This is a genomic window from Enterococcus devriesei (assembly GCF_001885905.1).
In the GTDB taxonomy this organism is placed as follows: domain Bacteria; phylum Bacillota; class Bacilli; order Lactobacillales; family Enterococcaceae; genus Enterococcus_A; species Enterococcus_A devriesei.
The window spans coordinates 1-57,671 of the sequence record NZ_JXKM01000007.1 but is presented as its reverse complement, the minus strand read 5'-3'; the positions used below and the strand labels follow the sequence as shown (position 1 = coordinate 57,671).

Genomic DNA, 57,671 nt, shown 5'->3' with positions numbered 1-57,671 from the left:
CAAAAAATCGTAGCTTCCTCATCAAACAGAAGAAATTTTTGTGCGCATACGATTGGACTAGACTGGTTGTATCATTAATTGGTCGTAAACCTTTATCTTATTCCTAATCCTTTTATACTGCGAAAAAACGACTCGTAGCTATCTCATTTAAAAGAAGAATTTTTTCCAAGACCGAAAAATTTCTTTATTTTCGTGCGCATACGATTGGACTAGACTGGTTGTATCGTTAATTAGTCGTAAACCTTTATCTTATTCCTAATCCTTTTATACTGCGAAAAATCGACTCGCAGCTATCTCATTTAAAAGAAGAATTTTTTCCAAGACCGAAAAATTTCTTTATTTTCGTGCGCATACGATCGGACTATACTGGTTGTATCATTAATTATTCGTAACCATTTATCTTATTCCTAATCCTTTTATACTGCGAAAAGTCCGACTCGCAAAAAAGCCCTGAATGCGGCGAACGGCATTCAGGGCGATCTGGATTTCTTACATCATAGAACGATACAACTTAATGATTTCTTCTAATGAGGCGTCTCTTGGATTTCCTGGGGTACAAACATCACGATAAGCATCTTCCGCGATTTTCGGAATATCCGCTTCTTTCACGCCCAGCTCTTTCAAGCTTTGTGGAATCCCTACATCGATCCCTAATTGTTTGACTGCTTGGACCGCCGCGTCGCGAACGTCAGCCAGCGCCATTTCTTCCGCACCTTCGATTCCCATTTTCACCGCAATATCGCGATATTTTTCACCGGTATTTTCTTTATTGAAATCCATGATCAATGGCAGCAAGGTCGCACAGGCCACTCCGTGAGGGGTGTTATACCAAGCGCTCAACGGATGCGCCATGCCGTGAACCAAGCCTAAGCCGACATTTGAAAAGCCCATCCCCGCGATGTATTGGCCTAAAGCCATCGCCTCGCGTGCTTCCTGTTTGCCAGCAACGGAATCCCGCAATGAACGGGCGATGATTTCGATGGCCTTGATGTGGACCATATCAGTCATTTCCCAAGCGCCTTTTGTAATATAGCCTTCGATTGCATGAGTCAACGCATCCATCCCGGTTGAAGCACATAGTCCTTTGGGCATGCCCATCATCATGTCACTGTCAATAAAAGCTACGACTGGAATATCGTGAGGGTCCACACAAACAAATTTGCGATGATTCATTTCATCCGTGATGACATAATTGATCGTCACCTCCGCCGCTGTTCCAGAGGTTGTTGGTACTGCCAAAATCGGCAAACAAGGCTTCTTCGTCGCTGCTGTGCCTTCTAAGCTCAATACGTCAGCGAATTCTGGATTTTCAATAATGATCCCGATCGCTTTAGCCGTATCGATCGGCGAGCCGCCGCCGATAGCGATAATGTAATCAGCTTCCGCTTTTTTACAGGCCGCGACGCCGTTTTGAACATCTTTGATCGTCGGATTCGGTACGATACCGTCATAAATTTCGTAAGCTAAGCCTGCTTCATCTAATAATTTCGTTACACGAGTCGCTACTTCAAATTTGATCAAATCCTTATCTGTTACAACTAATGCCTTTTTGAAGCCTCGCTTTTTCGCTTCGTTCGAGATTTCATTTATCGCGCCTTTTCCAAAGTAAGATGTTTCATTTAAAATCATACGGTTGACTGTCATTTTTTATTTGCTCCTTTTGTATTATTTTTCACAAATTTTGATAAAACGTTAGAGCTTTCCGTTGAAGAAAAACTCTAACTCTTCCTGTTTATTATAATTCAAACACGTGGACCAAGTCTTCTGAGATAGGAGAATTGTCTGGATTGGTTTCCATGATGTCCTTCATGTGTTCCCACCATTTTTGATTGATGGCTGTTTTAGGAACCGCCTGCCATTTTTCCTCGTCTTCAATCTCAAGGTAGCCAAATAAATAATTGGTCTCGCGATCTAAAAAGATAGAATAAGATTGGGCCCCATGCTTCTTCAACATTTCACGCATCTCCGGCCACAGCTCTTTATGGCGTTTTTCATATTCTGCTTCTTGCCCGGGATACAGCTTCATGCGAACGGCTTGTTTGATCATCGCTTATTTTCGCTCCTCTTAAAAGAATTCTGGATTTGGTTTTACGCCGAATTGTTCTGCCAGTGCTTTGAAGTTTTCATCAGAAATGGTCTGACGAATGCCGCCTTGCGCACAAACGTAAGTATAAATCTCCGCCGCTTTTTCAGCCGTTTCGATTAAGCCGAATGTTTCATCCATTGTTTTCCCCGCACCGTAAATACCGTGGTACGACCATAAAATCAAACGGCTTTCTTTCATTTTTTCAGCTGTCGCTTCTCCGATTTCATTCGAGCCAGGGATCAGCCAAGGCAATACTTGAACGCCTTCGGGGAAAACAACGAGACATTCGGTGCACATTTCCCATAAGGTACGAGTGATCGCTTTTGAAGTTAATTCATGGCTGAAGGTCATCGCCAATAAATGACTGGCGTGACAATGCATAACGACACGATTTTCTGGATCAACTTCCAAACGAGCAATATGACTCATTAAATGGGCCGGCAGTTCACTAGTTGGAACACCGCCATCGGTGTAGCCCCATAAAAGATCGACGCTTTGACCATCAGCCGCTACTCGAATCACTCCTAAGTTCATCGCCGGATCAGTCACCACATTTTTAAAATATTTGCCTGAGCCAGTCACGATAAAATATTTTCCTTTAAGCGGAGTGCCGTCAAAATCCATTGGAATGTTCCGCAAGACGTTGTTAATATCTAAATAATTCGCTACCTCCTCTTCATCAAGCAGATAGGTAATGTTGCCGCCGTTGCGTTCATCCCAGCCTAAGCGATAAAGATTGCTGGTCACTTCTACCATTTCTTTGACGAATGGTGCATCTAAAATGTTGTTCTTTTCCACGTTGGTTCCCTCCAAAATTCTTTCCAAAACTTGCCCTTACTGTCTTTTAACGTTGGCTCAATACATCTTTTTCGTATTGACGTACTTCAGTCAACCAATCCAAGCCGACTGGCACATTGTTCTTGTAGCAGAAGTAATTCCACACATCGCTATACGGGAAGTCCTTCAGCTCTTCTGTGTAGACCATCCGAGAAGTGAAATCGAAATCTAATTCCATATCCTTCAATTTTTCGATCGGCTCTAGCATTGCTTTTAGCAACGCTTTTTGCGTATTACGAGTACCCACGACCCAGGCCGCCACACGATTGATCGTCGCGTCGAAGAAGTCCAAACCGATATTGGTTTTGTCCAGCAGGTCATTGCGCACGATCTCTTTGCCGATTTCTTGCAGTTCATCATCCATTAAAACGACATGGTCAGAATCCCAACGAACCGGACGAGAGACATGCAGCATGATTCCTTTACTGAACAACGCCAACGAAGAAAGCTTGTTTGAAATAAATTCAGTCGGATGGAAATGACCCGCGTCTAAGCAGATCAATTTGTCCCGCGTCAAGCCGTACCCCATGTAAAACTCATGCGAACCAACCGTGTAAGCCTCCGCACCTAAACCGAACAGCTTGCTCTCCACCGCATCCTGCGTATAGCGTTCGTCGATTTCTTCGCTAAAAATCTCATCCAATGATTCCATCAAGCGTTTTCTAGGAGAATACCGATCGATCGGATTGTCTTTCATCCCGTCAGGCATCCAGAAATTATCAATACAGGTCTGCCCCAATTCTTTCCCGAAATACTCAGCGATCTTACGGCTACGTTTTCCATGTTCGATCCAAAAATCCCGCACTTCTTTGTCTGGGTGAGCCAAGGTGTAGCCATCTTTCATCATCGGATGCGAGAAGAAAGTTGGATTGAAATCTAGTCCTAATTCTTTTTCCTTCGCCCAATCTACCCATTTACTAAAGTGCTTCGGCTCGATTTCATTCAAATCCACCGCTTCATCTGTATCTAAATAAATCGCGTGTAAATTCAATTTGTGTTTTCCGGGAATCAATGAGTAGGCCTTATTCAAATCTTCTCTCAATTCATCCGGTGTACGAGCAGCGCCGGGGTAGTTCCCGGTTGCCATGATCCCACCGGTTAATTCACCATCTGGATTTAAAAAGCCGTTCACGTCGTCGCCTTGCCAGCAGTGCATGGAGATTTTGATCTCCTGTAATTTTTCTAAGGCTTTTTCCGTGTCTACTCCGATTGCTTCGTAGCGTTTTTTTGCTGCTTCATAGCGTTCTTCGATTTCATTCATTTTTTGATTTCTCCTTTATTGTGTCACTAATTTATTCGTTAACGTCTGATATTTTAGTAAAGCCGCGGGAATTTCTTTCGAAAAATGCGGCATGTATTGTTTTAATTCAAAGGATTGCTTGATGCTTTCCCGTCCTTCCGCCAAGGTTCCGAATCCTTGGGTAGCCACCATCTGAACTAACAGATTGCCGATTGCAGTCGCTTCATCCGGTCCCGCTAAGACCTCGATTCCACAAGTATTCGCGGTTAGTTGATTCAAGAAGGTATTATTTGAACCGCCCCCCACGATATGCAATACACGAATATCCTTGCCGGTGATTTTCTTTAATTTTTGTAATTCAATGGCGTAGCACAATGCCAAGCTATCATAGATACAACGAGCCAATTCCCCCGCTGTCTCCGGAATCGGCTGCTCCGTTTCTCGACAAAACTCCTGTACCGCTTCGATCATGTTCTTAGGATTTAGAAAACGCGGATCATTGACGTCAATCAATGATTGAAAGGCCGGTTCCTGACTCGCCAGTTCCGCTAATTCAGGATAGCTATAACAGTAATCTTGCATACGGGCGACTTCTTGGATCAGCCACATCCCCATGATATTTTTCAAAAAGCGGATGGTTCCTTGAACGCCCCATTCATTCGTAAAATTCGCGTCGAAAGCCTCCGGTGTTGAAATCCCTTCTTCCAACTCAACGCCCATCAATGACCAAGTTCCTGAACTGATGTAGGCCCAGTTTTCCCCTTGACCCGGCGTAGCCGCAACTGCAGAAGCTGTATCGTGAGAGGCAATCGTAATCACTGTCACATCTGGCAGATCGTAGGCTGGAAAGTCAGCTTTTTTCAATGCGCCTAAGATCGTTCCCGGTTCCGTTAATTTTGGAAACAACTCTTTTTGAATGCCTAAAACTGTTAATAAATCTTCGTCCAACTTGCGAGTCGCTAAATTTAATAGCTGCATCGTGGAAGCGTTGGTTTTTTCCAAGGCCATTTTTCCTGTTAGTAAATAACCTAGATAATCAGGCATCAATAATAATTTATCGGCAACATCCAATGAATCTTCTTTAAAAAGCTGGAAGATCGTATTAAAGGATTGCAGTTGAATCCCGGTTTTTCGATAAAGCTCTGCTAATGAAAAGTGCTTTTCAAATTCTTCGATCGCTTTTTCGGTCCGACAGTCGCGATAGCTGATTGGCGGATTGACTGCCTGCTGGTCTTTATCCAATAAACAGTAATCCACGCCCCACGTATCGATCCCTAAAAAACACTCGTTGATGCCTGCTCTTTTGACTTTTTCCAAGCCAATCAACATGTTTTCTAATAAGAAGCCGGTATTCCAACGATCAGCTCCTTCGTATTCAGAAAAACCATTTTTAAAACGATGAACCTCTTCTAAGGTAAAACGACCGTTTTCTGGTTGCGAAAGCATCAAACGTCCGCTAGACGCCCCGATATCCACCGCCACATAAGTATTCACCATAATTAACCCCCCTTAAATCGATTCTTCTGTTTCCGCTGCAATGTGTGCTTTTTCAAATGAACGTTCACGAATATACATCCCGCTCGCGCCCAAGGCAAAGTATAAAACCGTCAAGATCATCGAGATTAATCGGAACTGCTCATTGGCAATCGAGCCTCTTATCGTCGCCACCGTGATTAAGAGAATGATTGCTAACATTCCAAATGAAGCCGCTTGTAGTCCGCGAGACAAGCCTGGAACCTTTGCTTCACGATTATCTACAACATCCTTTTCTTCTTCATTCATTAATTCATGTAAGGCCGCTTGAATCTTTTCCTCTTCTTGAACTTCCGCGCTGTAGTCTGCCTTCGCTCCCATGCGTAAAGCTAAGAAAGCATAAGAAGCCATCGCCAACAAATAAGTCGGTAAGAATAAGAAATATGAATGGATAACGCCAGTCAGAGTCATCACCACTACGAACGCTAATGAGATCAACCAAGCCGCAAGCGCCGCTTTATTGACCTTTTCTTTACGATGCATTGACCAGTATCTTGTACCGCCTAATTTCGGTAATAGCCAATGCTCAGTGATCGCGATGGCACCGATGGATGGAACGACTAACACAATAATATTTACGATCGTCATGACGTTTGCCGTGATTGGGAAGCACGCCGCTAAGGTCATGACAATCCCAACAAAGTAGGTCAGTTTCTTCAAATCAATATTGAAAATAGTTTGAAAAGCTAACCCGGCACGATAAATACTTGGATTTGCTGTCGTCCAGCCGGCGAAGATAACTGCCAACAAGCCCATGCCGCCGACGACCGCATTGGTTACGGCACCTGAATCAAGTACCAATAATGACTGGCCTAGCATGACTGCCGCCGCCGCACCCATGATCCCGGCGCAACCCCAAGCAAAGAAATGACCAATGTACATACCGACTGCCGAAACATAGCCGTAAGTCGATTTCCGCGCGAAACGGAAAAGCGACATATCATTTAAACCACCGTGGTACGCTAGGTTACACATCCAAGCAAAAGCGATGACATGAGGCAAGCCAAGCTGCGGGCTTCCTGGTAACGGTGTGCCCGTCCAAACCGTTGAGTTCATCAGTTCCATAAATCCGCCGAATGAAGTAATCCCACTCACGCCAGCCGATTCCAATAAAGTAGGTAATGAAAGCAGTGCGCCTACGAAGAAAACTAAAACCATCCACGGGGCACTGACAGAAGCAAATTTTGCTACCGCGTCAAAACCATTGGCGGCAACGATCGTAACAATAATTCCTAAAGCGATTACAATAACAATAAAAGTCACGCTGGTGGGATACCACTGAGTTTGCAGCGGAACATTGAATATTTCACGGACTGCCGATGCTGAGACTGTCAACATTGAAGCTGCCATTGCAATAGAAGCTAAACCCCAAATAAAGTTGTAAATTTTTTGCATATAAGGACCTAATACTTTGTTCAAATAAGAGTAGAGAGTCAAGCGCGTGTCTACAGCGATCGGCGCACAGATCAAAGCGTAGGTCAACGTCGCTAATAAATTCCCAATCAATAGTCCAATAAAAATATTCGTCGCACTAACGCCCCAAGTAACTAAGGTGGCTCCAATAACAAACTCCGTCGCTGCAATATGCTCTCCGCCGTACAATCCAAAGAAATTTCCTAAACCTGACAAACGCTTTGTAGAGATTGGCCGATCTTCTACAGAGATTTGTTTTGCTAAAGCACGATAGTTTTTCTCCATGATAGTCTCCCCTATAAATGTTTTTGGTCGTTCGCTGCAACTTACAGGCTAAGAATACGATGATACCGTTTACAGAACAATGACAAATTGTTATACTTTTTGTATCAAAAATACAGATTGGAGTTTTATGAAAACTATTGAAGAGTTGTTTTTACCGATCGACGCGTTGGAACAGGAACAGAGAAGAACCGGAGAAATGATTGAAGAATTCGAGGAGGAGAGAGGTTATTTTGCTCACAAATTTTTAAAAATCAAGAATGAATTATTCTCAGAAAATAAAACGATCATTATTAGGAAACACCGCAGGTTCGCACATTACCCACTCCACTCACATCAATTCATGGAATTTAATTACATGCTTAAAGGCCGTTCTAAACAAATCGTTAATGGCGAGGAAGTTATTTTAGAAGAAAAACAAGTGCTGCTATTAGATAGTAATTCTCAGCATGAATTATATCCATTAGGGGAAAATGATTTATTAATCAATTTTTTATTTAAAACTTCTGATATCAATCTTTCAGCTTTTAAACGGATCGATAGCGAGCATATCGGCTTGACCTACGACTTTTTGATGAACACCGTTTTATCCAAAGATTATTACGAAAACCATCTACTGTTGGACCTTAAAGACAATCAAGAGATCCAAGATACCTTTGAGCAAATGATTCGCGAATTCTATTTTGATAAACGACTATGCAACGAAGTCCTCAACGCTTTTTCCCAAGTGCTCTTTTTGCAGCTTTCTCGCGTCTATCACGCACAGCTCTCTCATATCTACGGTACTAACTCCAGCACGAGCAACGTCCTGCTCATCCTGCGGCGGATTGAAGAAAACGCCAAAGATATTTCTTTGCAGGAATTAGCTGCTGAGCTGGGCTATAATCGAAATTATTTATCGAATCTGATCAAAAAAGAGACTGGAAAAAACTTTAAACAGCTAGTGATCGAGCAACGCCTTCACGAAGCGCACCATTTGCTTTTAACAACCAATATTTCGATTGACACTATCTGCGAATATGTCGGCTTCACCAATCGAACACAGTTTTACAAAAAATTCAACGAACTGTTCAACGCCTCACCGCAAAACGTGCGCTCCATGCGCTAGAGGTTTTAGGAGTGGAAAAAAGCCACTCCTTTTTTTATTCTAATGATCACGGCAGTTTCGGAATAATCCAGCGATTGATCAGCAAAAAAAGACTGCCATAAAGAGAACCTACGCTTGTCACCACCAAGATCCAAATAAGCCTTGGCGCAAATGACGCTGTTTGGAGGCTCGCCGTCAGTAATGCCAGCACAAAGCTTCCTAATAAGAAAAAAAGGAAATTTTTGAAAAAGGTCGGCTGTCGTTTGATCCTTCGAGCCAAAAATCGTAGCTGTCTATCTTGTAAAACAGTGAGGACGAGTAATAACGGCAGCAACCATAAAAATCCTATCGGCGGTGGAAAATCAGCGCCCCATAAAAAAATCAGCAACCAGCCAATCAGAAAGAAACTTCCTTCGTAATAGCGCAAGCGTTTCAAATTCACTGTTAATCCCCTCACTTCTCTAATTCTGCTTATCTTACCATAAGAAAAAACTCCCGCAATTGCGGAAGTTTATTTTAAAATATCGATCAATTCTTTTTTAGCTGCCGCTGAGGCTGGCAAATAACTGAAGCCTACACCAATAATGACCGACGTTCCAATTGAAATAAGAACGGTCATTAAATCTGGTCGAACAGAAAACGGCAATGCTAAGGACGCACCAAAAGCAATTAGAATTCCTAACACATAGCCAATCACACCGCCACTTAAGGTCAAGACGATGCCTTCAAACAGAAATTGACGTTTGATGGAACGGGCGTTGGCTCCCAATGCTCGCCGAATCCCGATTTCTCTAGTTCGTTCCGAGACAGAGATGTACATCATATTCATTACACCGACACCTGCGATAAATAATGAGATCGCCGCAACAGCTCCAATAAAGAAGGTCATCTGATCCAGCATTGAACCAAGTTGCTTAATTTCTGCCGATGGATCATAGTCTTGGTATTCCCCTTGGAGGCGGCTTTCGCCATTGACATTCAGCTGTTTCAAGACCTTATCCATCGCGACATGTTGATCCGCTTGTGGATTGAATTTGATTGCTAACACGGAGTGATCTTCTTTAGATCCTAAATAGCGGGTGTACGTCTTTTTCGGAAAAAAGGCTAGCGGATCATAATTTTGCGGACTGATCTCGCCGGAAGTATTCTCTGCGATGCCGACAATTGTAAAGACCTGCCCTTTCAGATCAAAAGCTTTATTCAATGCGTTTTCTTTTGATCCAAACAGTTGTTTCGCTACCACTTCATCCAGTACGACTACTTTATTCAAGCCGTCACTATCCGCAGGCGTCAGCTGCCGTCCCGCTAACATCGTCAAACTAGTTTCTTTCGTAGGCTCGACCACCATATTTAACTTTGTATTTTTGTCATAAAAATCAACGGTCGGATTGCTATCCTTTTTTGAGGCCTTATAATAGCTGACTTCTTTGACCTCCGGGATATTGGCAGCCATGTTTTTATCCGTCTGAGAAATCCCGGAATCTTCCTTGACCATGTTCTCAAAATCGTTGTATTTGATATTGATATATTTCGTTTGACCGGTTTGATCGGTGCCAGTCGAATCCGCCAAAATATTCCGTTTGAAACCATTTCCCAAAGCCACAATCGTGATTACTGCAGCGATTCCGATAATGATCCCAAACATCGTTAAGAAGCTGCGACGCTTATTTTTGAAAATCGAACGAAAGGCCGTTCGCCAAAGAATATAATTTCTCATACGTACAGCTCCTCCTCACGAACTTTTCCATCTCTGATTTTTAACAAACGGTCACAATAAACCACCGTCTCTGGGTCGTGAGTCACTAAGATGATCGTGACCCCTTCATTATTCAACTGCTTAAACAGCTGCATGATTTCCTCAGTAGTCTGAGTATCTAAAGCCCCCGTCGGCTCATCGGCAATAATAAAGCTCGGCTGATTGATCAACGCCCGCGCGATCACTACCCGTTGCTGCTGGCCACCAGACAATTGTTTAGGTAGCTGATTTAATTTATCTGCCAATCCAACTCTAGCCAATGCCTGCTTAACTTTTTTCTGTGTCTCATTATGTTTGGCGCCGCCATATAAAAGCGGTAGTTCAACATTTTCTGCGACCGTCAAATTTTCAATCAGACTAAAATTTTGAAAAACAAAGCCCACCGACTGATTGCGAATCTCCGATAATTCCTCGTCCTTAAAATCCGCAATCTCCCGACCTTTGAAATAGTAATGACCATTGAAGGTCCGATCAATAAAACCCAAAAGATTGATTAACGTGGACTTGCCTGATCCCGAAGGCCCCATGATGGCGACGAACTCCCCAGTCTCAATTGAAAAATTAATATCATCCAATACATTCAAAGGGGTTCCGCCAGCATCATAAGCTTTATAAATATGCTCTAGCTTAATCATTGTCGCTCACCTGAACCTCCGTACCATCGGCGATATCACCATCTGGGTTTTCGATGATTCGATCATTCGCCTTCAACCCAGATTGAACTACTTTCCGACCGCCTGCTTCCTGAGTTTGGATCTCGGCTTGTTTGGCTTTGCCATCAACATATTTATAGACATATTGCTTGTTGCCTTTTTGTTTAACTGCTGCATCTGGTAATAACAATTGATTTTGCTTTAAGGTGATGATCGTCGATAGATCGTCTGACCAAGGAAAATCACCTTCTACAATAAATTCATAAGCAGCCACATTGTTGCTGTCAGAATTCGCTGCGATCGCCGTAGCTGCAACGCTTTTGATCTTCCCTTCGGCTTTCCGATTATCGCCTACTGTCGCTACTTGGACGACTTGTCCCGGCACTAATTTATCTAGATCATATTCCGTCACGATCCCTTTAATTTGCTTGCTCTTACTAGAAACCGTAATGACAGGTACCTCAGGGGACGCTTCACCTTTTTCATCCACTGCGGCGATCCCATCCATCTCCGCACTGATCGTTGCGGAAGCTTGTTGTTGTTGTCCCGCTAAGACATCCTTCGCTGATTGAATATCTTCATAGGCTCCCTGAACCGCAAAACGTGATTGACTCAACTGATCGGTTGCCGTTTGTAATTCTACTTGCTGTTGTTTCAACTGTTCATTCAACGCGGCCTTTTCTTCTTGGTCCTTGGCCTGAGCAATTTTTTGCTGCGTTGCATTGACTTGATTGGTCGCTGTTTGAACTTGACGTTCCCCAGCGGCTACATTCGCTTCCGCTTGAGAAGCATCCAACGAACTTTTATTCACCGCATGCTGCTGTGTGACCATTTCATTTTCAGCTGTCGCATTTTGATATTCTAATAAAGGTGTCCCAACAGAAACTTCTTGACCATTCGCTACTGGTACATTTTTAATCGTACCCTTTGTCGTATCTAAAAAGTAAAGTTGCTTTTTGACGGGCTCTACTTTGCCTTTCAATTGTAAAGCGTCCGCCGTCTTCACCGTATAAAGACTGTATTGTGGCTCCTGATGTGCCGATTGAACAGCAAAAACACCCCCGCCTGCTACTGCTAACCCAACAACTCCGGCAATAATAAACTTTGTCTTCTTTTTCATCTTCATCCTCCAACTATTTTTTCTAAGCCTAGTCTACCTGGATAACTTCTTCCCTAACATCGAATCATCTTAATAACAACTAACAAAAAAGTAATATCTGTTTCTATTCCAAAACCTCTCGATACATCAAATGTATTAAGTATCCTAATAACTATTATATTGACTGATCTAAATCTTCTTGAAAAAGTAATTTAGATTCACTGCTAATTTAAGCTAAATTACGTTTACACCACCATTTTTGAATTAAGTTAATCAAAAAAAAGAGAACCACGATTCCTAAAACGATAAAAAGAGGACGATACTGACGACCCATCTGAGCTCTTTTATCTTGTGTATTAACTTTTTCTTGTTTTTTTTGATAAGGAATTCGTTCTCCACGTACTAACAATCGATGAGTATTTTCTCCCAACGGCGTACATGTTAACAGTGTTACATAATCTTTGCCTGGAACAATTTGTATTTGTCTTGAATCATTAGGTAAAATCGTCACAATTTGATTGATCTTATAAGCTAATATGCCACTAGACTGATCGATAAAAAAATTGTCTCCTATTTTCAATTCCGGTAAGTCCGTAAACATTCGTGCCTTCTGCAACCCTCTATGAGCCGTAATGACACTATGCGTCCCCAAACCACCGACCGGTAAACTAGTTCCCGGAATTACCCCCGCACCTTTATCCAATTGATGTTTATTTGTACCAAAATAAATTGGTAATTCTACATCAATTTTGGGTATACGTATGGTTCCCACAATTTTTCCTAATAGACTTTCATATAAATCATACGCTCCATCATGCACATCAGAATGTGTTACGAATGGATCTGAAATTTCCGGTCGGGTTCTTTTGGCAACATCTTGATTATATTTTTTAATTTTCTTTTCACGTTCTATCTGTTGTCTTCCATTCTCAGAAACTTGTTTTCTAAAACTACTAACCACACGTTGTTGAGTATATCGCTCGTAAATATTGGCACCTAGAGGATAAAGAATTGCACCTGCTCCGATTAACATCATAAAAATCATTGACCATTGAACAATGGCTTTCTTTTTCCTCATCGATGACTCATCTCCTTATATTTTTTTTGAACGTTTATAAATTATGAACCCTGTACTCAATAGAATTATTCCAACAATTATTAACAGATTAGATGTCACGCTACCAGTTAATGGAATTTCAGCCTCCTTCGCATTTTCAATTATCAAAATTTTATTTGTCTCAAAACCAGGAGTGACCTTAAATTCCAGCGGTGCTGCGAGTTTAGCATATCCTTTGGGTGCTTCAACTTCTTCTAATGCATAGTTATTAACAGTTTGACCATCTTCAATTGGAATTAGTGTATCTTTATTATTCTCAATTCGGATTTTCTTAGAAAAATCTAATCCTATAATATCGAAACGGCCTTGAGCATCTGTTACAAATACTTTGGCTCTTTCTCTATCTTTTGCATCAACCCAAGTCCAGCCACCTTGATCATCAACATCTAGGTACTTTGTTACACCATCAACCCGATTGCTAACAATAAATTTTGCGCCGCCTAATTTAACTGAAGAATCATGGCGATCACTTTTTTCAAATTTCACGCCGCCATACACATCATAAACTTCATTGGTTGTTACATCACCATCTTGATCATAATCATTTTTATACTCTAAGTGACCTTGGTTGGGTACAACTTCATCAGCTTTCGAAGTTCCGTTTAAATGAGCATTAAACGGAATCACTAGTTTTCGTGCACCTTGTTTGTACGCTTTAGCTAAATTAGCCAAGCCTTTATCTGTAAATTTCCAAACTAGTGCATTGCCTTCAGTTAGAATAAAATCCGTTCCTTCGGCTAATTTAATATCGGTCCCTTTGATCGTGATGACTTTTGATGTACTTACAAAATTTAATCTCGAATCTAAAGTATCCTTTACGATATATTTCCCATAGTTCTGAATATCACCTGGAATTGTGGGTTCTAAGGTAAATTTCACTATTTCATCGCGATGAGAACTATTCTTTTGGATTGTTTTCGCAATTTTGGGCTTATCATAGTTGATAAAGGTTCCTCCATTTAAAATATCTTTCTTCACATTATTTTTAAGATCGTTATCATCAATTGTAAAATCAATAACTTTCTTGTTCGGTAAGAAGGTATTCTTATTTTCGCTGGATTGGTTTTGTTTTTCTTCTACGCGGTAATGTCCTTGAGTTAAACCTTGGATTCGGATCATTCCATCATTTCCTGTAATAAAGACATATGGCTTAGAAATCGGTGAATTTTCTTGACTCTTTGAGACAAAATTTAATTCCCCATTGGTTACCCACGGTCCGTTTCCAGCAGGTGATTCACTTAAATAATCTGTCCCTCGTCCAGTTGGTTCATTACGACGTAAAACAAATTCTACTCCTGGCAGCGCCTGGCCTTTTTCATCTACCTTCTTAAAATAAACTTCGGTTGTATCTTGTTCAAATTTAGGATATAGATGGACATCATACAAATAATAATTTTGGTTTCCTTTGACATAATCTGGATTTTGGCTTGGTACATTTACAATGATTGGTGCCGGACGACTAGTTACACCCGCTGGTAAGTCACCTATTTGAACAATCAAAAATAGATTTGCTTCTGGATTTGCAGTATCTAGCTTGCCGAGGGGTGCAAAGTTAGTTTGATCGAAAGTAACTTCGCCATTTCCATCAGTCGTTTCTTCTACCTTATCTCTTACATTATTTACGTATGCATCAACTTTAGCTATATCTAAATTCTGTCCCTTCATCTTATTACTAGGACTCCAACCTAACTTGTAAGCATCCGAACGAGAAATTTTCATAAGACTAAACTTGATCCCTGAGCCCACGTTCGCATACTCAGTATCATTTAATTTTTGCTGTGTCCCATTACCGGAAATATCTGGAATGACTGTACTATTACTAGGGTTTTGAACCGCATGAACAGTAACTGAACCTTTTTCATGAACATTTATATCTGAGACGGGTATACCCTCTGTCTCTGCAGAAACTGGGTAGCCACCTGCAACACTTGTAATTAACCCCAAAAACAACACTAATAGAATGAAACTGAATTTTTTGTTCATCATTTACTCCTCCTTTTTTCATCCACTTTATAACCAATAAATCCTGTCATTAGTATAATTACGCTAATCCACAGCAACCTGTTACCCGATCCGCCTGTCATAGGCAATTTAGGGATTTTATGGTTCCTTATTTTTAGGGATAAGGTCCGGGTATCGATGTCCCAAGTATAACTATTACTAGATATCAAATTTCCATCTTGATCCCTGAGTTCAGGTGCTATTTTGTGGTTTTTAACAACCATATTGATATACCCTCGCCACAAACCATAGCCAGATACAGTCTTAACTTCTTCGATTTTATATTTTTTGTCCATTGCTAACTCACTAAAATCAGCAATTCCTTGGGCATCTGTTGATTTCTCAATGTTCTTATTTGTAGCAGTCACTTTAAAAACGATATCTTTTATTGGCTTGTCGTTTTCATCCGTTTTATTGATCTGCAAATTGTAGAAATTAGGATAATTTAAAATAGGATCAGATAGTAATAAGGCTGTCTCTTTTCCATCACTGCTAACAATTGTTTGATGGCGCAAGCTTTTTGGGCCCTCGCCATAATCAGTTATAATTTGAGCTTTTCCATCTACCGAAATTATGATCTTTAGTGGATGAGTAGGGGAAGGGGTATCCTTACCAGGGCCATATTGTTCAGGAAACTCAGACTCATATACATAATACGTGCCTGGCTTTAAATCATAATCAAATACTACTGAAGCTTGATTTGTAGCTGATAATTCTGGGAAATTTAGTTTTTGAATTTTAGACATGCTACTTTCTAAAACATTGTGATCAGGATTTTTTTGAAGATCCTTATCTGTCAAAATAAAGGTGGCTCCCTCCAACGGTTTTCCGGTTATATCACCTTTTCGCAAAATTAATTTGGAATATTTTGGCACTTCTGCTAATTCATTCGGGGCGTCCGCATAGAGGTAATTCCCCTTCTCCGTAGGTTTGGCTTCGATTTGGCTCGTTAATTTTTTATAACCGCTAGGCGCTTTTGTTTCTTCGAAAAAGTAATGCGGATCCGTCCCAGTTTCTTTGGTTAAATCTTTGATATTGATTTTGCCATTTGTATCTGTAGTAAATTCTTTTGCTAAATCAGCATCACTGACCCATTGTTGTTCTTTATTCCCTGTATAATAAGTAGTAACATTTCCTTCTTTTCTTTGTAAAATAAACTTTGCACCACTTAAAGGAGTATCCACATCATCTTTAGCATGTTTGTATAAAACAATGTCAAACAAGCCGGGGGCTTCTTTAGTGATAAACGGATTGATAAAGTTGTGTATCTCAGCTCCCCCACGCTGATGAAGATTTTTAGCAAATACATATCCATTTATACTTCCACCAGAAACTAAAACCGTCGCTTGAGGAGCTACAATCGAGCCCCAAACCATCGGATGTGTGCTTAATCGACCCGGTGTTAAAAATTGCGGGCCATAAACATCTGTAGTTGAATTATAATTTTCTACACCTTTGCTAGCTTCCTCTGTTCCTAGCTCCTTATCAAAATCGGGAATCCTCACTGAGTTCCATGACTCGCCGTCTGGACGAAACGTTGATATTTGAGTTGCCTTTGGTGCAAAAAAAGTGATCCGCTTAGCAATTGCATTTCCATGGCTTATGTTATCTTTGTAACTAAGTGCTGTCCCTGTTGCCTCATCTACGATAGCAACTTTTTTTGCTGATGTTGTAATAATTACTTGATCGATCTTCAGATCAGGGTTAGTAATGTTAAAATAGTCCATCTGGACTTGTGGTAAAATTGCGATATCATCATTGATTGGTGGTACATCAACAACTAACACTCTCTCATTCATTTTACTTACACGATATTCATACCGAGGATAGGGTTGGATATTCATCCCTTTCACTGATAAATCTTGACTCCCATTAAGATACACATCTGTTTGTTCAGTCAGTGCAGTTAATTGCTTTGTATAATCGGCTAACTGATCATCTAGCTTTGTAAAAATCCCCTTAAGCTCATTATCAGATAATTCGACTTTACCTGATGCCTTATAGGTATTCGGTCCTGGCCATACAACATTTGGCCAGTCACTTGGGGTTAAGCTAGGGACACCATCAGTGCCTTGTTTGGCGTTAGACACAATAGAATACCCATTACCAACTTTAGCAATAGAATTTTTAGAAATATTTTGTGCATAGATACGTCCACCTAACAAGAGTGAGACATTCTGCTCTGGCCCTAGCGTATGGCCTAACCCACTACTGCTATTATCAAAATAACCACCATAATTAAATCCCGCTGTTGAATTTGCAACAATTGCACTATTGCCTTTTACCGCTATTCCGCCTTCAGTATCTGCCTGATTAGCCGAATGATCCCCACTGACGTAAACATTATAACTAAATAAGTCATCAAAATGAGTCCCGTCTAACTTGTCGGGAATAGCGCTTACTTCTTTACTCTTTTTAACTGGTTGTGATTCTTTTGTACTCTTAAATGTTGAATCATTTTGAGAATTAGTAGTCTTAGATATGGTTTGCTTATTCTGTGACTCCATGTTTTGTTCTTGACTATTATCAGAGGAACGACTTACAGAAGTTTCGGTTCCCAGCGACTCTGATCCAGCCTTAAAAACATTAGATTCAGTAGTTCCTATCGTACTTGTTTCATGATTCTTTTCGATTGGTGTAGAATACTTCGTCTGATCGTTTGATGCTTCCGAATCAAATAGAACTGTCTCATCGGATAACACTTTTACTTTCGCTTCAGCTAATTGGATCATTGGCAAAACAAGAGTAACATCCTCGGTTAAGTTTTCTCGTTTTACCGACCAATCAAATTCTTGACGCCCGTTACTTTGAGACATCAGTTTTAATTCATCCATCGGTCGAGATTTTTCCATTTGGTGGAGATTCTCTAAGGTTAATACCGCTTGATCGAACGTAATTTTAGTTGTAATAGAAGCGAACGAGGCTGTTGCAAGTTCCCCTTTTTTCACTAACTTTAATTGAACATGATTTTCCTTTTGCTCAGCAATCATATCAACAAAATTACTTTCAAAAAGCTTGTTCTCCTTTTGTTCCTGCGATGTTTGTGCAAAAGCTGGCAATATTCCAACAATAAAGACATTCAAAATAAAATTTAAAATAATAATCACAAACAGCACACTTTTTTTTCCTTGATTTTTCATCTTCATTTCTCCTTTCTACCTACCCCTTTATATATAACTAATGTTATTTTATAGGGATTATTTCCTATTACATTACAATGATATAAGCCGATCTTTAGTATAAAACATGGGATACTATCAATAATTAAATTAATTCACATTATTTTATAGCGTCAAAATTATAATAGATAGTACTTTTTTAGTTAACTAAAAAATACTATGGACACAACAAAAATAACTATACAGAAATTTATTGATATTAAAAATAATGTTTATTTTCTTATCCACTCTATTATTAAACAATAGAAATAATATTACAACTGTTTTTTAATTAAAAAATAAGCTGATCACAACTGTATAATCTCTGATGTCTGACCTATATCTGTGAAGCCTCACTATTATTTTTTGGGAAATAGTTCTACTTATTTCTCTTAGTTAGCCGGCTTTTATTATTCATTAATTAATACACAACTATCGAATACACTAAAAAGTATTTAATACAATGAGCTGTACACTTTCATCATTGAATTTGTTAACCTTAGCTGGTAGGCGAAACTTGCACTAGCGGGATTGATTGATTTTTTATTTATCAATAGCGTTAATCATAGATAGACATACAAGGGATATGTCAACCAATAATCGAGTACTTTCTTTTAGGTAGCTTGCTACGTAATGACGGTTTGACTTGGTTACCCATGCAAATAATCATAATAGATAGACTTTGAAATTTTTAGCATGTTTAGAATATGGGAAATGTGGTGGCTATCCTTTAAGTTGGTCGTAATAATCCTCAACATAAGACAGAGTCTTTGAATAGTTATTTTTTTTGATTAAAACACATCGCTCGTTTTAAAATATCAGTTTCTTCCTTCAAACCTTGATTCTCTTTGAATAATGATCGTTCTCTTGGTGAAATAACTTAATTATTATTATGGTTGACTTGATTAATCCATTTACTGATTGGCGGGATACTTATGCCATATTCTTTTGCTAGTGAGTTGGCGGACCGTCCGTCTTATTGAGAGCTACAATGGTTCTTTAAATACAGTGGAGTATCTCGCTGTTAATTTTTCAGTTGCCATAAAAAAACTCCTTTAATGTATTACATCGAACAATTAGTCCGTAATTACATCATAGGAGTCCTCTTAGTGAGTTATTATTATCGAACTAGATTAGCTAGAAGAAATAACAGCTTTTTGATCTCTTCTAAACTGAGTCACGAGTTTAACCAGACTGTTAAATACTTAGAGCTATTATGAATTGGCTAACCAAAAATTCAGAAGCATTCTTGTGGACTTTGGCAACCATCGATACTGATTTCCTTATCAATTTTTTTAATGTTTTGACGCGCTTGAGACAGCATCTGCTTTTGGTTTCATATCAACGACTGGTGCAGACGGCTGGCTCGCCGGAGTGCTTTCAGCAGCTGGTTTAGGGTTTTCCTTTTTTGATGCACCACTGACAGCATCAGCCGACTCAGTGTTGCTGTCTGCGACAAGCTTTTGACCGGTTTGTTGTAAATACCAATCAACTAACGGATTGAAATCTAAGATGTATTCATTGATGCCGGCATAATTTCCGTCATCATCATGCATCGCTTGATAAGTATGGACAACAAACTTATCTGGTCCGTGTGTTGGCACGTGTACCCGAATAGCGTCTTGGGCACCGGAGCGCAGTTGCGAAATCACCCAGCTGACATTTTTATGCACCTGTTCAGGGTGACAATATGCTAAAGCATTTCCAACTTGTCTCGGCCAACGTTTAGCAAACATATCTTCTGGTTCAGCATTTTTGTTGTAATACAAGAATTGATTATTATCATCGGCAAAGGTTAATTCCATCGGCATTGATTTTAAGAAATAGTTCAACTGGTCAACCGTCAAGATTCCTCGATCTAATTCCACATAGGTGTTGCCCTTAACCGCCTGAACTTTTTCAGAAGCTTGCTCAACCCAATCTTCGGCCGCCATCTCGATATCTTCGATGGTAGTTGCAATTGTTCCTTTAGCATACAAATCTTCAGGCATTGCTCTAGGAGCAGCGCCATCTAATTGTGAAACGACCTCAATAAATTGGACAAACTTATTTAATACCGTTCCCAAGAAATTTACAGTACCTTCATTTTTCAAATTGCCATCAGCATCAAAGGCTTGTTTCACATTACCTAATAAAAATTCATTGCCGGGCATTACGATTGCATTGACTCCAGGAGCATCTAAAATTTGCCGTAAATGTAATTGTGCACGCGAAGAACCTTGATCATAATAAGAGGCTCCAACAATCATAACGGGTTTGTTTTCAAGTGGATGAATATTGAAAGATAACCATTCCAAAACACTCTTCAAACTAGCCGGAATTGTATGATTGTGTTCTGGCGTCGCAATAATCACACCATCAGCTCCCATAATTTTACGAGCCATATTTTGGATAGCCACACTGTTGGTCTGATCTTTGCTTTGATTAAACATTGGGATGTTCGCGATTTCTAAAATTTCCAAATCGAATAATGTATAATATTCTTTCGCAATAAATTGTAGTAATTGGCGATTATATGATTTATCAGCCGCTGAACCGACGATTCCAATTAATTTCATAATCTTTTTCTCCTTTAACTATACATTCAAAAATGTGCTCTAACGTTCGGCAGATTCCCAAGAAAAATTAATAGCCTCTTTTTTATTTTGTGCATGAGCCCCGTTCATCTGTTTTGAAATCTCAACAAAAACTAAAAAATCTTGAAATAGACCTTCTAAACGGGTAATGTCATCAATATTTACTAAATTTTCTTGATTATCAAAAGCTTGCAGTGAGTGAGACAATAAATACTCAGAGCTGGGCATCACCCGTGCTTTTAATTCAGGTGCATCCAAAATTTGGCGTAAGTGTGCTTGTGCTCTTGAAGAACCTAATGTTCCATAAGAAGCCCCGGTAACCATCACAGGTTTATCGACAAATGGATATATTCCATAAGATAACCAGTTTAAGGCATTGATCAAGGCAGCTGGCGCAGCATGATCATACTCAGGTGTACTGATGATGACACCATCACTGGCTTCAATCTTATCTGCCAAGTGTTGAACTTCGATTGGGAGCGACATGTCCTCTGGTTTATTGAACATCGGCAGCTCACTAATCTCAGCGAGTTCAATGTTGGTCTGTTTAGCAAAGTGCTTCTTCATATATTTAAGTAATTCACGATTAGTAGATTTTTCAGAATTTGTTCCTACAATTGCCAAAAAGTTTCTCATGATGATCCTTCTTTCTATATATATGCTGACATTCCTGCTGAGAGGTACTCAGTTCCGTCCTTTAATAAGATTACAGCCTCGATACCGGGTAGATTTGATACACGGCGCAAAATTTCTGGAGCGGAATATCCAAAAAGGCGTGTAGTCCAGATCTCCCCACTAACTGAATCATTCGATATGATCGTCAAACTAGCTAAATTGGTCGCGATTGGATAACCTGTTGTTGAATCGAAAATATGATGGTAAGTTTGTCCTGAAACTTGTAACGTTCGTTCATAAATTCCTGAAGTAACTACTGATTTGGTCCCCACCTTTAAAACACGTGCTAAATCAGATTCAGTTCCGTTTGGATCACGAATCCCAATGCGCCATAATCCGTCTTGATGATTACTTATGCCAAAGGTTAATACATTCCCACCAAGATTCACCAAGCCTGCCGTTGCTCCTACTTGTTGCAGTTCTGCCACAAGTAAATCTGCAATATATCCTTTAGCTAATGCTCCTAAATCAATTTTCATTCCTTTTTTAGGTAAAAAAACTGAGCATTTATCAGGATTTAAAACGATTTGCTGAGGGTCAATCAATTGTAATTGATAACAAATTTCTGCTTGAGCTGGTACTCGAGCATTTTCAAAACCGATTCGCCAAGTCTGGATTAAAGGGCCAATCGCAATATTTAAGTAGTCATCCTTATTCAGACTATGAAAGTACCCTAGCTGAATTAAATCAAAAAGTTCCGGCTTTACCGTAACCGCTTTTATTCCAGCGTTCGAATTAATTTGCATCAATTCCGAAGTGGCATCATTCGCACTAAAGCGGTGTTCATACTGTTGCACTCTTGTTTCTGCCAATGTGATTAACTCTTCTGAGGCATCATCTGATAGAGTTATATCGATGACTGTACCCATAGCTCGAATTTGTCGGTTAGCTACCATTTCTACTCACTACCTCTCAACCTACAAACTAATGTGATGCCTTTCACACTCGTTACGGACACAGTCTACTCCGTTATGACATTTTAGTCAACATTAAATATATATTTTTTTATATAAAAAACACAAAAAAGCTTCTTTCGATAAAACAAGCGGAGATTTTCCGCTTATTGATATATCGAAAGAAGCTTTCAGCATCAAAATAATCTTATATCCGTATACTATAGACATGCCATTTTGCTTGATAATACAAGCAAAACATCTAAAGATCTCATTGTTGTGTATTTATTTGTTTTTGTAATTTCGCAATTTTATCTAACAGAATTCGATTGCGATTGATTTTAGCATAAGCTTTTGCATCCGCTAAACGTTCGTTGATCTCGGCTTTAGGTTGCTGCTCACAGACTGCATTGACCGCCAATTGATAAGCTGCTCGCGCGAGATAATAAGTTACATGATTATCCGAGCAGATAGTAATCGCGTATTCTAATAACGCGTTACTCGTAGCGAATTCCTGGTGTTCACCATAAAACTCACCACAATGAAACACGATATTCAACACTCGCCAAGTATCTTCAGTCGTTTCGATCGAATAATTGAAGATATTTTCAAATACTTGCTCGAAGTAGAATTCCGCCTTTTCGATATCACCGTCTCGAGAATAAGCCATACCGCTACCTGTCAATGCTAATAATTGAAAGATTGGATTTTTATGTTCTTTCTCCATTAATAGAAGCTTATCAAAAGTAAACAGGATATCAGTAATGGCAGCTTTTTGAAAAATCATCACAAAACCTTGCAAGTAGTAATAGCGAAACTTCAAGAACGGGTCTTCAATCGTATCGACCGGAATCCCAGCTAGTATGTCTGCTAGCTGGTGATATTCGCTTGTAATCAAGAAAAACTCTGCTTGATCCATTTTACTCGAAAGTTCTGGTTGGCGAATACCGACTTTAGGAAACAATTCGCCAATTGGCAATCCTAATCGATTACACAGTTGAATCAAAATTTTCAATGAGGGAACTTGCCCATTATTCTCAAAACGGCTTAATGTCGCTTGCGTACAAATCCCAGCAGCTAATTCTGATTGTGAAAGTCCCCGCTGTTTGCGAACGTTAATAAAACGTTGAATATTCATTTTTCCTCCAAGACAAATATATTTGCTATGAATAGTATACGCTAAATTGAAGAGAGTAATTAGATTTTTTGTTCGATGGATAGTACATTAATTTGTAAAATCCGCGTCAAAAATGGCATTTCTACTTTCATTTGATTATAGATTGCCCCATCTTCAATAAATTCTGCTGTCCCATGAACATGAAACCCAGCACCCGGACCGACTGTTCCGATGACTTCTTTGCTTCCCATCGTCAAGGTTACTTGATTATTTTTTTCGACATCTTTTTGGACATTGTGCATCCCTGCAGCAGGAATAAATAGTTTGTCTTCTTCAATCCGAACATAGCTGTTCCATGTGTTAACAACATGATAACCTGGCGCTTCTGAACTAGATGAAATAATGCTGACCGCACCTTCATGATTCATGACATCTAAAAATGTTTGATTTAACATAGCAAAGTCCCCTTTTATTTATTATACGCATAGATTTTAACACTTTTTTTATATAAAACCAACAAAGCCTTACAAATGTATTCTTATACCCTTAGCTTCATGGTAGATATAAAAAGACGCTTCGCAAACTGAATTGCGAAACGCCTAGAAATGTTGATATATAAGGATATATTAACGTTTTGAGAACGGACAGTCATATTTTTTAAGAATCTTAATCTATAGAAATCCTTTTGTATCAAGGATTGATAAGTGTTAACTTACACTAAAGTTGATAAAAAAGTATTCATATAGATAATACTTGAACAAGATAGATGATAGTTGAATACAAAAGTTTAATTAAGTTACATGAGATTAAGATTATTACCATCTGTGAAGTAATTCAATGGAATCGTAGAAGATAACCTAAAAAATTGGAGCTTATCCTGACATTTACAGTCGCTTCAAAGGTTAAATTAAGAAATTTGACTTTTAAAATCCCCACAAATAATCTGTCTTTTTATTAAAACATTATCGATCCTATTAACAGTACTTTCAAGATGTATCAGCCCACCTTTTTAGTACAGACTAAATCAATAAAATAGCCCAGTCGGTCTATTATTTACTGAAATAACAAGTCAAATCCAATCCGTAGGTTTCTTTTAAGTATGAATCTGTTGCTAGTAACAGTTGATTCATTTCACTACTTATTTTTGAAATTGAAACCCCCGGCTGAACAATTGCAATTTTTAATTCAGTTTCAAAACCAGACTTAACCATTTTTTCGATAGCATAAAGAAGTTCAATATCTCCAAGTTCAATTCTTGTATCATCAAAATTAGTCTTTCTTTGATTTTCTCTAAATATCATTCGCTTGATTAACTCTACAACATTTCCATTCCACATAATGGATTTTTCTGCTTGTCCACATACCTCGTAAAGATCCGCTATCCTTGAACCCGGACTTTTTCCATGTGAATATTTACAATGATAGAAAAATATCTCTAGTTTCCTCTTTTCAATATCTACCTTTATAGAAACTACATCAGCAATTTCTCCTGAGCCATCATCATCAAAGATAATAGTAGAGTTCTGGTCTACTAAATTATGAATTGTTGCATATTGAATAGTATCTTTTTTTCTATCTCTATCTTGAGATTCTTTTTTTATATCAACCTTATATTTTGACCAATCAACCTGTACCAATGATTCGCTTGGAAAAATCAAATTCTTCTTTTGTTTAACCAAGACTTTCAAGTTTTCTTGCACCATTATCACACTACCATCTTCTTGTATAAAGGTTATTTCAGGTGAATAATCCTTAAAATAGTCCTCCAATGGTGTTAAGCCACTCCTTTGTTTAACAAATAATTGACCTCCAGTTATTTGAGTATAGCCATATCCTGAACCATTAATGAATTGCTCATACTCATACTTTCGCTCATTTATCCAAAATTGAAATCTTAAATTCCCTTTAATTATTTCTGGATGACGTAACTCAGCTTGATAAAACGGGTAGTTCTTTTCTTCTTTATCTACAAAAAGTGTTTTAGTAATAGAGTTTGAAGTTTCAATTTCTTCGGGAAAACGAATCTTATAGGGTACACCTTCAGGAAACTCCGTTATCGGTTCCATCATTAATGAATTTTCTAGTATATCACTAGTATCTATTGTATCATCTAAAACTTTTTCACTGATACCTCGACACCACTCCATCCAAAAATTGATTTTTTCAACCCAGCGCATCCACACTTTCCCTTTATAAGAACATCCAACACTGATCTTATTTCCGTTCTGAAATCCATATCCAAACAAGTTTGATTTAATAGAACCAGAAGCAATAGCTTCACTAATACCAGCCTTAACATCAGTTCCAGCAAACATCCTAAAACTCATTCTTCCACTAGGTACTTGTTTTAGTCCCAAAGTTCCAATCACCAATCGATTAATATCTTTTAGGATTCGATATACAGGTTCCCCAGTTATTTGTTTTGCATCTTGAAAAATTGCTTCAACTAATCTTCTTCCTTTTCCCTCATCAGTTTCATTAATGTGTATAATACCATTTTCCCTATCATAAAAAATTACAAAAAAATTATAGCCATATTCTATTATGTCTTTTTGCTCTGACCAAACAACATTATCTTCAAGTTCTTCTATAAATATATATACAGATTCTTCTTCACTTATTATTGGATATGTTCGCCCAAAGTCTAGTACATTTTCCCAATTATCAATAGCTATTTTTTCAGACTGATATTCAAACATTCTTGTACTAATTTTCATTTTTAATTGAGACAAATCATAATCATCAGCATGTCCTTTTTGAAATTTACTAATAAATTCCCCCAGCTCAACTTCTTTTTCAACTGATGTATTAGATTTTAAATGCAGTAATTGATTCCAATCAGAATCTTGATGGTACAAATCTTCAATTCCTTCTTTTAAATCATCCATCGCAATATTAGTTACTAACTTTGCGTTTCCTATATTTCCAGAACTTGTCCTTGCAAATCGCCCAATAAACTGCAATGTGATTGGCAATGACTTATATTTATCATGAATTGCAGCTATTTTTAATTCAGGAATATCAATTCCCTCTCCAAACATGTCAACACATACTATAATCTTGGATTCACCTTTTTTTACTTTCTCTAACGATTCTATATTTTCAGACTTTTTTCGACCTGAATGAATGATTACTGGATTCCATTCATGGTACTTAGAGTAAATTTCGTCAAATAGATGCTCCGCTCGATTACGATTCTTTGATCTAGCTAGAATAACATGATTCAACCCTTTTTTTGTATCTTCATTCAATAAATTTATCGCCATTTGAGCTATTTCTTTATCTGATTTTTTTTCTTCGAATTCTTGTATAGGATAGAAATCAATAGTTTTAAAGTACCCGTTCATCTGTGCTAAACCCAGACTATAATTAAAAATTATTTTCCCTTCAAGCTTTTTCCCATCATTTCTGTAAGGGGTTGCCGTAAATTGTAAAATCTTTTTGTTTAAAAAGCGTTGTCTAACATTTTTCCAATCAGGTGCTGCTAAATGATGGGCTTCATCAAAAACAACGAGTTCTACATTGTCAATCAGACTCTCAAATAAATTCTCTGGCATATTTTTAATCATAGTTGGTGTCGAAACAATGATATTGGCATTATTTAATTCCTTTAAAAATTGTTCTTCCATATCCTCTTTAACTTTAGATTTATACAGTATACAATTCGGAAAAATCACCTTGGATGATATCATGCCTAAATCTGGCAATATTCCAAAATGGTTAGCCCCCTCAAATATTTGTTTTCTTAATAAATCTGATGGTACTACAATTAAAGTCGTTCCTACTCTCTCAGATATAATTGTAGTAAAAATAGTTTCAGTTTTTCCAGTACCCGTAGGCATTACTACAGTTGCTGGTGTAGGAGAACTGGAAGTTATCCAGTGTGCTCTTATAGCAGAGAGCGCTCCAAATTGCGGTGCTCTCAAACCTTTCTCATTTTTTTCTCTAGATATTTTTTCACTGTAAGACACTTTCCAACTCGCAACAATTGTATCTTTATCATAGGATTCTCCTGAATCGTTTACACTGTAAACAATTCTATTTCCGTTACCGATCGTTCTCTTATCTTGTTTACCCATACTTAAAACGCCTTCTTCATTCTATTTTATTTAAAATGTCTGCATTTTTAACCACAAAACAATTATAGCAAACAAACTACATTGAATCCTTAAATAAAATATATCGAATATAGAATTTGAGAAATACGGGATTATCCAGAGTTTGCCGTATGTTTCCTTAATATAAACATCAAAACAAAAAAACCGAGACAACTTTATTGTAAACTAACTAACGTCAGCTCTTTATATATCTCACTACATAAGTGAGTTTGATATTTAGTATTTAACTACTTTTCTAACAGATTTAATACTTTTTTTTGAGAATTGTGAAGCTTTACGGGCTTTTTTAAGACCTGGTTTTTAATATCATTTTTTCATCCAGTTTCAAATTCTTATACCTAAAATATTTTTAACGATTAGTCTCAATAACACAACTTATAGTTTCGTACCTCGATAGATATCTGGTACAAAAAAATGGTACGTATTTATCTTGCCAATGTTCGGCAAATATTCTATAAAATACTTGAACGATAACAAGGACTTTGTATTGAGTGAACTTACTAGAAAATCGAGAAGTTATGCAAACATCAAAGTAATAAAGAGTTATGTTTCTCAACTTTTTGAAATCGCTGAATTATTGGATTACATCGAATATAATCGAATTGCCAAAGTCACTAAGTTTGTTGCAGAACCAAAAAAAATACGCTTAAAAGTCGAACGTCAATTAAATGGCGAATCACTTACTGCTGAACAGCTTTTACAATGGATAAGCGTAATAAATGAAGACTACCACACTGAAAAATTGATTTTACAAGATTATTTATTGTTCATGTTAACTTTGCATTTAGGATATCGAAAAAGTGAATCATATGCGTTACAATGGAAACATGTTGATTTAGAAAATGGATATATCAGTTTAATTCAAAATAAAGATAAAATGGGAAATCTAAAAACTACTAAAGGAAATAAAAAGACTAAATTTGTGATTCCTCCTATTATTCGTAGCCTGCTTATCGAATGGAAAACACAACAAAAAAGTGAACTTAGTCAAATTGACATCAAGCAAACAGGAGATCAATTTCTTTTCACCTACGCAAAAAAACTGGTGAATTAAATCAACCGGTTCATATTGACTATTTAAATTATCGACTTAATTCAATTCATAGAAGACATCCAGAACTCGAAAAACTCAATCCGCATAAATTGCGTCATACATTTGGAACACTAGCACGCGAAGAGGAGCAACTCTAGCTAATATATCTGAATCACTTACACATTCAGATGTAAAAACAACTGGGATATATGTTAATACACCAAATATTGTTGATTTAACAACGTATAACAAATTTATCGAAAGACTAAATAAGACCTCTAGCTAATTGCTAAAGGTCTATTTAACTCTCGTAATTAAACAAACTTTACTGATATATCTGATACCAATTTCCCATTTCTAATTTCACTTTCAACATTATTAACAGAATACTCTGGATACTCAGAAACCTCTATTTTAATAGTGATCCCACTATTACATTTAGGGCAAGGACTAATTTGTTCTGATTGATACATATTTTCTGTACCCATTCCTCTTTCATCACTATCAATTAATTCGAATTCAAAATCATCAAAATTAGAACTTTCATGACAGTTATTGCATTCAATTTTTAGCGGATCCATAAGCAACTGACCATAAAAGTGGTTTTCATTTATACTCAACCCTTTAAGAATTCCCTCTATTTTTTCAGTGTATTCTTTGATAGTTTGTTCATCAATATCTGTTTGTGGTGAATGAACTAACCGATTTCTAAAAATTCTAATTTCATCAATTTCATCATAGTGGTATTTCGTTATGAATTTTTTATCAAGCGCTGATTTTAATAGACTGATGTAATTTATTCTCCTATAACTTTGCAAATAATTTGATTCGAATACCAAAAAACCTAACGATTCTTCTAACAAGTTATATTTGTGTAAAAATTCTCCAGATAATCGATATCTATTCCTCGCTATATTCTCAGAAATATCTTCTTTTTCATCAACTGTTACAGATATTGTATCCATTTGATTGATAATCAAATTCAAATTATTATTTATGCTTTCAGTTACTTTTTCGACTCGATTTAAGTCTCCAAGTGAGAATAATCTATTGTGAGCAATTTTATTGCGTAAGCTGTATAATTCTTCTAGCCAATTTTTTAATTGATCCTTTTCTAAATTAACAAGATCATTAAAATATTTTTCCCAATTTGATTTTTTTATATAATCGTCCAAAAATTTCAAGGGCACTGTAAGAGCATCTTTATATGCGACTAAGTCAGAACTCTGAAGAAATTCCTTTTTTGAATATTCATCAAATAAAAAAGTACTTAAATCTTTGAAGTCTATTCTGTATAAGTAACTATCTCCTAGTCTATTTCCCTTCTCACCTTGCCTAGCATTAATGCTATTTGGTAAATTGGACTTCTCCCAATTTATTCCAACATTTATCAACATAAATTTTGTGAAAAGTTTTCTTAAGATATTCTCTGTTTGATAAATCAACGGATAGGCTTGCTTTGAGCAAATAAAACTAATGTCATCCCACAATACTTCAATCTGTGGTGTATTTTTAAGTAGCACAGATTTGAGATGTTTCAGTAAACCAGAATAATTTTTATTAAGCTCAGAATCCAATTTTTCGTCTTCACTATTTGTTTCAACAGTAAGATGATAATAGAAATATTCTTCATCTGAACCTAAGTTTCTTTGTAATTTAAACGGAAAGTACATTTCATTAAAAATAATTTCCTCAGCAGAAATCTTTAAATTTTCATTTGACGTCATCAGATTTTTGAAAGATGTTTCAGAAGTTGCAATATTATTCTTTTTTAAGATAGGAATTAAGTATTCAGTTCTCATAAGCCTCTCCGATCATGTTGTCTTAATATTATCAAAAAAGAAATCGAATATGAATAGTTGGTACAAAAAATGGTACATTTAAAACTAGAAAAAGACACCTTCCAAAAAATGGAAAGTGTCTGAATCGTTGATATAAAGCTGTTCTTAACGCTTAGAGAATTGAGAAGCTTTACGAGCTTTCTTAAGACCTGGTTTTTTACGTTCAACCATACGTGAATCACGTGTAAGTAATCCAGCGCGTTTTAATGGTGCGCGGAAATCAGGATCTACTTCTAATAAAGCGCGTGAGATACCGTGACGGATAGCGCCGGCTTGACCTGCGTAGCCTCCACCATCAACGTTTACGAATACATCATATGAACCTGTTGTTTCAGTAACGCCAAATGGTTGGTTGATTACTAAACGTAGGTCAGCATGTGGGATATATTCTTCAACGTCTTTTTTATTTACAGTAATTTTACCAGTTCCTGGTACTAAACGTACGCGAGCAACTGCATTTTTACGACGGCCTGTGCCGCTATATTGAACTTGTGCCAATGAATTTCCCTCCTATTAAATTAAGTTTGTGATGTCTAAGACTTCTGGTTGTTGTGCTGCATGTGGATGTTCTGCTCCACCGTATACGTGAAGTTTCATGCCTTGAGCGCGACCTAAAGTGTTTTTAGGAAGCATACCTTTAACAGAAGTTTCGACCAAACGGCGAGAATTTTTAGCACGCATTTCGCCTGCTGAGATTGATTTCAATCCACCAGGGAAGTTTGAGTGACGGTAGTAAATCTTGTCAGTAGCTTTCTTACCTGTTAATTTGATTTGATCTGCATTAATTACGATTACAAAATCACCAGTGTCAATGTGTGGTGTGAATGTTGGTTTATTTTTTCCGCGTAGTACAGATGCAACAACTGTTGAAAGACGTCCTAAAGGAACATCAGTTGCGTCTACTACGTACCATTTACGTTCTACTTCGCCTGGCTTAGCCATATATGTTGTACGCACGTTTTTTTCCTCCAATTTCGATTTCGAATGTTTGACAAACACTTGAGTTTCCGGGGCTCTTGTGGGGCAAACAATACCATTTACCATAATACTTGCTAAGGCTTGGTATGTCAATGTTTTTCTCTTTGAAAACGCAAAATATTTTCATTTTCCTAATGTCTTCCTACTATTCATATTAAGCAGTCTTCTACACTATAAAATGAATAAAGAAACGTATTTTTAAAAATATTTTGCATAAATATTTAAAAAAGGGGTTGATTTTTGTATTTTACGATGCTAATATAGCTTCAATACATTAATTAGAATTTAATGAAAAAGCAGTAAGGGAGCAATCAGGATGAAAGAAAAAGTGATTTTAGCATACTCAGGTGGTTTAGATACTTCTGTCTCAATCAAATGGCTCGTGGATGAAGGTTATGATGTGATCGCGTGTTGTTTAGATATCGGCGAAGGTCGGGACACTGAATTTATTAAAAATAAAGCCTTACAGGTTGGTGCAACTGAATCCTACGCAATTGATGCTCGTGAGGAGTTTTCACAGGATTTCGTTTTGATCGCGCTGCAAGGCAATACCTACTATGAAAATTCTTATCCGTTAGTATCTGCTTTATCTCGTCCCTTGATCTCGAAAAAATTAGTTGAGCTGGCTCATCAGACGGGTGCGACTACGATCGCTCACGGCTGTACCGGAAAAGGCAATGACCAAGTACGTTTTGAAGTGTCCATCGCAGCCCTTGATCCAAATCTGAAGATCATCGCGCCGGTTCGTGAATGGAAATGGTCACGGGAAGAAGAAATTAATTATGCAACCGAAAAAGGCGTGCCGATCCCCGCGGATTTAGATAATCCTTATTCGATTGACCAAAACTTATGGGGCCGGGCTTGCGAATGTGGCGTCTTGGAAGATCCGTGGGCAACTCCGCCAGTGGGTGCTTACGACATTACCGCTGAATTGGAAGACACCCCTGATAAACCGACGATTGTAGAGATTACCTTTGAAAAAGGCGTACCGACTGCCTTAGACGGAGAAGAATTATCATTAGCGACATTGATCATGAAATTGAATACCATCGCCGGCGTGCACGGTATCGGCCGAATCGATCATATTGAAAATCGGTTAGTCGGAATCAAATCCCGTGAAGTTTACGAATGTCCAGGTGCAGAAGTTTTAATGACCGCCCACAAAGAGTTAGAAGATTTAACCTTTGTCCGTGAGATGGCTCATTTCAAACCAGTGATCGAACAGCAATTATGCCAAATGATCTACGACGGTTTATGGTTCAACCCAACGATGGACGCTTTGATCGCTTTCTTGAAACAATCACAAGAAGTCGTGAACGGTGTACTACGGGTCAAACTATTTAAAGGCAACGTGATCGTTGAAGGACGTAAATCTGACAACAGCTTATATAACGAAAACTTGGCGACTTATACTTCCGCCGATACGTTCGATCAAGATGCGGCGATCGGCTTCATTAAATTATGGGGCTTGCCAACTAAGGTCAACGCCGAAATTCAGGCGAAAAACCAAGCAAAGAAGACCCAACCAACGCTTTAAGATGAATCGGAGCGGCAGAAGCCGAGACTTCTGTCACCCCTCTTTTGCAAGATGAACCAGATGTGAGGCGGCTTTTACTTGCCGGTAAATAAGGCCGTCCGGTTTCACATCTTGCCATTGCTCATAGGTGAGTTTCTTTTCCAGATAGGAAATAAGGAAACCAGCAATGTTTTCATCCTGAGGTATCTGAAAAGATGCCTCCTCCCTATAAGAAAAGCTTTTCGAACTCGTTCAGCTTTTGAGTAATAAGACCAAGCTTTTGATAAGTCGCTCCTTAGACTTAAAAAAAGTTTTGCTTATTACCGAAAAAGCTTGTTCGAAAAGCTGGATATTAAGAAAAGTTTAGCGAACTCGTTCAGCTAGACATCAAAGAAAAGGCCGTTTTAGCGGTCTTTTTTTAACAAGAAAATAATGAGGTGACGATACATGGCAAAACTTTGGGGCGGCCGTTTTGACGGTAAAAATGAAGCTTGGATCGACGCGTTTGGCGCATCGATTCCCTTTGATCAGCAATTAGCGAAACAAGACATCACCGGCAGCTTGGCCCATGTCAAAATGTTAGGTGCAACGGGAATCATTACGATAGCAGAAGCGGATAAAATTTCTGCTGGTTTGACGGTTTTAGCGGAGAAAGCCGCAAACGATGAATTAGTTTTCACGATTGAAAATGAAGATATCCATCTAAATTTGGAAAAAATGCTCCACGATGAGATCGGTCCAGTCGCCGGCAAGCTTCACACAGCTCGTAGCCGGAACGATCAGGTCGCGACGGATATGCATTTATATTTAAAGGAACATTTGCTTGAGATCATTGAAAAAGTACAGCATTTCCGAGGGGTCCTAGTAAACAAAGCCGAAGAACATGTCGAAACGATCATGCCCGGCTACACGCATCTGCAGCATGCCCAACCGATTTCTTTTGGGCATCATTTGATGGCTTACTATGGCATGCTGACACGAGATCAAGCCCGGTTGGAAGAAAGTATCAAACGAGTAGATATTTCTCCTCTCGGCTGTGCAGCTTTGGCTGGGACGACTTTTCCCATCGATCGGGAAATGACTGCAGCGGATTTAGGCTTCAACGATCTTTATATGAATAGTTTGGATGGGGTTAGCGATCGTGATTTCATTTTAGAATTTTTGAGTAACAGCTCGATCTTGATGATGCACCTTTCTCGCTTTTGTGAGGAAATCATTTTATGGTGCAGCCACGAATTTAAATTTGTCGAATTGACCGATACTTTTTCCACCGGCAGCTCGATTATGCCGCAAAAGAAAAACCCTGATATGGCAGAGTTGATTCGGGGCAAATCCGGCCGAGTTTTCGGCGATTTAGTTGGTTTGTTGACGGTGATCAAAGGCTTACCCTTGGCGTATAACAAAGATTTACAAGAAGACAAAGAAGGTATGTTTGATACCGTCCATACAGTAGCGACTAGCTTAGATATCATGGCCGGTATGATTGACACCATGAAGGTCAATACACAGGTCATGCATGACGCGACGGAAAAAGATTTTTCCAACGCGACGGAACTAGCCGACTATTTGGCGACCAAAGGCATTCCCTTCCGTCAAGCCCACGAAATCGTTGGAAAATTGGTCTTAGATTGCACTCAAAAGGGGATTTATCTGCAAGATGTCCCATTAGCCGATTACCAAGCAATCAATTCCGTGATCGAAGAAGACATTTACGATACCTTATCCTCTAAAACTGCGGTCACTCGTCGCCATTCACTAGGCGGCACCGGCTTTGATCAAGTCAAAAAACAAATCGAGCTGGCAAAAGCAGCCTTATAAGACAAAAAAACGACTGCCAAAGTAAGCAGTCGTTTTTTTGTCTAATTAATTACGCGTCAATTTCAGGCGCTTTGCCTAAATGAGCTTGGATCATCCAAATGCGTTTTTCGGTCGCAGTTTTGAATTCAATGAAAATATCTTGTGTTGGATCATCGCCTTCTTCACCGGTCACATCAATCCCTTTTTGATAAAGGTCTGCTAAATAGCGATAGCCTTTAACAAGCGTAGCTAGACGTTCTTCCATTGTCCGATCCCAACGTCCTACTTCATCAGGGATCTTTGTTTGGTCAGCCATTTCACGCAAAGTTGAGTAAGGTGATCCGTCTAATGTGATCAAGCGTTCAGAGATTTCATCCAATTGATCATTCACATCATCCATGAAATCATCCATCATTGGGTGTAATGTCAAGAAACCAGGGCCACGCATATACCAGTGTGTTTGGTGGATAACCATGGACATTTGACTTAAGTCTGCGACTAGTTGGTTCAATACTTCTTTTGTCTTTTCAAATTTCATTCCTTCATACCTCCTAAAATTTTTAGCTCCAATAAAAGTATAATACACTTTCGGTAAAAGTACAAAGAAAATGCTGACATTTCGATGTTTTGTCGTATCTTATTGCAAAGGAGGTGAAACGCTATTTTACAGTTTGTTATCGGCACGATCATCGGCTCTTTTTTAGCCGTTGTCACGACTCGGATTCCTTGAGGAGAATCGCTCCTATATCCGCCATCCCATTGTGACCATTGCCAACAAAAGTTGCGACCACTGGAAATGATTCCTTTGTTTTCCAGCCTTCGCCAAGGCTTTCGGTGTAGCCATTGTCATAAAAAATTCTCCGCCCGCAGCTTTTGGCTGGAGCTTTTTTGCGGAGTGCTTTTTGTCTTCTTTCTAGCAGAAATCAATGGGGTTCAGCTGTGGCAGCTTTTTTGGCTGCTGAGTACGCTCGTTTTAGCGGTGATCGACTGGGATCACTTCATTGTTGAGGAAAAAATCTTTTTCTTTACTAGTTTAATTTTATTAGGCGGTGGTGTTTGGCTATTTTCTGTTCATTGGAAGCAACCACTGATGGTTTGTGCCCTCTATTATTTCAGCCAAAAAATACTCCCAAACAGTCTTGGCTTGGGAGATCTTTGGCTCATTGCTTTATGGAGCTTATTTTTATCCGGCCATGAGCTCTTACAGCTGTTGCTGATTGCCTCGGCTACAGGGCTGGTTTTTTACGGCTATCAAGTCTTGCGGCAAAAAACACCGGAGCGTTTGCCTTTTGTACCCTTTCTTTTTATCGGATTGTTGTGCATCCTCTTAAACCATCGCTAAGCCTGCCAATGCTGGCGAATAAACCCTTTACGCCCAGAACCCTCGCTATAAGCGTTATAGTGGGCCGGATTTTTCCGATAAAAATCTTGATGATAGTCTTCTGCTGGATAAAACGGTTGAGCCGGTTCAATTGTCGTTACGATCGGCTCTTTAAAACGTCCACTTGCTTGCAGTCGCTCCTTCGAGGCCTCCGCCGTCAGTTTCTGTTCATCAGAGGAATAAAAAATCACCGGACGATAAGAGTCTCCACGATCGGCAAACTGACCAAAGGCATCAGTAGGGTCGGTTTGCTGCCAATAAATTTCGACTAATTGCTGATACGAAATAATGTCCGGATCAAAGGTGATCTCGACTGCCTCCGTGTGTCCCGTCGTTCCGCTGCCAACTTGTTCATAGGTGGGATTTTCTACATCTCCTCCTGTATAGCCGGAAACAACTTTCTTTATGCCAGGCATTTGATCGAAGGGCTTCACCATACACCAAAAACAGCCGCCAGCAAAAATTGCTTTTTCTTCTGCCATAAATACTTCCCCCTTTTTGTCCCATCATAAGCCTTTTTCAAAAAAATGAAATGAATCTGCTCAAAAAGAGCGCGTACTAGACGTATCCAGTTTCAAGTAATAAGCTATTTATCCGTAAAAAAAAGAACCTGTGACAAGTCTTTTGTCAGAGGTTCTTCCTTCAGTTCTCGTTTAATAATTCTCCGTATCGATTGGATAAATGATTTTGCCGTAGCCGGTATAATCATAATGCGTTCCCGCACTGATCTTATCCACTTCGCTGTCATCAAAGAATAATTGATTGTCATCGTCGTCATCTAGATTTGGTAATTTTTTCTTAGTAGGCAGATTTAATTGCTGCTTCAAAGTATTTTGCTCTTCCAACAAGCTATTCAGTCCTAAGATTTGGAAGTAAATATCTTGGATCATTTCGCCTTGACCCTCGACTTGTGTTTGCTTGATATCATCTGCAGCAGGTGTGTACTCCTTAACGACCGTTAGCATTTCGCTCCAGCTTAGATCGGTCTTCACATAATCTTCCACCGCGTGTAAATATTTTTTATACTGGGTTACCGAATTGACTGAGAGTATTTTTTTAATGATCTTAGATAAAATTTCTCGTTGCCGTGCTTGCCGGCCAACATCGCCTTTCGGATCTTCATGACGCATCCGCACATACTCTAAGGCGTGTCTGCCATCCAAAGTTTGTTTGCCTTTTTTTACATGAACGCCGTCTAGTGTAAAATCAATCTTATTATCGACTTCGATCCCGCCGACCGCATCGACTAAGGTCCTCAAGCCTTTCATGTTGATCTCGACATAGTGATCAACTGGTACATCCAGCATTTTTTGAACCGACTCAATTGCCATTTTGGTCCCGCCTAGTGAATAAGCCGCGTTCAACTTATCGTAATAGGTATCGCCTTTTGCGACATAGACATTCTCATCGCCCTTGTAACCCACCATCTGAGTATAAATATCCCGATCCAGGCTCGTCATCATCGTTTGCTTCTTTTTAGGATTAATCGTTACTAGCATCATCGAATCTGAGCGGCCTTGATACGTCCGTCCTTTATCACCAGTATCCGTTCCCATCAACAGAACCGAGAAAGGCTCTCCACTTTTTAAATCAACGGTATCTGAACGTTTACTCGAATAATCGATTTTTTTCGTCATTTTACTGATTGCTTGATCTACGTCATTATTTACTTTTAGTAGATAGACCGTAGCCGCACCGACTAGTATCACGATGATCCCTACGATAATTAGAATGATTTTCTTTGCTCTGCTCATGTAGCACCTCAAAATTTTTATCTAGCCAAATAATTTTACGTTATTTTCTCATAATTTATCATTAGACAATAGTCTATCTCTGCTAGTCTAAACGAAATTTAATATATAGTTAAAGTAGCCGCTGTCATTTCGTCAGACACCCTCTTATAATACCGCTAAAAAGAAAGGACCACAAGATTCAATAGAATCTTGTGGTCCTTTGTTGATCAATATTCAGCTTCACCAATTCGTGATGCTTTTAAAGCTTAGTTCAATGGATTGTTCAAAGCGTCTTCAGCAGCCATTTGTGCTTCAATATCAGAGATACTGTAGACATTTTCGCTAGCCACAACGACTTCTTTTGGTTCCATGTTACGGTAAGTCGCCATACCAGTTCCGGCAGGAATAATCTTACCGATGATAACATTTTCCTTCAATCCAAGTAGTGGATCTTTCTTACCGCGGATTGCAGCATCGGTCAAGACACGAGTCGTTTCTTGGAATGATGCGGCAGATAAGAAGCTGTTTGTTTCCAATGATGCTTTCGTAATACCAAGCAAGACTGGACGAGATGTCGCAGGTGTACCACCAGAAACAATCGTTTTGTAGTTTTGGTCTTTAAAGTCAGCGATATCTAACAATGTACCTGGCAAGATATCCGTGTCGCCTGGGTCCATAACGCGGACTTTACGCAACATTTGACGAACCATTACTTCAATATGCTTGTCGCCGATTTCTACCCCTTGCATCCGGTAAACACGTTGAACTTCACGTAGCAAGTAAGTTTCAACAGAGATTACATCCCGCACTTGTAATAAGTGTTTAGGATCGATTGAACCTTCTGTTAAACGTTCCCCACGGTGGATTGTGTCGCCTTCAACAACTTTCATACGAGCGGTATAAGGAACCGTGTATGTCCGCGTATCTGTTTCACCTTTGACGGTCACTTCTTTCGAACGAGTGGCAGCATCTTCAGCGATTTCAACGACTTCACCGGTAACTTCAGTAATAACAGCCAAACCTTTAGGATTACGTGCTTCGAAGATTTCTTGGACACGAGGAAGACCTTGTGTGATATCGTCTCCGGCAACCCCACCGGTATGGAATGTACGCATGGTCAACTGAGTACCTGGTTCACCGATTGATTGAGCGGCGATAGTACCAACTGCTTCACCGACTTCAACATCGTCACCAGTTGCCAAGTTACGACCATAACAATGTTTACATACACCATGTTTAGTATTACATGTGAAGACTGAACGAATGGTTAATGTTTCAACACCAGCATCGATAATCCGTTTCGCATCAGCTTCACTGATTAATGCATCCCCAGGTAAGATCACTTCGCCTGTTTCAGGATTTAAAACAGATTTTTGAGTATAACGTCCAACCAGGCGTTCTTCTAAGGATTCGATGATCTCATTACCTTCACGGATCGCAGAGATTTGTAGACCGCGGTCAGTGCCACAATCTTCTTCACGTACAATCACATCTTGGGCAACGTCAACCAAACGACGAGTTAAGTAACCTGAATCGGCTGTCTTCAAGGCGGTATCGGTCATCCCTTTACGAGCCCCGTGAGTCGAGATAAACATTTCCAAGACAGATAGACCTTCACGGAAGTTTGAGATGATCGGCAATTCCATGATTTGTCCATTCGGAGCGGCCATTAATCCACGCATCCCAGCAAGCTGAGTAAAGTTGGAGATGTTACCACGGGCTCCTGAATCAGACATCATGAAGATTGGGTTCTTCGCATCCATTGATTCAATCAGACGTTGTTGAATATTATCTTTGGCTGCATTCCAGACAGCGATAACACGTTCATAACGTTCATCATCAGTAATCAAACCACGACGGAATTGTTTCGTGATCGTGCCAACTTGTTTGTGGGCATTGTCGATGATTTCTTGTTTTTCAGCCAAGGCCATGATATCGGCGATACCAACGGTCATACCAGCATGAGTGGAGTGTTTGTAACCTAAGTCCTTCATCCGGTCAAGCATCATTGACGTATCAGTGACTTTGAAACGTTTAAAGACTTCAGCGATGATGTTTCCAAGATTTTTCTTCTTGAATGGCAAGATAATTTCTTGTTTTTTGATCGCTGCAGGAATATCGACACCTTTTTCAACAAAATATTTGTCAGGTGTGTATTGTGTTAAGTTGAAATCAGTTGGTTCGTTTAAGTAAGGGAACTCTTGCGGCATGATCTCGTTGAAAATAATTTTCCCAACAGTTGTGATCAACATGCGTTCTTTTTGTTCTTCAGTGAATGGTTTGTCGCCTAATGTATTAGGGTCAACAGCTACACGTGAATGTAAGTGAACATAGCCATTACGCCATGCCAACACTGCTTCATTCATATCACGGAAGATCATTCCTTCACCTTCGCGGCCTTCTTCTTCCATTGTTAGGTAGTAGTTACCTAAGACCATATCTTGAGATGGTGTAACAACTGGTTTACCATCTTTCGGGTTCAAGATGTGCGTTGCAGCTAGCATCAACATGCGAGCTTCTGCTTGCGCTTCTTCACCTAGAGGTAAATGAACAGCCATTTGGTCTCCATCGAAATCGGCGTTGTAGGCTTCACAGACTAATGGGTGAAGACGGATCGCACGACCTTCAACTAAGATCGGTTCAAATGCTTGGATACCTAGTCTATGCAACGTAGGTGCCCGGTTAAGTAAAACAGGGTGTTCTTTAATAACTTCTTCTAGAATGTCCCAAACAACGTCTTCTTGACGTTCGATTTTACGTTTCGCATTTTTGATGTTTGATGCGATTTCACGTTGAACGAGCTCTTTCATTACGAAAGGCTTGAACAATTCGATCGCCATTTCTTTCGGCAGACCACATTGATACATCTTCAAGAAAGGTCCAACAACGATAACGGAACGAGCAGAGTAATCGACACGTTTACCTAGCAAGTTTTGACGGAAACGACCTTGTTTCCCTTTCAACATGTGAGATAAAGATTTCAATGGGCGGTTACCTGGTCCAGTGACTGGACGGCCACGACGACCATTATCGATCAATGCGTCTACCGCTTCTTGCAGCATCCGTTTTTCATTTTGTACGATGATATTTGGCGCGTTCAAGTCTAACAAACGTTTCAAACGATTGTTACGGTTGATCACACGACGGTATAAATCATTCAAGTCAGAAGTCGCGAAACGACCTCCTTCTAATTGAACCATCGGACGTAGATCTGGCGGGATGACAGGAATAACATCCATAACCATCCAGCTTGGAAGGTTACCAGAAGAACGGAAAGCTTCTAAAACATCCAGACGACGAATCGCACGTATCCGTTTTTGTCCTTGAGCGGTTTTCAATTCTTCTTTTAATTCAACTGTTTCGCCTTCTAGATCTACTTTATCTAGTAATTGTTTGATGGCTTCAGCACCCATTGCCGCATGGAATTCTTGACCATATTGATCCCGTTTTTCACGGTATTCACGTTCAGTCAATAATTGTTTTTTCTCTAGGCTTGTATTACCTGGATCGATTACGACATATGATGCAAAGTAGATGATTTCTTCTAATGCACGAGGACTCATGTCTAAGACAAGACCCATCCGTGAAGGAATACCTTTGAAATACCAAATATGTGTAACAGGCGCTGCTAATTCAATGTGTCCCATCCGTTCGCGACGAACTTTTGAACGGGTAACTTCAACACCACAGCGGTCACAAACGATACCTTTATAACGAATTCGTTTGTATTTCCCACAGGCACATTCCCAGTCTTTGGTTGGTCCAAAAATTCTTTCATCGAATAGCCCTTCACGTTCAGGTTTCAATGTACGATAGTTAATGGTTTCCGGTTTTTTTACTTCACCGTATGACCAGCTTCTGATTTTTTCAGGAGAAGCCAAACCTATTTGCATACTTTCGAATTTATTTACATCGATCAAAAGGGTTTCCCTCCATTTCATTTTATCGCCAGTCAGCTAGAGGATAGCTGATTGACCTATGCATAAACGGTGTGAAAAAAGTAGCTTCTTCGAAAATAAGCTGAAATATCTTGAAGCTGAACACTTTTTTCACAACCTCTTCAGACAAGCGCGACTTCTTATAAGTCTTCCGCAGTTTCGATTTCTTGGATCAAATCTGATTTTTGTTCCGCTCTTTCAGCAGCCGCTTTTTCTTCGACTTCTTTCGCAGATTGTTGTTGTTCTGCGTATTTAGTCAAAGCATCAACTGTGATCAAGTCGTCATCATCATCATCCATGTCTCGTAACTCGATTTCTTTGTCATTAATATCTAGGACTTGCATATCTAAACCAAGGGCTTGTAATTCTTTCACTAATACGCGGAAAGATTCAGGCACACCTGGTTTTGGAATAGGTTCACCTTTGACGATGGCTTCGTAAGTTTTAACCCGACCAACCACATCATCTGATTTGTAAGTCAAGATTTCTTGTAACGTGTAAGCAGCACCATAAGCTTCCAGTGCCCATACTTCCATTTCCCCAAAACGTTGTCCACCAAATTGCGCTTTACCACCTAATGGTTGTTGCGTAACAAGTGAGTAAGGTCCAATTGAACGAGCATGTAATTTATCATCGACCATGTGAGCCAATTTAATCATGTACATAACCCCAACAGAGATCCGGTTATCAAATGGTTCACCGGTACGACCGTCGTAAAGAACGGTCTTAGCATCTGCCGCCATCCGTGCTTCACGGACAGTTTCCCAAACATCGCTATCTTGCGCACCATCAAAGACTGGTGTTGCAACGTGGATACCTAGTTGGCGAGCGGCCATTCCTAAGTGTAATTCCAATACTTGTCCAATGTTCATCCGAGATGGTACACCTAATGGATTCAACATGACATCAACCGGGGTGCCGTCTGGTAGATATGGCATATCTTCTTCTGGCATGATGCGAGAAACGACCCCTTTATTTCCGTGACGGCCGGCCATTTTATCCCCTTCATGAATCTTACGTTTTTGCACGATGTAGACGCGTACTAACATGTTCACACCTGGTGATAATTCATCGCCTGCTTCACGAGTAAAGATCTTCACATCATGAACGATTCCGCCGCCGCCGTGAGGCACACGTAGAGACGTATCACGAACTTCACGCGCTTTTTCGCCAAAGATCGCATGTAATAGACGTTCTTCTGCGGATAATTCGGTTACCCCTTTAGGAGTGACTTTACCAACTAATAGATCGCCATCATGAACTTCAGCACCAATGCGGATGATCCCCATTTCGTCTAAGTTCTTCAACGCGTCTTCCCCAACATTAGGGATTTCACGAGTAATTTCTTCAGGTCCTAATTTTGTATCACGTGCTTCTGATTCATATTCTTCAATATGGATTGAGGTGTAGACATCATCTTTCACCAAACGACGGCTCATGATGATGGCATCTTCATAGTTGTACCCTTCCCAAGTCATGAAGGCTACGACAACGTTTTGACCTAAAGCCAATTCGCCGTTTTCCATTGAAGGTCCGTCAGCTAAGATATCGCCGACTTCAACTTGTTCGCCTAGACCAACTAATGGACGTTGGTTGTAGCTCGTCCCTGAGTTTGAACGACGGAATTTAGTAATATCGTATTTATCTAAGGCGCCATTATCGCGACGAACACGAACTTCGTGTGCATCAACGAATTCGACTACCCCATCATTTTTACATAACAATGCAGCCCCTGAGTCATGTGCTGCTTTATATTCCATACCAGTACCAACCCATGGAGAACGTGGTTGGATCAATGGTACAGCTTGCCGCTGCATGTTGGCCCCCATCAAGGCACGGTTAGAGTCATCGTTTTCTAAGAATGGGATACAAGCTGTTGCGACTGCGACTACTTGTTTTGGTGAAACATCCATGTAATCAATCTTATCAATCGTTACTTCCAAGTTTTCAGAAGTTGCACGAGCCATCACGACTTCTTCAGCAAAGCTGCCGTCTTCGTTTAACTTACTGTTTGCTTGGGCAACCACGTAATGGTCTTCGATGTCAGCAGTTAGGTAATCGATCTTGTCAGTTACTTTACCAGTTGAACGATCCACACGACGATACGGTGTTTCGATGAAACCAAATTTATTTACTTTCGCGTAAGATGCCAAGCTGTTGATCAACCCAATGTTTGGACCTTCGGGCGTTTCAATCGGACACATACGGCCATAGTGGGAATAGTGAACGTCTCGAACTTCATAGCCGGCACGGTCACGAGTCAAACCACCAGGTCCTAAGGCAGATAGACGACGTTTATGGGTCAACTCACCTAGTGGGTTGGTTTGGTCCATGAACTGCGACAACTGAGAAGAACCAAAGAATTCTTTGATGCTGGCAACCACTGGACGAATATTGATTAATTGTTGCGGTGTCAACGTTTCTTGATCTTGAATTGACATCCGTTCACGAACAACCCGTTCCATCCGAGCTAAACCGATCCGGAATTGGTTTTGTAATAATTCACCAACAGAACGAATCCGACGATTTCCTAAGTGGTCGATATCATCAACATTGCCGATACCTTCCATTAAGTTCAAGAAATAGCTCATTGAAGCGATGATATCGCCAGGGCGAACCGTGCGAACAGAAGCATCTGGATAGGCATTACCAATCACCGTTACTTCACGTTCTGGATCTTTTGGTGAAAAGACTTTAATCACTTGAACCGTCATTGGATCTGTTACAACAGCATCTTCTGATGGGTAGTAAGTGACTGAGTTCAAACCATTTTCCAAGTGTGGTCCTAAATCTTCCATTACTTGGTGGGTCAAAACAGTGCCTTTTTCCACGATGATTTCGCCTGTTTCAGCGTCAACTAAGGTTTCAGCTAAAGTCAGGTTCAATAAACGGGTTTTAAGGTCTAATTTTTTATTTACTTTGTAACGACCAACGTTAGCTAAGTCGTAACGTTTTGGATCGAAGAAACGTGCAGTTAACAAGCTACGAGAGCTGTCTGCCGTTTTTGGTTCACCGGGACGTAAACGTTCGTAAACGTCTTTCAAACCTTCTTCGGTACGAGAATCACTTGGGTTTTTGTGTAAATCTTTTTCGATTGTGTTGCGTAATGATTCGCTTTCGCCAAAGATTTCGAAGATGGTGTCATCTGAACCGAAACCTAGTGCACGAACTAACGTAGTCAAAGGAATCTTACGTGTTCGGTCGATCCGAACATAAGAAATGTCCTTCGCGTCTGTTTCCATTTCTAACCATGCGCCACGGTTAGGAATGACGGTTGAACCAAAACCTTCTTTTCCGTTTTTGTCCACTTTTCCGTGGAAATAAACGCCCGGAGAACGAACTAATTGAGAAACGATAACCCGTTCTGCTCCGTTGATAATAAAGGTTCCTTGTTCGGTCATTAATGGGAAATCACCAAAGAATACTTCTTGGGATTTGATTTCACCTGTTTCGCGGTTTACTAAACGTAATACAACATGTAATGGTGCAGAATAGTTTGCATCGTGTGAACGAGCCTCCGCAACCGTGTATTTAGGTTCTTTTAATTCATAGTCAACAAATTCAAGTGACAAGTTTCCATTAAAGTCTTCAATTGGCAAAATGTCTTCAAACATTTCTCGCAAGCCCTCATCTAGGAACCATTGATAAGAATCTGTTTGAATTTCGATCAAATTCGGTAATTCCAACACTTCACTGATTCGTGCGAAGCTTCTACGTTCTCGGTGTTTTCCGTACTTTACTACGTGTCCAGCCAAGTTCTTCACCCCTCTTAAAAGTTTGAAAACCGATCCGAAGATAAATTACATTTATGTTACAAAGATTAAAATTGTGTAACACCTGACATTTTTTGCGGCTTTTAGGCAAAAAAAAACCAAAAATAGAACGTTCTCTTGAAAATTTATTCGCGAGCTTCTACTTTTGTTCCCTATTAAAAGCCGGAACGGACAATATTTCGTTCCTGCCTGTCATCATTTCAGATAGTTTTAGCAAATTAATATGATACATGAGAAAAACATAAAAGTCAATAGTCTCAAGGTTTAACTCTAGCTGTCGCAACCTTTTCTTAAAACTTTCAGTAAATTTGATTCACGTTCATTCTTCATACATTTTTGAATATTCAGAATATTCTTCGCTTTGTTATTGACATCTCATTTTTCTTACCGTATACTAATTTACATCTTAACAAGTTGGAGGTTGTTCTTATGTTAGCCAAACAAAACTCACAACTGAATAACCGCTATTACTTTAGCTATTTTAGATAGGTTTGTATTCATCATGATGGATACAAACGACCTGAGTGTTTTTTGTATCTATGATGGCTAGAGCATTTCAACGTACCAACGGCCGCATAGAGAAAATCTAAGTGGCTTGAATGAAGCAGCATAAATATTTTTGCATTCACATCACCCACTTAGAGTTTCGACACTTCTAAGCGGGTGATTTTTTAGTTAAAAAAAGCTTCCCACAAACAATTGATTACAAAGAGTAGATCAAAAGGAGAGAAAGAAAATGAAAAAAACAGTATTAGCAGGAATCGGATTAGTTAGTTTATTGATGCTAGGGGCATGCGGCAGCAAAGAGGCAGCCAGTGATGACAATATGAAACACGTAGGGGTTTTACAATTAGTCCAACATGCCTCCTTAGACAACGCCTATGACGGCTTTAAAGAAGGTTTGGCTGAAGGCGGCTATAAGGAAGGCGATAATTTAGAAATCGATTATCAAAATGCCCAAAACAATCAAGACAACTTAAAAAGTATGAGTGAGAAATTAATCAAAGAAGAACCGGATCTATTGTTAGGGATTGCGACTCCCGCAGCCCAGTCCTTACTAAATGGCACGACGGAAATCCCGATTGCCGTAACTGCAGTCACAGACTTGAAAGAGGCAAAGTTAGTCAAAAGTGATAAAAAACCTGGCGGAAACGTAACAGGAACAACGGATATGGTGCCAATCGACAAACAAATTGACTTGTTGCTATCGATCGTACCAGATGCAAAATCAATTGGGATCATGTACAACGCCGGCGAAACCAATTCGAAAATCCAAGCGGACTTAGCCGAAAAAGCCTTGAAGAAAGCCGGTGTTGACGTCAAAGTCAAGACTGCCAACACCACCAATGACGTCCAACAAGTTACCGAGTCTTTAGCCAATGAAACGGATGGCATCTATGTACCGACAGACAATACCTTCGCCAGCGCGGCGGCTGTTATCGGTGATGTGGTGAAGGAAAAGAAAATTCCATTAGTTGCTGGTTCAACGGAACAAATCGACGATGGCGGGCTAGCTACGGTCGGGATTGACTACAAAGCTTTAGGAAAACAAACCGGTAAAATGGCCGCTAAGATCCTAGACGGTGACGCAAAACCAGCCGACACACCGGTTGAATCTGCTGATACCTTGAAATTAGTAGTCAACAAGGATATGGCTAAAGCTTTAGGCATCGATCCAGACAGTATCAAAGAACCAAAATAACCAAGTTTTCCAAAGAAAGAAGGAAGAATCATGAATGTCATTTCTCTATTATTATCCGCAACGTCACAAGGCCTGCTTTGGTCCCTTTTAGCGATTGGAGTCTACATGACGTTTCGCATTTTAGATATCGCGGATCTGACCGCCGAAGGAAGTTTTCCATTAGGCGGCGGGATCGCAGCAATCGGCATCGTCAACGGACTGCACCCAATCGTAGCGACCCTCTTAGCCTTTGGCGGTGGGATGCTGGCTGGGCTCGTTACCGGCATTTTGAACACGAAGTTCAAGATCCCGGCTCTGTTAGCCGGAATCATTACGATGACCGGGTTGTACTCAGTCACATCAAGAGTCATGGGGGCACCTAACATCGCATTATTAGGTGAAAGTACCGTTTTTACTGCCGCCCAAAATATGGGGCTATCAAAAAATAATGCGGTCATTCTAATCGGTTTGTTGATCGTCTTATTGGTCATCTTACTGTTAGTTTTATTTTTCCGGACAGAGATCGGCCTGGCAGTTCGTGCGACAGGGGATAATCCAGACATGAGTGAAGCAAATGGGATTCGAACTGAAAATATGAAGCTTTTAGGTTATATGATCTCAAACGGCAGCATCGCTTTATCCGGTGCGCTCCTGGCGCAAAATAACGGCTTCGCTGATTTAAACTCGGGTGTCGGTACGATCGTTATCGGACTAGCATCAATCATTATCGCGGAAGTCTTACTGCGGAATAAACCGATCATGATCCGTTTATTGACGATTGCCGCAGGCGCGATTATTTACCGTTTCATTTTGGCCCTCGTCTTCGAATTAAATGTCGAACCGACGGATTCTAAATTGGCTTCAGCGATTGTTTTGGTCATCTGCTTATCCTTACCGCAGATTCGAGCAAAATTCACACTAAAGAAGCCGCAAACGGGAAAGAAAGGAGAGAAAAATAATGCAAGCAGTCTTAAAAATTAATAATTTACATCAATACTTTGAGCGTGGCACTATCAATGAAAACCACGCACTAAAAGGCATTAATCTCGACCTGAATCCTGGTGAATTTGTCACGATCATCGGCGGGAATGGTGCCGGTAAATCAACTTTGCTAAATAGCATTGCTGGCACCTTGCCGATTGAGGAAGGTCAGATGTTTCTAAATGAAGAAAACATTACTAAGCACTCGGTCACGCGCCGCTCCAAAAAAATCAGCCGCGTCTTTCAAGATCCGAAGATGGGGACCGCGGTCCGCTTATCAGTGGAAGAAAATTTAGCCTTAGCAATGAAACGCGGACATAAACGCGGATTCTCCTTAGGAGTAAAAAATAAAGATCGCAGCTTTTTCAAAGAACAGTTGGCCATGCTGAACTTGAATTTGGAAAATCGATTAGATGCAGAGATTGGGTTGCTTTCCGGCGGTCAACGCCAAGCAATCACCTTATTAATGGCGACTTTGCAACGGCCTGATCTGATTTTACTTGATGAGCACACGGCGGCACTAGATCCGAAAACCTCCTTGACCGTCATGGAGCTAACCGAACGCTTGATTCGCGAACAAGCCTTGACCGCCTTCATGGTGACTCACAACATGGAAGACGCGATCCGTTACGGCAACCGTCTGATCATGCTGCATCAAGGTGAAATCGCGTTAGACCTGAAGCAATCTGAAAAACAAAACTTGACGGTACCAAAATTAATGGAACTATTCCATCAAAACTCCGGCGTCGAGCTTAAAGATGATGCCTTGCTGCTTAGTTAGCACTAATCGTTAAGACGATTCTTCTTTCTTGGCAGGCTGCTTTTACGCAGCCTGTTTTTTTGTTACACTGAGCAAGAAAAGACTATTCAATTAAGAAAGACTTTCGCGAACCCGCTCAGCTTATTGCCGATAAAGCGAGTTTTCGAAGCCGGACATGGATATACCTGCTGTAAAGCGATTTATTCATGTGAAAAATTTACACATTCTTTATAAAGAATGTAAGGAGGTATCTCTTTGACCACCAAAGAAAAGGTGTTAGCCCACTTAAAACAAGCAGATCGGATTTTATCCGGCGAAGCTTTAGCCCAAGAGATCGGTGTTTCCCGCACAGCAATTTGGAAAGCTATCAAAGAATTAGAAAAAAAAGGTTATCAGATTCAGCATTTAGCCAATGGCTACCGTTACCAGCCCTCTGATATTTTGGATGCCAAAGAAATCCAAACTCAAATCCAGCAGCCTATCGAAGTAACCGTAGTAGAGACCTCTGCCTCTACCATGAAAGATGCACAGCTAGCTGTGGTAGAAGGAAAAAAATCACCCTTACTGATAGTGGCAGATATGCAAGAAGCGCCACACGGACGTTTCAACCGGCCTTTTTTTGCCGCCAAGCAGCAAGGAATCTATATGAGTCTCTTGTTAGAACCGAACGAACAGTTGCAAGAACTACCGCAATATACCGTCTTAATGGCAGTGGCGGTCGCCGATGCGATCGATGAGCTGTTAGCGGTCGATAGTCAAATCAAATGGGTCAATGATATTTATTTGAACCAGAAAAAGGTTGCCGGCATTTTGTCTGAAGCGATGACCGATGTTGAAACCAATTCGTTAAAATATATCATCATCGGTATGGGCATCAACTTTTCCATTCCTCAAGCAAATTATCCTGAGGACTTACAAGCCAAAGCGACTTCGTTATTTCCCGACGGTAAAGCTTCTGCTACTAGAAACCAATTAATTATCAACATCTGGAATCGATTCTTTGCGCTGCTGAACGACCAGCAAACGGCCCTTGAAAGCTACCGGAAAAAATCCTTTGTACTAGGGAAAAAAATCACCTTCAAACGGAAGGATCAGAACTATATCGGAACGGCTGTAGCCATCACCGATACGGGGGAATTAGTCGTTGATCTTGGTACTGAACAAATGACCCTTTCTTCTGGCGAGATCAGTTTAAGCTCGATTCAATAACTAGGACTTTTCAACACAAAAAAAAGCGTCTTGCCAACATTAGGCAAAACGCTTTTTTACTGTTAACGCATCGTAACGAATTCTTCACTGCCGGTCGGATGGATTGCGACGGTATCGTCGAAATCTTTTTTCGTTGCCCCCATTTTGATCGCAACCGCAAAACCTTGCAGCATTTCATCAACACCCACACCAATTGCGTGAAGTCCGATGATTTTTTCTTCTTCGCCTAAGCAGACGAGTTTCATCTCACATTTTTGACGATAATCACTTAAAGCAAAATACATCGGCGTGAAACGTGAACGGTAAACCTTGATCTGCTCCTTGCCGTGACGTTCGATCGCCTCTTCTTCTGAAATCCCAATTGTCGCGATCGTTGGATGGGTAAAGATCACGGTCGGCACATTTTCATAGTCTAAAAATTCTTCTGATTTGCCATTGAAGACGCGCTCAGACAAACGACGACCCGCTGCGATCGCCACCGGCGTCAAATCAATCTTGCCGATTACATCACCAACTGAATACACACCGTCACTAGTCGTGTTTTGGAATTTATCAACGATCACGAAGCCTTTTTCATTCAAGGTAACGGACGTATTTTCCAAACCAAGCTTATCAGTATTAGGCAACCGGCCACCGGCAAATAATACTTTGTCGCCAGACAACGTATTGCCATTTTCAAAATAAACGGTGTAGGTGCCGTCAGCATTTTGCTTGATCTCTTTGGCTACGTGATGGTCGTAGAGTTTCATGTGATTGTCACGATAAATTTCTACTAAATTTTCGGCAATCATTTTATCAAAGGTCCGCAAAGGATGATCGTAGCGAAACGCCCAATGAACTTGCGTGCCCATGCCTTGTAAGACGCCGCTTAATTCCGCCGCAATGTAGCCTGCACCTAAAACAACTACTTCTTTCGGTTGCTCCGTTAATTCAAAGAAGCCATTCGAATCAATCGCCAACTCACCGCCAGGGATCTTCATTTGACTTGGGCGACCACCCGTAGCGATCAGGATATGAGGCGCCGTATACTCTTCGCCATTCACCGTTACTACATGATCAGATTTAAAGGTCGCATAGCCTTCGATCCGTTCAACGTGATTGCTGTCTAATCCGCGATAATACGCGCCGTGTAAAAAGTCGATATATTTCTCACGACGGGCCACTAATTCGTTAAAATCAAATTTTTCAACCTCTGCTTGCACACCGTAACTAGGCGCATCCCGTTCGATCGTCTCTAACATCGTACTTGCTTGCCACATGACTTTTTTTGGCACACAGCCGACATTGACACACGTCCCGCCAATTTTATTCGCTTCAATCAATAATACTTTTGCCCCATGCATACCGGCCCGATTCGCTGACGCAATTCCGCCGCTACCGCCGCCGACAACAATGTAATCATATTCTTTCATTCATCTGCCCCCTCGTTTTTCCTGATAAAATCATTCTAATCTATTTCTTGCGAAAAAGACGTTTTTTTGCCTAGATCGTTAGAAAATAGGCTGTGACAGAAGTGTTCCGCTTCAAGAACCAAGTAGGGACTGTTCCCCATCAGCTCTGCTTATATCTCACAACAATAAGTCGGAATTTCCGAAAAAGCTACGCCTGTAACGTCGTTTATTCGAAAGAAGGAGGTGCGACAAGACTTTTGTCACACCCCCACCTGTTTAATCTTTTTTCTTCCGGATCATATCTCCCGGTTTGACTGGCTGAGCCACTGGCATCGTCAAGACCATCATTGGGTTCGGTGCCCGATCGATAGATTCTCCTTCATCATTTTTCATTTCTGTAATAGTTTGTTCAAAATGATGGAAGTTCGGACCATAAAATTCGATCTCATCGCCGATGCTAAAATGATTCCGTTGGCGAACGGTCGCGATTCCGCTAGCTTCATCATAGCTCAAGACTTCACCGATGAATTTATAAACCGGAATCTTACGACGGGGACCGAATAATTGTTCATTTTCCGTCGGTACATTGTAGTAAAAACCGGACGCTAATTCACGTTGGGCGACTTTCCATAATTCATCGATCCATTCTTGTTTGCAGACATAATTTTCAGGATCAGCAATATAGCTGTCCACCGCCGCTTTATAAACATTCGAAACGGTTGAAACATAATGGATCGATTTCATCCGGCCTTCGATCTTCAAACTATCCACGCCGTTTTCGATCAAATCAGGAATGTGTTCGATCATCGACATATCCACGGCACTCATGGAAAATTCTTCCGTCACATCACCATTCTCCGTCAATGAACGATGTTCGTTGGCAAAAGGCATATCGAATAATTCATATTTCCAACGACAAGATTGCGAACAACCACCACGATTGGCATCCCGCATCGACATGTGATTCGATAGCGTACAACGACCGGAATAAGAAATACACATTGCGCCATGAATAAAGGCTTCAATTTGAATATCCGTATTGCGACGAATTTCCGCTAATTCCTCCATCGAAACTTCCCGGGCCAAAACAACCCGTTCCAAGCCTTCATTTTGCCAAAACTTCAAGGTCTCCGCGTTGGTCGCCGAAGCTTGGGTCGATAAATGAATCTCTAAGCCCGGCGCTTCACTGGCACAGATTTCGATCAAAGCAGGATCGGAAATGATCACCGCTGAGATACCGATGTCACGTAATTTCTTGAAAAATTCGCCGGCCCCAGCTTCGTTTCCTTCATGAGTCACCATGTTGGCCGCGACATATACTTTGGCGCCATACTGTTTCGCAAAAGCCACGCCCTCTTCCATTTCTTCAAAAGAAAAGTTGCCTGCCCGTGACCGTAGACCATAGGCATCTCCACCAATATAAACGGCATCCGCTCCATAATGGATCGCGGTTTTTAATTTCTCCAATGTCCCAGCTGGTGCTAACACTTCGGGACGTTTTAATTTTCTCTCTGTCATGCTGCTGCTCCTTGTTCCAATTTGATCCTATTTGATCGCGGTTGGATCTAAGTGATAAAACCCAGTATCCATGCCTCGTTCAACCGGATGGTATTTTTGAATTTCTTGCTGCGCACTGACTAGCGCTGCTTCGTTCCAAGTATTTGCCTCGACTGCGGCTTTCGCCGCCGCAAAAATCTTTGCGATCGCTACGAAATTTTCACCAGGTGTAAACAAACCATCTAATTTCCACGTTTGATACCCCGTTTGATTTAATTCCGCTACTTCATTAATCAGATTTAAATCATTGTCGGCAAAAATATGCGTGCCATGTTGATCTTCATAAATCGAATAATGCGTTTCCGCCTTCTTCGGCTCAGAGATAAATAAGCCCCGCTCTTTTGCTGCGCTTTCCTCTTGCTTCGTATAATTGAAATAATTATCTAGCAAAGGACGCTTTGATTGATGAATACACGTTGCCCCATAAACAAGAATTTCTACCGGAACATCCACGTGGCCTTTTAGTTTTTTCATTTCTTCAAAAGGGACTTCTCGCGCTAAGACCGCTCCAACAGCACCCTTTTTCTGCCAAAAATTGATTTGACGAGCATTCGTCACCAATGTTTCAGCATCATAAATATAAGGCAAATCATATTCTTGCAACAAATAAATCACGCCCGTATCGCCAACGACTACGTGATCTGGCTGCGCTTGTGCCAAAAAGGCTAAGTATTCAGGAATTTTTTTCATTTTTCCTGGATGCATAATGCCATTCAAAGCAATATTGACTTTCTTTCCTTGACTATGCGCCAAATGAATCAAGTCGATTTGCTCCTGACGAGAAAAAGAATGGGGCAGTCGCAGTCCGAACTCCTCTTCTCCTATGTATAAAGTATCCACGCCGGCTGCCAATAAGGCTTCTGCTTGCGTCATTGATTCCGCCGTCGCAATTAATTCGATCATGGTACGTCCTCCTAATTCAAAAAGTCCCACGGATACCGGCTGTCTTCAGTCCATTCAACGAAGCTATTAGTCTGAAGCCTGTCATTCGCCATAAAATAGCGCAGTATCTTTTTTAGACTTTCCCATACTATCACAGCTTTCCAAAGTTTCCAACTAAGCGTTAGCTGCTGTCACTTAATTTTTCTACTCAACTTCTAACACAACTAGTTCAAATTTAGGAATGCATTTTTCGAAACCCACAAAAAATGCATTTATCTCTCACCACGCATACGATTCCACTAGTCACGCTAAAGCGTGAAGTGGAACTCGCAAAAAAAAGAGGAGGGGAAAATTCCCATCCTCTGATTGACTAAAGTGATTAAACTTTTTCTGGTATCTTTTCTTCTTTATGATTTTTGACCGTCAACGTGATCTTGCCTTTGCTGGCTCCAATCGTCACGGCATCACCTAATTGAATTTGACCAGACAATAAGGCTTCAGCTAAGCGGTCTTCGATTTCCTTTTGCAACGCTCGACGAATTGGACGTGCGCCATATTCAGGATCGAATCCAACTTTACCGATCACATCATAAGCAGCTGGTGTGATTTTTACTTTGATTTCATGTTCCTTCATTCGATCTAGGACAGAACGACTCATAATTTTTACGATCTCATGAATCTGTTCTTGGTCCAATGAATGGAAGACAACCGATTCATCGATTCGGTTAAGAAATTCTGGACGGAACGCTTTTTTCAATTCTTCCATGATCCGTTTTTCCATCGCTACGTGGTCTTTGGTAATATCCTTGACCGTGAAGCCGACATTTTTTTCTTCCCGAATCTCAGTCGCACCGATATTTGAGGTCATAATCAAAATCGTATTGCGGAAATCCACTTTCCGCCCTTTAGAATCTGTCAAATGACCGTCATCTAAAACTTGCAATAAAATATTAAAGACATCGGGATGCGCCTTTTCTACTTCATCCAACAGAATAACGGAGTAAGGCTTTTGACGAATTTTTTCTGTCAACTGTCCGCCTTCTTCATAGCCAACATAGCCCGGAGGTGAACCAATCAAACGACTCGTACTGTATTTTTCCATGTACTCAGACATATCCACCCGAATCAACGCTTCTTCACTGCCAAACATTGCTTCAGCTAAAGCCTTCGCTAATTCTGTTTTACCGACACCAGTGGGACCTAAGAACATAAATGACCCAATCGGGCGATTCGGATCTTTCAACCCACTGCGCGCCCGACGAATCGCCCGAGAAATTGCTTGAACCGCTTCTTCTTGACCAACAACTCGTTTATGCAAGACATTTTCCAAGTCTAACAAACGTTGACTCTCTTTTTTCTCTAATTGTTGTAATGGCACCCCAGTCCACTGTGAAACTACTGCAGCTACATCTTCATCCGTGACTTGATCAAGATAACCATTTTCTTGTTTCGCTGCTTTAATTTTGGCCTGTTCAAGAATCTCTGCCTGTTGTTTTTCCTGTAACCGTAAACGAGCGGCAGCTTCAAAATCTTGATTTTGAATGGCCTTCTCTTTTTCAGAAACCAACTCAGCGACTTCTTCTTCCAGTTCAGAAAGTTCAGATACTTCATCGGTGGAATCCAACCGAACCTTTGCGGAAGACTCATCCATCAAGTCAATTGCTTTATCCGGCAACTGACGAGAATTAATATAACGAACCGATAAGGATACCGCTGCATGTAACGCTTCATCGGTAATCTCAACACCGTGATGATCTTCATAACGTGGACGTAAGCCCTTCAAAATTTCTTCCGCTTCTTCCGGTGTGGGTTCTTCTACTTGTACCCGCGCGAAACGGCGTTCTAAAGCGGAATCTTTTTCAATATACTTTTGGTATTCATCTAAGGTCGTAGCTCCAATCGTTTGCAACTCACCACGAGCTAAGGCCGGTTTCAAAATGTTGGAAGCATCGATTGCACCTTCAGCACCACCCGCTCCGATCAAGGTATGCAATTCATCAATGAACAAAATAATTTGTCCGTCATGGTAAATTTCATCAATTACCTTTTTCAAACGATCTTCAAATTCACCGCGATATTTCGTTCCGGCCACTAACGCACCCATATCCAGCATCATCAAACGTTTTCCGCGCATATCCTCTGGCACATCACCAGAAATAATCCGCTGTGCTAAGCCTTCGACGATCGCCGTTTTACCAACACCAGGTTCACCTACTAAAACGGGATTATTTTTGGTACGACGACTTAAGATTTGAACGACCCGCCGAACTTCACTGTCTCGGCCAACCACTGGGTCAAGCCGTTTTTCACGCGCTAATTTAGTTAAATCACGCGCTAAACCATCTAAGGTTGGCGTTCCTTGAGAATTACTTGGTGCAGGTTTAGCCGCCGCTTTACGGCGATTTCCTGCACCTTGATTGCCGTTTCCTGCTTCATTGACGCCCATTTTTTTCAATAATAATTGACGCATCTTAGGTAAGCTCAAACCAAGATTCACTAAAATGTGCGACGCTAAGATTTCATCATCTCGCAGTAGTCCCAGTAAGATGTGTTCGGTTCCCACTAATTTCGCATTAAAACGCTTCGCTTCATCATCTGCAAAAATCAATATTTGTTTGGCTCTAGGAGAATATGGCAAGTAGCCACCCTCAGGATAAGACTTGACTGATCCATATCCGGTCATGTGCTCAATTTCTTCACGAACATCATTTTCACTCGAACTCATTTGCCGCAATGTTTTACCAGCGATCCCTTGCTGCTCAATCACTAAAGCTAGCAGTAAATGTTCTGAGCCAACCGAGCGATGTTTAAAATACTTGGCCTCTTGCTGAGCAATGGCCAAAACTGCTTTTGCGCGTTCTGTATACAGCTGATCCATATCCCTCACTCCTTCTTCTCATAACTTAAACGTTCCAAGAATCCATGAAGAATTCTTGCACGCAGCCTATTTTCAATCTGACTAATTCCAAGACTATTTTTAGAAACCGCACTTAACATTAAATTACCTTCATTTTCGGTAATGATTGCCTCTTCAAACAATTTTTGAATAATCCCAAAAGCATTGGCCTCAGAAATCTCATTACCAAATGAATCCATCAACTGTTCCAAAAAGTAATGTTGATCGGAAATCTTCACTTTACTGATTCGAATATAGCCGCCACCGCCGCGTTTACTCTCCACCAAATAACCCCGTTGAAAAGTAAAACGTGTATTGATGACATAATTTATCTGGGAAGGGACACAATTAAATAATTGCGCCATTTCAGCTCGACGAATTTCGATTATTTCACTATTTTCTAAAATATTTTTCAAGTAAGATTCGATCAAATCAGAGGTATTTCTACTCATAATATCGCCTCCTATTGACTATTCCTGACCATAATTATATCGAATTTAGCGTCTGAAATAAAGGAGAATGACTTTCTTTAATTTTGGGTAAAAAAAAGAAGGTTTTCACCTTCAATTTAATCGGGAAGACAGGATTCGAACCTGCGACACCTTGGTCCCAAACCAAGTACTCTACCAAGCTGAGCTACTTCCCGGAAAACAAAAAAAACGATGCACCCGAGAGGACTCGAA

General features: G+C 40.1%; 41 protein-coding genes, 1 tRNA gene and 1 pseudogene. 10 read left to right on the top strand and 33 right to left on the bottom strand.

Annotated features, from left to right (window positions below):
* Positions 1 to 489 precede the first annotated feature (489 nt).
* From fucO to RV00_RS10700, 6 genes are all read right to left on the bottom strand, one after another.
* Positions 490 to 1,644: a lactaldehyde reductase gene (gene fucO, locus RV00_RS10725; protein ID WP_071862609.1), complete on the bottom strand. Its 1,155-nt coding sequence runs from the start codon at positions 1,642 to 1,644 to the stop codon at positions 490 to 492.
* Positions 1,645 to 1,735: 91 nt separating this feature from the next.
* Positions 1,736 to 2,047, bottom strand: coding sequence for an L-rhamnose mutarotase (rhaM, locus tag RV00_RS10720; RefSeq protein ID WP_071862608.1), 312 nt, complete (start codon positions 2,045 to 2,047; stop codon positions 1,736 to 1,738).
* A gap of 18 nt (positions 2,048 to 2,065) precedes the next feature.
* The gene (gene rhaD, locus RV00_RS10715; protein ID WP_071862607.1) at positions 2,066 to 2,884 is read right to left on the bottom strand and encodes a rhamnulose-1-phosphate aldolase; all 819 of its coding nucleotides are present in this window, start codon (positions 2,882 to 2,884) and stop codon (positions 2,066 to 2,068) included.
* 46 nt (positions 2,885 to 2,930) lie between these two features.
* Positions 2,931 to 4,184: an L-rhamnose isomerase gene (rhaA, locus tag RV00_RS10710; RefSeq protein WP_071862606.1), complete on the bottom strand. Its 1,254-nt coding sequence runs from the start codon at positions 4,182 to 4,184 to the stop codon at positions 2,931 to 2,933.
* 15 nt (positions 4,185 to 4,199) lie between these two features.
* Complete coding sequence (gene rhaB, locus RV00_RS10705) at positions 4,200 to 5,660, bottom strand: rhamnulokinase (protein WP_071862605.1); 1,461 nt, start codon at positions 5,658 to 5,660, stop codon at positions 4,200 to 4,202.
* Between the two features lie 12 nt (positions 5,661 to 5,672).
* Entirely contained in the window at positions 5,673 to 7,394 is a 1,722-nt protein-coding gene (locus tag RV00_RS10700; protein WP_071862604.1) for a purine-cytosine permease family protein, read from the bottom strand.
* 127 nt (positions 7,395 to 7,521) lie between these two features.
* Between RV00_RS10700 and RV00_RS10695 the strand changes: the two genes are divergently transcribed.
* A complete protein-coding gene (locus RV00_RS10695) occupies positions 7,522 to 8,499 on the top strand; it encodes an AraC family transcriptional regulator (protein WP_071862603.1) in 978 nt (325 codons plus the stop codon).
* A gap of 46 nt (positions 8,500 to 8,545) precedes the next feature.
* Here the strand turns inward: RV00_RS10695 and RV00_RS10690 are convergent, their stop codons facing one another.
* The 13 genes from RV00_RS10690 to RV00_RS10630 all read right to left on the bottom strand — a co-directional run bounded on the left by RV00_RS10690 (position 8,546) and on the right by RV00_RS10630 (position 27,602).
* The gene (locus tag RV00_RS10690) at positions 8,546 to 8,920 is read right to left on the bottom strand and encodes a hypothetical protein (protein WP_071862602.1); all 375 of its coding nucleotides are present in this window, start codon (positions 8,918 to 8,920) and stop codon (positions 8,546 to 8,548) included.
* Between the two features lie 69 nt (positions 8,921 to 8,989).
* Complete coding sequence (locus RV00_RS10685; RefSeq protein WP_071862601.1) at positions 8,990 to 10,195, bottom strand: ABC transporter permease; 1,206 nt, start codon at positions 10,193 to 10,195, stop codon at positions 8,990 to 8,992.
* Positions 10,192 to 10,869 (bottom strand): ABC transporter ATP-binding protein, encoded by a 678-nt coding sequence (locus tag RV00_RS10680; protein WP_071862600.1) that lies wholly within the window; start codon positions 10,867 to 10,869, stop codon positions 10,192 to 10,194. Before RV00_RS10680 ends, RV00_RS10685 begins: the two co-directional genes overlap by 4 nt.
* A complete protein-coding gene (locus RV00_RS10675; protein ID WP_071862599.1) occupies positions 10,862 to 12,007 on the bottom strand; it encodes an efflux RND transporter periplasmic adaptor subunit in 1,146 nt (381 codons plus the stop codon). The genes RV00_RS10680 and RV00_RS10675 overlap by 8 nt, the downstream gene beginning before the upstream one ends.
* Positions 12,008 to 12,215: 208 nt before the next feature.
* Entirely contained in the window at positions 12,216 to 13,064 is an 849-nt protein-coding gene (locus tag RV00_RS10670) for a class C sortase (RefSeq protein WP_071862598.1), read from the bottom strand.
* 15 nt (positions 13,065 to 13,079) lie between these two features.
* Positions 13,080 to 15,089, bottom strand: a complete 2,010-nt coding sequence (locus tag RV00_RS10665) for a SpaH/EbpB family LPXTG-anchored major pilin (RefSeq protein WP_084133292.1) — start codon at positions 15,087 to 15,089, stop codon at positions 13,080 to 13,082.
* Positions 15,086 to 18,244, bottom strand: a complete 3,159-nt coding sequence (locus tag RV00_RS10660) for a SpaA isopeptide-forming pilin-related protein (protein ID WP_071862596.1) — start codon at positions 18,242 to 18,244, stop codon at positions 15,086 to 15,088. The genes RV00_RS10665 and RV00_RS10660 overlap by 4 nt, the downstream gene beginning before the upstream one ends.
* 1,313 nt (positions 18,245 to 19,557) lie before the next feature.
* Positions 19,558 to 20,820: an NAD(P)H-dependent oxidoreductase gene (locus RV00_RS10655; protein ID WP_071862595.1), complete on the bottom strand. Its 1,263-nt coding sequence runs from the start codon at positions 20,818 to 20,820 to the stop codon at positions 19,558 to 19,560.
* A gap of 39 nt (positions 20,821 to 20,859) precedes the next feature.
* Positions 20,860 to 21,474, bottom strand: coding sequence for an NADPH-dependent FMN reductase (locus RV00_RS10650; protein ID WP_071862594.1), 615 nt, complete (start codon positions 21,472 to 21,474; stop codon positions 20,860 to 20,862).
* Between the two features lie 14 nt (positions 21,475 to 21,488).
* Positions 21,489 to 22,409, bottom strand: a complete 921-nt coding sequence (locus RV00_RS10645; RefSeq protein WP_071862593.1) for an FAD:protein FMN transferase — start codon at positions 22,407 to 22,409, stop codon at positions 21,489 to 21,491.
* Between the two features lie 268 nt (positions 22,410 to 22,677).
* A complete protein-coding gene (locus RV00_RS10640) occupies positions 22,678 to 23,544 on the bottom strand; it encodes a helix-turn-helix domain-containing protein (RefSeq protein ID WP_071862592.1) in 867 nt (288 codons plus the stop codon).
* Between the two features lie 59 nt (positions 23,545 to 23,603).
* The gene (locus RV00_RS10635; protein WP_071862591.1) at positions 23,604 to 23,978 is read right to left on the bottom strand and encodes a pyridoxamine 5'-phosphate oxidase family protein; all 375 of its coding nucleotides are present in this window, start codon (positions 23,976 to 23,978) and stop codon (positions 23,604 to 23,606) included.
* Between the two features lie 594 nt (positions 23,979 to 24,572).
* Complete coding sequence (locus RV00_RS10630; RefSeq protein WP_071862590.1) at positions 24,573 to 27,602, bottom strand: DEAD/DEAH box helicase; 3,030 nt, start codon at positions 27,600 to 27,602, stop codon at positions 24,573 to 24,575.
* A 526-nt stretch (positions 27,603 to 28,128) separates the two neighbouring features.
* On the opposite strand from RV00_RS10630, the gene RV00_RS16695 reads away from it, so the two are divergent.
* Positions 28,129 to 28,695 carry a tyrosine-type recombinase/integrase gene (locus tag RV00_RS16695; RefSeq protein WP_249024094.1) on the top strand — a complete coding sequence of 189 codons (567 nt, stop codon included), beginning with the start codon at positions 28,129 to 28,131 and terminating at the stop codon, positions 28,693 to 28,695.
* Between the two features lie 293 nt (positions 28,696 to 28,988).
* On the opposite strand, the gene RV00_RS10620 is transcribed toward RV00_RS16695, so the two are convergent.
* The 3 genes from RV00_RS10620 to rplM form a co-directional block, all read right to left on the bottom strand.
* The gene (locus RV00_RS10620) at positions 28,989 to 30,476 is read right to left on the bottom strand and encodes a HEPN domain-containing protein (protein WP_071862589.1); all 1,488 of its coding nucleotides are present in this window, start codon (positions 30,474 to 30,476) and stop codon (positions 28,989 to 28,991) included.
* Positions 30,477 to 30,620: 144 nt separating this feature from the next.
* Positions 30,621 to 31,013, bottom strand: coding sequence for a 30S ribosomal protein S9 (gene rpsI, locus RV00_RS10615; protein ID WP_071857944.1), 393 nt, complete (start codon positions 31,011 to 31,013; stop codon positions 30,621 to 30,623).
* Positions 31,014 to 31,028: 15 nt separating this feature from the next.
* Positions 31,029 to 31,457, bottom strand: coding sequence for a 50S ribosomal protein L13 (gene rplM, locus RV00_RS10610; RefSeq protein WP_071862708.1), 429 nt, complete (start codon positions 31,455 to 31,457; stop codon positions 31,029 to 31,031).
* A gap of 352 nt (positions 31,458 to 31,809) precedes the next feature.
* Here rplM and RV00_RS10605 point away from each other — a divergent pair, with 352 nt between their 5' ends.
* Entirely contained in the window at positions 31,810 to 33,030 is a 1,221-nt protein-coding gene (locus RV00_RS10605) for an argininosuccinate synthase (protein ID WP_071862588.1), read from the top strand.
* Between the two features lie 426 nt (positions 33,031 to 33,456).
* Entirely contained in the window at positions 33,457 to 34,827 is a 1,371-nt protein-coding gene (gene argH, locus RV00_RS10600; RefSeq protein WP_071862587.1) for an argininosuccinate lyase, read from the top strand.
* Positions 34,828 to 34,876: 49 nt separating this feature from the next.
* On the opposite strand, the gene RV00_RS10595 is transcribed toward argH, so the two are convergent.
* Positions 34,877 to 35,344: a Dps family protein gene (locus tag RV00_RS10595; protein WP_071862586.1), complete on the bottom strand. Its 468-nt coding sequence runs from the start codon at positions 35,342 to 35,344 to the stop codon at positions 34,877 to 34,879.
* Between the two features lie 243 nt (positions 35,345 to 35,587).
* Here RV00_RS10595 and RV00_RS16885 point away from each other — a divergent pair.
* Together RV00_RS16885 and RV00_RS10585 are read left to right on the top strand one after the other, a co-directional pair.
* A pseudogene (locus RV00_RS16885) lies at positions 35,588 to 35,665 on the top strand (hypothetical protein); the annotation flags it as partial.
* Positions 35,666 to 35,701: 36 nt separating this feature from the next.
* Positions 35,702 to 36,148, top strand: a complete 447-nt coding sequence (locus tag RV00_RS10585) for a prepilin peptidase (RefSeq protein WP_169818952.1) — start codon at positions 35,702 to 35,704, stop codon at positions 36,146 to 36,148.
* On the opposite strand, the gene msrA is transcribed toward RV00_RS10585, so the two are convergent.
* The 4 genes from msrA to rpoB all read right to left on the bottom strand — a co-directional run bounded on the left by msrA (position 36,145) and on the right by rpoB (position 45,613).
* On the bottom strand, positions 36,145 to 36,669 hold the full coding sequence (gene msrA, locus RV00_RS10580; protein WP_071862584.1) for a peptide-methionine (S)-S-oxide reductase MsrA: 525 nt from the start codon (positions 36,667 to 36,669) through the stop codon (positions 36,145 to 36,147). The genes RV00_RS10585 and msrA overlap by 4 nt on opposite strands.
* A 171-nt stretch (positions 36,670 to 36,840) precedes the next feature.
* On the bottom strand, positions 36,841 to 37,941 hold the full coding sequence (locus tag RV00_RS10575; RefSeq protein ID WP_071862583.1) for an LCP family glycopolymer transferase: 1,101 nt from the start codon (positions 37,939 to 37,941) through the stop codon (positions 36,841 to 36,843).
* 245 nt (positions 37,942 to 38,186) lie between these two features.
* Positions 38,187 to 41,840 (bottom strand): DNA-directed RNA polymerase subunit beta', encoded by a 3,654-nt coding sequence (gene rpoC / locus RV00_RS10570; protein WP_071862582.1) that lies wholly within the window; start codon positions 41,838 to 41,840, stop codon positions 38,187 to 38,189.
* Positions 41,841 to 41,998: 158 nt separating this feature from the next.
* Entirely contained in the window at positions 41,999 to 45,613 is a 3,615-nt protein-coding gene (gene rpoB / locus RV00_RS10565) for a DNA-directed RNA polymerase subunit beta (protein WP_071862581.1), read from the bottom strand.
* Positions 45,614 to 46,367: 754 nt separating this feature from the next.
* Here rpoB and RV00_RS10560 point away from each other — a divergent pair.
* From RV00_RS10560 to RV00_RS10545, 4 genes are all read left to right on the top strand, one after another.
* The gene (locus RV00_RS10560; RefSeq protein ID WP_071862580.1) at positions 46,368 to 47,333 is read left to right on the top strand and encodes an ABC transporter substrate-binding protein; all 966 of its coding nucleotides are present in this window, start codon (positions 46,368 to 46,370) and stop codon (positions 47,331 to 47,333) included.
* 30 nt (positions 47,334 to 47,363) lie between these two features.
* Positions 47,364 to 48,293 carry an ABC transporter permease gene (locus RV00_RS10555; RefSeq protein WP_071862579.1) on the top strand — a complete coding sequence of 310 codons (930 nt, stop codon included), beginning with the start codon at positions 47,364 to 47,366 and terminating at the stop codon, positions 48,291 to 48,293.
* The gene (locus RV00_RS10550) at positions 48,271 to 49,074 is read left to right on the top strand and encodes an ABC transporter ATP-binding protein (protein WP_071862578.1); all 804 of its coding nucleotides are present in this window, start codon (positions 48,271 to 48,273) and stop codon (positions 49,072 to 49,074) included. The genes RV00_RS10555 and RV00_RS10550 overlap by 23 nt, the downstream gene beginning before the upstream one ends.
* A 234-nt stretch (positions 49,075 to 49,308) precedes the next feature.
* Complete coding sequence (locus RV00_RS10545; protein ID WP_071862577.1) at positions 49,309 to 50,262, top strand: biotin--[acetyl-CoA-carboxylase] ligase; 954 nt, start codon at positions 49,309 to 49,311, stop codon at positions 50,260 to 50,262.
* Positions 50,263 to 50,324: 62 nt separating this feature from the next.
* Here the strand turns inward: RV00_RS10545 and gor are convergent, their stop codons facing one another.
* The 6 genes from gor to RV00_RS10515 all read right to left on the bottom strand — a co-directional run bounded on the left by gor (position 50,325) and on the right by RV00_RS10515 (position 57,634).
* Entirely contained in the window at positions 50,325 to 51,674 is a 1,350-nt protein-coding gene (gor, locus tag RV00_RS10540; RefSeq protein ID WP_071862576.1) for a glutathione-disulfide reductase, read from the bottom strand.
* A 255-nt stretch (positions 51,675 to 51,929) separates the two neighbouring features.
* A complete protein-coding gene (locus tag RV00_RS10535) occupies positions 51,930 to 53,171 on the bottom strand; it encodes a peptidase U32 family protein (protein ID WP_071862575.1) in 1,242 nt (413 codons plus the stop codon).
* Between the two features lie 27 nt (positions 53,172 to 53,198).
* Positions 53,199 to 54,113, bottom strand: a complete 915-nt coding sequence (locus RV00_RS10530) for a peptidase U32 family protein (protein WP_071862574.1) — start codon at positions 54,111 to 54,113, stop codon at positions 53,199 to 53,201.
* Positions 54,114 to 54,471: 358 nt separating this feature from the next.
* Entirely contained in the window at positions 54,472 to 56,970 is a 2,499-nt protein-coding gene (locus tag RV00_RS10525) for an ATP-dependent Clp protease ATP-binding subunit (RefSeq protein ID WP_071862573.1), read from the bottom strand.
* 5 nt (positions 56,971 to 56,975) lie between these two features.
* Complete coding sequence (locus RV00_RS10520; RefSeq protein WP_276327104.1) at positions 56,976 to 57,443, bottom strand: CtsR family transcriptional regulator; 468 nt, start codon at positions 57,441 to 57,443, stop codon at positions 56,976 to 56,978.
* 117 nt (positions 57,444 to 57,560) lie between these two features.
* Positions 57,561 to 57,634: transfer RNA gene (locus tag RV00_RS10515), tRNA-Pro, on the bottom strand.
* Between the last annotated feature and the right edge of the window lie 37 nt (positions 57,635 to 57,671).

Bases quoted from the DNA above. Each gene is read 5' to 3' on its own strand.
- fucO (WP_071862609.1), bottom strand. From the start codon at position 1,644: ATGACAGTCAACCGTATGATTTTAAATGAAACATCTTACTTTGGAAAA.
- rhaM (WP_071862608.1), bottom strand. From the start codon at position 2,047: ATGATCAAACAAGCCGTTCGCATGAAGCTGTATCCCGGGCAAGAAGCA.
- rhaA (WP_071862606.1), bottom strand. From the start codon at position 4,184: ATGAATGAAATCGAAGAACGCTATGAAGCAGCAAAAAAACGCTACGAA.
- rhaB (WP_071862605.1), bottom strand. From the start codon at position 5,660: ATGGTGAATACTTATGTGGCGGTGGATATCGGGGCGTCTAGCGGACGT.
- RV00_RS10700 (WP_071862604.1), bottom strand. From the start codon at position 7,394: ATGGAGAAAAACTATCGTGCTTTAGCAAAACAAATCTCTGTAGAAGAT.
- RV00_RS10695 (WP_071862603.1), top strand. From the start codon at position 7,522: ATGAAAACTATTGAAGAGTTGTTTTTACCGATCGACGCGTTGGAACAG.
- RV00_RS10685 (WP_071862601.1), bottom strand. From the start codon at position 10,195: ATGAGAAATTATATTCTTTGGCGAACGGCCTTTCGTTCGATTTTCAAA.
- RV00_RS10680 (WP_071862600.1), bottom strand. From the start codon at position 10,869: ATGATTAAGCTAGAGCATATTTATAAAGCTTATGATGCTGGCGGAACC.
- RV00_RS10675 (WP_071862599.1), bottom strand. From the start codon at position 12,007: ATGAAAAAGAAGACAAAGTTTATTATTGCCGGAGTTGTTGGGTTAGCA.
- RV00_RS10670 (WP_071862598.1), bottom strand. From the start codon at position 13,064: ATGAGGAAAAAGAAAGCCATTGTTCAATGGTCAATGATTTTTATGATG.
- RV00_RS10665 (WP_084133292.1), bottom strand. From the start codon at position 15,089: ATGATGAACAAAAAATTCAGTTTCATTCTATTAGTGTTGTTTTTGGGG.
- RV00_RS10660 (WP_071862596.1), bottom strand. From the start codon at position 18,244: ATGAAAAATCAAGGAAAAAAAAGTGTGCTGTTTGTGATTATTATTTTA.
- RV00_RS10655 (WP_071862595.1), bottom strand. From the start codon at position 20,820: ATGAAATTAATTGGAATCGTCGGTTCAGCGGCTGATAAATCATATAAT.
- RV00_RS10650 (WP_071862594.1), bottom strand. From the start codon at position 21,474: ATGAGAAACTTTTTGGCAATTGTAGGAACAAATTCTGAAAAATCTACT.
- RV00_RS10645 (WP_071862593.1), bottom strand. From the start codon at position 22,409: ATGGTAGCTAACCGACAAATTCGAGCTATGGGTACAGTCATCGATATA.
- RV00_RS10640 (WP_071862592.1), bottom strand. From the start codon at position 23,544: ATGAATATTCAACGTTTTATTAACGTTCGCAAACAGCGGGGACTTTCA.
- RV00_RS10635 (WP_071862591.1), bottom strand. From the start codon at position 23,978: ATGTTAAATCAAACATTTTTAGATGTCATGAATCATGAAGGTGCGGTC.
- RV00_RS10630 (WP_071862590.1), bottom strand. From the start codon at position 27,602: ATGGGTAAACAAGATAAGAGAACGATCGGTAACGGAAATAGAATTGTT.
- RV00_RS10620 (WP_071862589.1), bottom strand. From the start codon at position 30,476: ATGAGAACTGAATACTTAATTCCTATCTTAAAAAAGAATAATATTGCA.
- rplM (WP_071862708.1), bottom strand. From the start codon at position 31,457: ATGGCTAAGCCAGGCGAAGTAGAACGTAAATGGTACGTAGTAGACGCA.
- RV00_RS10605 (WP_071862588.1), top strand. From the start codon at position 31,810: ATGAAAGAAAAAGTGATTTTAGCATACTCAGGTGGTTTAGATACTTCT.
- argH (WP_071862587.1), top strand. From the start codon at position 33,457: ATGGCAAAACTTTGGGGCGGCCGTTTTGACGGTAAAAATGAAGCTTGG.
- RV00_RS10595 (WP_071862586.1), bottom strand. From the start codon at position 35,344: ATGAAATTTGAAAAGACAAAAGAAGTATTGAACCAACTAGTCGCAGAC.
- msrA (WP_071862584.1), bottom strand. From the start codon at position 36,669: ATGGCAGAAGAAAAAGCAATTTTTGCTGGCGGCTGTTTTTGGTGTATG.
- RV00_RS10575 (WP_071862583.1), bottom strand. From the start codon at position 37,941: ATGAGCAGAGCAAAGAAAATCATTCTAATTATCGTAGGGATCATCGTG.
- RV00_RS10560 (WP_071862580.1), top strand. From the start codon at position 46,368: ATGAAAAAAACAGTATTAGCAGGAATCGGATTAGTTAGTTTATTGATG.
- RV00_RS10555 (WP_071862579.1), top strand. From the start codon at position 47,364: ATGAATGTCATTTCTCTATTATTATCCGCAACGTCACAAGGCCTGCTT.
- RV00_RS10550 (WP_071862578.1), top strand. From the start codon at position 48,271: ATGCAAGCAGTCTTAAAAATTAATAATTTACATCAATACTTTGAGCGT.
- gor (WP_071862576.1), bottom strand. From the start codon at position 51,674: ATGAAAGAATATGATTACATTGTTGTCGGCGGCGGTAGCGGCGGAATT.
- RV00_RS10535 (WP_071862575.1), bottom strand. From the start codon at position 53,171: ATGACAGAGAGAAAATTAAAACGTCCCGAAGTGTTAGCACCAGCTGGG.
- RV00_RS10530 (WP_071862574.1), bottom strand. From the start codon at position 54,113: ATGATCGAATTAATTGCGACGGCGGAATCAATGACGCAAGCAGAAGCC.
- RV00_RS10525 (WP_071862573.1), bottom strand. From the start codon at position 56,970: ATGGATCAGCTGTATACAGAACGCGCAAAAGCAGTTTTGGCCATTGCT.